Origin of the sequence: uncultured Dokdonia sp. (assembly GCF_947492815.1) — a bacterium.
Classification (GTDB): domain Bacteria; phylum Bacteroidota; class Bacteroidia; order Flavobacteriales; family Flavobacteriaceae; genus Dokdonia.
On sequence record NZ_CANLOB010000003.1, the window covers coordinates 1 to 57,671 of the forward strand.

A 57,671-nucleotide genomic window follows, 5' to 3' on the forward strand; every position below is an offset into this window, starting at 1 on the left:
CAAGCAATGCTATAGAAGAAGCCTTGGTTGCGATATGGCAAGATTTATTGAATCAAGAACAAGTAGGGGTTACAGATAATTTCTTCGAACTAGGAGGAGATTCTATTATTGTTATTCAAGTAGTAAGTAGAGCTAAGAAAAAAGGATATCAAGTACAAGTACAAGACTTATTTGATTATCAAACTATCGAAGAGCTTGCCGTTGCTATAGAAGAAAATAATAAAGAACTTAATACAGCAGAACAAGGAGTTTTAGAAGGAGAAGTTCCTATATCACCAATACAACAATGGTTTTTTGAAAAAGGAGAAGAAACACTATCCCATTTTAATCAAGCTATTCTTTTAGGAATCCAAAAAACGATATCCAAAGAAAAATTAGAAGAAGTTGTCAGCTTAATTTCACAACGTCATGATTCTTTACGATGTATCTATAAAAAAGAAGTCGTACAACAAGAAGAAGAATGGAAACAGTTTTATGGAACACCTACAGATTTATTTAGAACAGCATCTATAGCAAAAGATGTAAACCTTGAAGAAGCCATCACTTCTATTTGTACTACGTATCAAGAGTCATTGAATATTGAAACAGGTGATTTAGCTCGATTTGTCCTTATCGAAACACCAGATTCTGAAACACATAATAGATTTTTTATGGTGTCACATCACTTAGCAATAGATGGTGTTTCATGGAGATTTATTATAGATGATCTAGAAAGTTTATTAAAAGAGACAACCATTGATAAAGAAACGTATTTAGGATATAAAACTAATTCATTTAGAGATTGGATACACAAACTGAAAAACTTCACAGAGACCGAAGAAATTGAGGCACAATTAGAGTATTGGCAACAAATCAATACAAATTATACCCCAATTCCTACAGATCTTACTGCAGGAAAACCTACAAGAGAAACTATGCATACAGTAGAAGCTATTTTAAATGAAGAGTATACACAATGTTTATTGAAGGAAGTAAATACTGCCTATAATACAGAAATCAATGATTTGATGTTGAGTGCATTACAAATCACCTTTGAAGAAGTCTTTGGTACACAACGTTTGGCATTAGGTTTTGAAGGTCATGGAAGAGAAAATATTTTTCCAGATATAGATCTTGCAGGTACTACAGGATGGTTTACAAATAAATACCCTGTTGTACTATCAAAAGAAAATGCAGTAGCAGATGGCGAAATTATTAAATCTGTTAAAGAAGCATTACGTAAAATTCCAACCAAGGGAATGGGATATGGTTGTTTACGTTATTTACATCCTTCTGCAGAAATTCGTAATTCACTTAAAAACTGTGGTTGGGATGTTGTCTTTAACTATTTGGGTCAAATTGATAATGTGCTAAGCCAAAGTACCAATTTTACTGCAGCTTCAGAGTATGCAGGTGAGCATATAACACCAAAAGCTTTATTAGAAGAAAAGTTTGTTGTAAAAGCAATTATTGTGGGTAATGCGCTAAGGATTTCTTGGGATTATTCGAAAGAGCAATATCAAGAAGAAACCGTTCAGAAACTAGCTAATACATATACCCAAAATTTAATACGCCTGATAGAACATTGTATCAATAAGGAAGTAAGTGAGGTAACGCCTTCTGATTTTGGATTGAGTAACGAATTAGATTTTAAAGAGTTTGATGAATTATTTGAATCAGAAACTCAAGAAAGCTCTAAAGATACAAGTGTCCTAAGATTTTAGTCCTGAATATATAAAAAGATCAAACCTACGATGGCTTTTTACTAACAACTATTTTTTAACACTAATACTTTAATTATGAAAGATACACGTAAAATAAATAAGCTTATTGGATTAAAAAAGTCAACAGTTGCAAAACTGATTGTTCATGGAGATCCAATATTAGAAGGGGTTGTGCAACAAGTTGCATTACTAGAAGGAATAGTAGATAAAAAAGAATTTACAGCTGAATTATTGGATTATTAGCTTTTGAATATGGAGGCTTGATGCTATTCATCGAGTCTCTGTATTTAAGAAGATGGATTAGCTGTTCAAAACTCTTTAGAAGTGATAATTTTCATCTTTAATTCTAATGTTTCTGAGTACGCTTTCGCGAAAGCGTATAAAAACACACCACTATTACCTGTTTAAGGTATCATATCAAAAGATGTTGTATCGATCTTTCCATAACATCATTAATTTTTTAATACAAAACCTATGAAATTACCAGTATCCTACCATCAACAGAGGATGTGGTTTATAGACCATTTTGAGAGAGATTATCTCTATGAAGGAGGTCCTGTATATCACAATATACCGTTATGTTTTACGGTACATGAAAATGTAAGTATTCCGATACTACAAAATGCATTTAAGCAATTGGTAAATCGACATGCTATTTTAAGAACTAAAATAGTAAGAAAAGGGGATCAGATTTTTCAAGTTATTACAGAACCAGATGACGCTACAATTTTTAAATTATTTAAAGAAATAAGTGATGTAAAAGAGCACCAAGAAGAACTTAGAAAGGTCTCATTTGATTTTGAAAATGAGTTATTGTTAAAAGGATTTTATGAGCAAAAAGAAAATCAAACAACAGTATTGTTTGTAATGCATCATACTCTTGTAGATCGATATAGTCTTAGAATTCTAAAAGAAGATTTTCTAAGTTATGTAAATGCACCTGAAGATACTTTAGGATTTACAATGCAATACAAAGATTTTTCAGAATGGCAACAAGCTATAGACCCTTATGAGACAGAATTGCAGGTAGCATATTGGAGAAAGCAATTGTCAGATATTCAAGTATTATATCTTCCTGAAGATGTAAAGCGTGTTCCAGTACATATTTATGAGACCGCAACGAGAGTGTTTTCTTATGATAAAGATACATTACAATCTTTTGCAGCATTAGAAGGAACAACAGTTCATATGGCTAGTTTGGCGGCTTATAAAAAGGCTTTAGCTAAATTTTCAGAACTTTCAGATATCGTTATAGGTACATTAATGAACATGCGAAATAATCTTACAGAAACTACTGTAGGACCTATAGAAAATCTTGTTGTATTAAGATCGGTAATTGAAAATGAAATGACACTTTCTGAGGCCTGTACTGTTGTAAAAAATACATGGGAGACTGCAGAAAAAAATAAAGGGATTCCTTTTGATAAGCTAGTGGTGGAAATTAATCCTCAAAAAGACATGAGTAGAACCGCTTTGTTTGATGTATTGTACCTCTATGATGATTATAATGTCGTAGTTGAAGGTGAAAATCTACCAGGTCATCACAAAAACCAAGGACTGGGGAAATACGACCTCAACCTTTTGGTACAAGAAAAAGAAGACACCTATGAATTTATACTCACGTATAATGATTTATACTTTGAATCTGATACGATAGCTTCTTTTTTACAAATTCTAGAAGATATTCTCAATACGGCTACACAACATCAGGATGCAGGTGCCTTACGAGGCATTGCCGTATTCTAATTTCATTTTTTAACCACATCAACAATCAAAAAGATATCATTATGATGAAATAATGATGTCCATACAGGAAAAGATATTATTATAATCATGGAAAAGTTTATTAAACAATTAAAAAGCCTTGGATTACAACTTAAGGTGAATGGACAAGATTTACTCTTATTAGGAAAAGAAGGAAAGCTGACATCTGAAGATATTAAAATGATCACCAATAGACCAGATATCACTTCTTTTATCAAAGAGAATAAAGCAGCTATTATTGCTTATTTAAAGAAAGAAGATTTTAAATTAGATAGAAAAAATATTTCATCTATGTATGGCTTAAGTCCAGTACAAGAAGGAATTCTTTTCCATAGCACCTATTTATATAATAGTGAAGCAAAAGGGAATACTACGTATCATACACAGTTTGATGTGGGATTTTCTTCAAAGCTTGATGTCGAAATGTTTAAAAAGGCGTGGCAATATGTGATTAATAATCATACAATTCTTAGAACAGGATTTATCTATGATAAAGTAAATGTTCCTATTCAGTTTGTAAATAAAGAGGTAGAAGTCCCTTTACGATTTGTAGATCTAACGAAAGAATCAGATAGTGTAAAAGAGACTACTTATAAAGCACTTAAGGATGAAGATAGGTTTAAAGATTTTAGTTTTACAAACCCTCCATTAATGCGTATTACAATTGTCAAATTTGATGAAAGCACCTATAAAATGATCTGGACAAAACATCACGTTTTATGGGATGGTTGGTCCGGACAAGTGATTATACAAGAAGTGATAGGAGCTTATACAAGTCTTATGCATGAAGTAGCACTTCCAGTACAAGAAGAAGATAAGTATGAAGATTTTATCAATTATATAAAGTCAATAGATTCTTTTAAAGAAAAAGCTTTTTGGAAATCTTACATGCAGGATTTTAATGAACCTACATTACTTCCTTTCTGTAAAGCATCTCATGAGCGTAATAAAGGAAAAGGAGCCTATCAACGTATCACTATTGATTTTGATAAAGAACTCACACAAAAAATAAGTAATTATTCAAAATCACAACATGTTACGGCAAATACGCTAACACAAGCTGTATGGGCGATGCTTTTAGCTAAATATACAGGGCGTAAAGATGTGGTATATGGAGTTACTGTTTCTGGTCGTCCGGCAGAATTGAATTATGATAGTAAAGTTGGATTATATATTAATACGATTCCGTTAAGAGCAAAAATAGAAGATAGTCAGACCATTTCTGATTTCTTAGCAACTCTTCAAAAAACTTCGGTTGAAGCTAGAAATTTCCAACATACGTCACTGAATAAAATTCAACAATGGAATGAAATAAAAGGAGATTGCTTTGATTCATTATTATCGTTTACAAATTACCCTTCTAAAGGAGGTGACGGTAATCAAAAACCCGTATTAGAAATTGATAGTGTCAATGTAAAAGAGAATAATAATTACCTACTCTCTATACAACCTATGTTAAAGGAAAAGTTAGTTATTGATTTTACCTTTAATAGCTCTATAATGGAAGCAGCATACGTAGAAATGCTCACAGCACATTTTAGAACTGCTTTATGTGAAATAGTAGCAGGAAATGTAACGACTATTCAAGATCTTAATGTGCTTAGTAAGGAAGATGGGGTAGCACTTACAGAGACATATAATACTTCTGATATAGGATATTCAAAAGAAAAAAATATTGTTGATATTTTTGAAGAAAGAGCTATTGCTGCTCCAGATGCTATTGCAGTATCTATAAATGGAGAAACCTTGAGTTACCAAACATTAAATGAAAAAGCAAATCAACTTGCACGATATTTACAAGAACAAGGCGTCGGGCCTGAAAAGATGGTGGGTATGTGTATCCATCGTTCTTTAGAAATGATTGTAGGCATATTAGGAATCTTAAAAGCAGGAGGGGCATATGTGCCTATTGACCCTGAATATCCCGCCGAACGTATTAATTATATTCTAAATGATATAAATTCTAATATAGTTCTTGTAAGTACTAAGAGTGCTAATAGTGTCAAATTGGAAGATCAACGTACGATCATAAATCTAGATCAAATTGAATCAGATATTGCTACTTATGATGAGTCAAATCTAAATATAGCTTTTCCACTATCTAATCTTGCATATGTAATCTATACATCAGGAACAACAGGGCTACCTAAAGGAGTTTTGTTAGAACACGAAAATGTAGTGAGATTATTCTTTACAGAACAACCATTGTTTGATTTTAATCAACAAGATGTATGGTGTTTATTCCATTCTTATTGTTTTGACTTTTCTGTGTGGGAGATTTTTGGAGCGTTATTATATGGTGGAAAATTAGTCATTGTTCCAGAACTAGTAGCAAAAGATACCAAAGCTTTTGTAGCACTATTATCTGAAGAAAAGGTGACAGTTCTTAATCAAACACCATCGGCATTTAATGCATTACAAGAAGAAATAACAAATATGCGTCCATCTATGGATGTGCGTTATGTAATATTTGGAGGAGAGGCACTTACGCCTAGAGCCTTAAAGCCTTGGATAGCGCAGTATCCAGATTGTAAACTCATTAATATGTATGGTATTACAGAAACAACGGTACACGTAACTTTTAAAGAAATTGGAGCCCGAGAGATTGAGCTTAATATCAGTGATATTGGAAAGCCTATTCCTACGATGAGTTGTTATATTCTAGATGAAAACTTATCGTTGGTTCCTATGGGAGTTGCTGGCGAATTGTATGTTTCTGGGGCAGGAGTTGCAAGAGGATATTTAAATCGTCCAGAACTTTCTGAAGAACGATTTATGACAAATCCCTTTAATCCTAAAGAAAGAGTATATAAAACGGGAGATGTAGCAAAACGATTACCTAGTGGAGATATAGAATACTTAGGAAGGAATGACAAGCAAATAAAAATTAGAGGATTTAGAATAGAGCTTGGAGAAATTGAAACAGCTTTAAATGCATGTCCATATGCAAATCAAGCCACAGTAATTGTACATGAAGATACGTATTATTGTAAAGAGTTAGTCGCTTATGTAGTACTTAAAGATACCTTTACATTAGATGATTTTAAAGAGTTCTTGTCAGAAAATTTACCTAAATACATGGTACCTTCTATTTGTATGGTATTAGATGAAATGCCATTAACATCTAATGGGAAAATTAATAAAAAAGCATTGCCAAAAGTAACTACTCAGGGAAGAGATTCAGAAGGATATGTAGCACCAAGAAATACAAATGAAGAGCAACTCGTTACTATCTGGAAAGAAATTTTAGACAGACAACGTATAGGTGTTTTAGATAACTTCTTTGAATTTGGAGGACATAGTCTTAAACTCACGAGACTCATTACTCGTTATCATAAAGAGTATGGAATTAAATTAGAGTTAAGAGATCTCTTTATAAACAAAACAATTGAAGAGCATTGTAATCTGTTGTTTGAGACAGAAACTGAAAAAGAAACTATCATTCAGAAAATAAAACCTGTAGAAAATCAGACCAATTATACACTTTCAAGCGCACAATATCGTATGTGGATTTTAAGTCAGTCTGAAGAAAGCAATATTTCTTACAATATGCCTGCGCATCTTGTTCTGGAAGGAAGTTATGATATACCATCTCTTAAAAAAGCAATATATGCTGTGATAAATCGCCATGAAACCTTGCGAACAGTATTTAAAAGAGATGAGAATTCTGAAGTGAGACAATGGATATTAACGCCTGAAGAAATAGAATTTACGATACAAGAACATGATTTTAGAGGTGTTGATAATGTAGAAAATGTCATCGCTGAGTATATGAGTAATGATGCTTTACAAGCATTTGATTTGGAAAAAGGGCCTCTTTTAAGAATTGCTTTATTACAGTTATCAGATAGTGATTATGTTTTCTATTATAATATACATCACATTATCGGAGACGGTGTCTCAAAAAGTATTTTAAAGAGAGATGTATTAACGTATTATAATGCGTTTAAAAATAATACAGAAGTAACATTACCAACATTAGAAATTCAATATAAAGATTTTGCAGCTTGGCAAAAACAACAGTTAGAAAATGGTGCTTTTGATGATCATAAAAAGTATTGGTTACAAAAACTTTCTGGAGATAAAGCAACATTAGATCTTCCTAGTCAAAAAGTAAGGCCAAAAGTAAAAACAAATAACGGTCAGACATTACGTACGTTAATTTCAGATACATTAACAGATGCATTGTCAACATATTGTAAAACAAACGGAGGAACTTTATTTACAGGAATACTTACTGTTTGGAATATCTTATTGTATAGATATACAAACCAAAAAGATATTATAATTGGTTCTCCAATAGCTGGGAGAGACCATGTAGATTTAGAAAATCAAATTGGTCTTTATTTTAATAACATGGTTATTAGAAATCAAATGATTCCAGAAGAAAATTTTGATCAAACATTTTCCAAAGTAAATGAATGTATGTTTGAAAATACCAAACATCAAATGTATCCTTTTGATAATCTTATAGATGATTTAAATATAAAAGGAGATACGAGTCGTAACCCTTTGTATGATGTGATGCTTTCGTATCATAATACAGGAGAAAATGATAAAAATATAAAGCTTACTCAGCAAGAAATTGATCAAATCATAGTTCAAGATCAAAGAGGAGCAAAGCTAGATTTGCTTATCAATTTTAAAGAAATAGGAAACTATTTATACTTTGATATTAATTACAATACAGACTTATATAATCAAAGTTCAATTCAAGTGTTAATGAACGACTTTAAACACTTATTATCACAATTATTAAAAAATAGACAAGAAAAAATAAGTGATGTTGACTTCCAAAAAGAGACGAAACAACACCTTAGAAATCTTAACGTGAGTAAATTCAAACTTGTCAAAAAATAATGACATCTATTGCAACTTGTAGCAATCGAGACACATGCAATGATTTATTTATAGGCAAATAGACTATATGTACACTTTTACTACGCATATAGTGTGTATGATGGTTAGGTACGCTTTCGCGAAAGCGTACTCAGCCTGCCTTAAACTGATACCAATAAACATAGATATTTCTAACAGCAAATCGTGCAGTAACATTACTGTATGTAAAAACATAAGGTTATGATAAGTAGTATACAAAAGTTAAAGAGTATAAAAGCTCAAAAAGTAACAAAGAATCCAACAGTAAACTGTACTGTATGGTCTGAAGAAAAAGGATTTCCATTAGTTGTAAAACCTTCTACTGCTGGAATGCAATTGAACGATTGGGTGGCAGCTAATAGAATTGAGTTTGAAAATAAAGTAAAAAAATATGGAGCTATTCTTTTTAGAGGTTTTCATATCAATACCGTAGAGAAATTTGAAAAATTCAGTAAACTTTATGCCGAAACGCCATTAGAATATAACTTAAGATCATCTCCTAGATATTCTGTAGGAAAAAATGTATATCATACTACTACATATCCTAAAGAATATAGTATTGAGATGCATAGCGAAAGTTCTTATGCGCCTAATCATCCTAGTAATATTGTATTCTGTTGTATAGATCCAGCAGATCAAAGAGGAGAAACTCCAATAGCAGATAATAAAAAAGTATTACACTATTTAAGTGATACTACCCGAAAAAAGTTTCAAGAAAAAGGAGTAAAATATGTTAGAAATCTAAATGAGGCTTTTGGGTTATCCTGGCAAGAAGTTTTTCAAACAGAAGATAAGGAAGTAGTACAAGCAGAATGTGATGAGAAAGGAATTTCTTATGAGTGGAAAAGTGATGCAAACTTGGTATTAACATGGAATAAGAAAGCTATTTGGGAGCATCCAGTTACAGGAGAACAACTATGGTTTAATCATGCATATTTCTTTAATAAATATGCATTGGAAGCGTCTTTCTTTAATCTTGTAGAAACAGATGATCAACTTCCGAATAATACCTTTTATGGAGATGGAAGTGAAATTTCCAAAGCAGAAATAGAAGAGATACGAGAAGCATACTCAAAAGCAACAGTAATCTTTCCTTGGGAGAAGGGGGATGTATTGTTTTTAGATAATATGCTCATGTCTCATGGAAGAAACCCTTACGAAGGCAGTAGGCAAATTATTGCATCACTATTCTAGTACAATAAAATAACTCATCATTGTTCTGTAGCATTCAGAACATTTAAAAGTATAACTAATTCAGATACCAATATCATGGAAAAAGAAAACCTAAATACTGTAGAAGGGTACCAACTTTCTATAAATCAAATGAATTTATGGAGTGTAGCTAGCAAAAATCTAGAAAAGTATTATAATCAGGTTGTTATTGATCTAGAAGATAGGTTGCTTATAGATAAATTGCGTCGTGTTTTAACACTTGTGGTTCGTAAAAATGAAACATTGCTGTTTAAAATGAGTACTGTACCTGGTGCTACATTTCCTGTACAATCAGTATCTGAGGGACAACAAGTAAATGTATATGAAGAGACAGTTAGTTCTCTAGACACAACAACAATTAATGCGGCAACAGCGTCCTACTTAAGTAGTGATTACAACCCTATGACAAGTGCTGCTTTAAGGGTTTGCTTACTTACAGATACAAATGGCAATCAAGTTTTAGTAATTCGTTTGTTTTCACTTTGGGCAGATACATATAGTACTACGTATGTATGTAATGAATTATATAAAGCAATACAAGACGAGGGTGCTTATGAAAATGAAGAAAAAGAGGTCGTAGAATATCAAGACTTTGCAGCTTGGCAACAACAATTGTTTAATGATCCAGAAGAAGAGGGAGTAAATTTTTGGAAAAACTATACGGTCGATATTTCAAAAGAAATCTTACCGTTTAAAGAAGTTCAAGAAGGACAGTTTACTCCTCAGAGACAACCTATATGTGTTATAGAAGGGGATAAGTATCAGGAGTTAAAAAACATAGCTTCTCAAAACAATTATTCTTTAGAGTCCCATATCTTATCCAAATATGTTGCGTACTTATCACAATTTGAGAAAGATCAATGTACCCTTGGATACATTCCTTACAAGAGATATTATGCAGAGTTAGAACACACATTTGGACTAGTAGCAAAATCGCTTCCAGTACATCTTGAAGATCTTGAACAATTATTAGGAGAAGACGTAGAGAAGTCACTTCAGAAATCTATAGATGAAATTGGAATGTGGTCAGACTATTTTTATCTAAATAGAATGGATAATACTACAGCGCCGATTTTTAAATATTGTTTTGAATATATTGACGTAAATGAAAATACAAATTCTCAAAATAATTTTAAAATACAAGATATATATAGCGTTACAGACGCATTTGAGATAAAAGTAAATGCTGTTAATTATGGAGATAGACTTGTTTTAGAGTTGTATTATGATAGTAATGTCTTTACTCAAAAAGCAATTGATGTAATTATATCACAACTTCAGTCATGTTTTGCTTCTCAGGCTATTAGTACTGTTGGAAAAGAAATTATAACTGTTTCTAATAATACAGCAAAAGAAAATGATACCTACAACTCTATTGTAGAAGTTTTTGAGAATCAGGTACAATTAGATAAAGATAAGATAGCGTTATTCTCTAATGAAATGACACTAACTTATGAGGAGTTATCTGAAAAATCGGATCAATTTGCTCAATATTTGATAAAAGAATATCATCTTCAAAAAGGAGACCCTGTAGCTATTTTATTAGACCGTTCTGAGTATTTTATGATAAGTGTTTTAGGAGTTCTTAAAGCAGGAGGTTACTATATTCCAATTGATACTTCATATCCAAAAGAAAGAATACAATTTATTTTGGATGACTGTCAAAGTGCTATTCTTATAAGCAATGAAAAGAGTACAAATCCCTTAACGTTTTCAATAGCCCGTACTTTAGACCCAACAAAAGAATGTATATATACATCAAGTACAGTCATTCAAGAATTTCCTGAAGTAGTTTCTAATGATACAGCATATAGTATTTACACATCGGGATCTACAGGGAATCCTAAAGGATGCCTTATTAATCATGGTAATCTTTTAAATTATATTCTTTGGGCAAATGATTATTATTTTGAAACATCACACATAGGGAATTGGGGACTTGTTACCTCGGTGTCATTTGATTTAACAGTTACGGCCCTTTTTACAAGTATTACAAGAGGGAAAAAACTTTGGATTGGTTCTGAAGAAAAAGAAATTGATGAATTATTAATAGAAACTTTTAGCCACTCAGAAGTAGATACATTAAAGTTAACGCCATCTCACCTTTCTTTACTTAAAGAATTACCTATAGCAAAGACAAATATTAAAGTAATAATATGCGGAGGAGAACAGCTTACTCAAAATCAATTACAAGGAGTTTGGGCGATTGATCCAGCGATACGTGTTTTTAATGAATATGGACCTACAGAAGCGACAGTAGGGTGTATTGTGAAAGAAATGTCTAAAAAGCAACCGGAAGTATGTATCGGAAAACCTATAGCTAATACTGTTATTGATATTGTAGATTCAGAAGGGGTTATTTGCGATGTAGGTGTTTCTGGAGAGATTGTAATAACTGGTGCAGGAGTTTCTAAGGGGTATTTAAATAGAACGACACTTACACACGAACGATTTATAAAGAACAAAAATCAATATATATCTTATAAAACGGGTGATATTGGAAGATGGTCTATTCATGGTGAGGTCATATATGAAGGAAGAAAGGATGATCAAGTTAAGATACGAGGGTATAGAATTGAATTAGGAGAAGTAGAAAAACAACTTACTAATCTTAAAACGATTGATCAAGCTGTAGTTCTGATAGATGATAAAAATGAGGAAGAAAAAACAATGATTGCTTATGTGGTTTCATCTCAAAAAGAAAATGTAGAAGATCTAAAAACATACCTAAAAGATAAACTTCCAGAATATATGGTACCCGCTTCTATTGTAGAAGTAGATACCATTCCTCTAACAACAAATGGAAAAGTTGATAAAAACTTTTTACTTGAATTAAACACAGGAAATATACCATCAAGAGCAGTATACGTAGCTCCAAAGAATGATACTGAGAAGCAAATAATTGCGATATGGGAAGAAATATTACAAATAGACAAAATAGGAACTCAAGATGATTTCTTTGAATTAGGAGGTCATAGTTTAAAAGCAACTCAATTAATTAATCAATATCATAAAATATTTGATGTAAAATTAGGACTAAAAGAAATTTTCTCAAATACTACGGTAGCTACTCATGCTAGTTTAATAGATACGTCGGAAATCTCTAAACATGCTCCCATTGCAAGAGTAGAGGATAAAAAAGATTATCCCGTATCTGATGGACAAAGACGACTATGGGTATTAAGTCAATTTACGAATGGAACAGAAGTATATAATATGCCTTCAAGTGTATCTTTAAAAGGTACATATAATGCCGAGTGTTTTTCAAAAGCAATGAATGCTGCTATAGATAGACATGAAATATTACGTACGGTATTTAGAGTAAATGATGATGGAGAGGTAAGACAAGTTGTAAAAACAACTGAAGAACTAAATTTTTCTGTAGAGTATGTTGATTATAGATCTGTATTTCATAAAGAAGAACTTGCAAAATCATATATAAGAGAAAATGCATATGTACCATTTGATCTTGAAAATGGACCTCTGTTAAGAGTTAGTTTATTACAACTTTCTGATGAGGATTATATGTTCTATTACAATATGCATCACATTATTTGTGATGGATGGTCAATGAATGTATTAGCAAAAGACGTTCTTGCATTCTATGAATATTACCTAGAAGGAAAAAAGTTAGAAGTACCGACATTAAAAATTCAATATAGAGACTATGCAACTTGGCAGCAAAAAGAAGTACAACAAGAAAAAAATAATGGACATAAAGAATATTGGTTAAAGGCATTGTCAGGAGAATTACCTACGTTAGATTTACCTATTCAAAATACTAGACCTGCGGTTAAAACCTATGCTGGAAATAGTCTAAAAACATATATACCTTCAAATATTACGAGTAGTTTAAAAGCTTTTGGACAACGTGAAGGAGGAAGCTTATTTATAGGATTATTAGCAACTTGGAATATTCTGTTTCAAAAATATACTTCAGAAAACGATATTATTATTGGAACTCCAGTTGCTGGGAGAGATCATGCAGACTTAAATGACCAAATAGGTTTTTATGTGAACACATTGCCTTTAAGAAATCAAATTCTTCCAGAAGAGAGTTTTGCATCTTTTTATAATCGAGTTAAAGAAAATACATTATTGTCATATGAGCATCAAATGTATCCCTTTGATAGATTAGTAGATGATTTAGATATAAGAAATGACACAAGTAGGAGTGCTGTATTTGATGTGATGTTGATGTTGCAGAATATCAGAGAGATTAAAGAAAATACCAGTTTAAATGCAGATGCTTTTCAAAAAATAGAGGATAAAGGATTTAAGGTATCTAAGTTTGATATGGATATAGCCTTCAAAGAGGAGGGTGATTATATGGCTTTTAGTATTACCTATAATACGGATATATATTCTCAGGAGGCTGTGAGAACCATTATGCAGCATTATAAACAATTATTAGATGTTGTTTTACAAAATCCAGATCAAAAAATAAAAGAGATAGATTATATTTCAGAAGCAGAGAAACAAAAGCTTATTGTAGATTTTAATGCTAATACTACAATATATCCTAAAGATAAAACACTTATGGATCTTTTCAATTCTCAAGTAGTACAAACTCCTGATAATATGGCATTATTATTTAAGGAAACATCATACACTTATGAGGAGTTAGACAAACTTTCAAATCAATTTGCACATTGTTTGAGAGATGATTATCAAGTGTCAAAAGGAGATTTTATAGGGGTTCAACTAGATCGAAGTGATTCTGTTATTATAGCTATTTTAGGGATTATGAAAGCGGGTGCTGTATATATTCCTATTGATATAGAGCATCCGGCATCTCGTAAGTCATATATCTATGAAGATACTAAGATTTGCTTATTAATTGGTAATCCAAGTAGTGTGTCTGCACAAGCTAATTTTGAAGGAATTGTTTTAGATATCGAAAAAGATTTTGAACCTGCAACATATCAAGACACAGTTGTTAATATATGTCTTTCTCCTGATGATCTTGCCTATATTATATATACTTCAGGATCTACAGGAAATCCTAAAGGGGTTATTATAGAGCATAAAGGAATACTAAATACGATTCTAGCTCAAATAGAGCTTTTTGGAATTACGCATTATGATAGAGGATTGCAATTTGCTTCTTTTTCTTTTGACGCTTCTATATCAGAGATCTTCACTGCACTTTTATCTGGCGCTTGTTTATGTGTTATAGATAAAGAACATAGAGAAGATCCTAAACTGTTAGAAACTTATATCATTAATGAAAAAATAGATGTAGCTACAATCCCACCATCGTACTTAAGCCTTATGAATGTTAAATCATTGAGCAGACTTAAAACATTAATTACAGCTGGAGAATCACCAGTATATACTAAAGTAGAGGAGTATCTGAAATTAGGTAATTATTATAATGCTTATGGACCTACAGAAACTAGTATTTGCTCTTCTATGTATGGATTACGTAAAGGAGAGAACCTACCAAAAGGAAATATACCTATTGGGGTTCCTATTGCAAATACACAAACATTTATTTTAGATCAAAATGATAAAATAGTTCCCGTTGGTGTTGTAGGTGAAATATGTATTGGCGGAGCTGGATTAGCTAAAGGATATTTAAATAGACCAGATCTTACAAAAGAAAAGTTTATGAATCATCCTTATAAAAAAGGAGAGCGTCTCTATAAAACAGGTGATATAGGTAGATGGTTACCGGATGGTAATATTGAATTTATAGGTAGAAAAGATGATCAAGTAAAAATTAATGGATATCGTATAGAGTTAGGAGAAGTTGAACAGTCTTTAGTCAGTCACGAATTGATTAATGAAGCTGTTGTAATGACAGATGTTAATCAATATAATATTAAGAGTTTAATAGCTTATATAGTTACTAAAGAAGAAGTGTCGCTAGAACAATTAAGAACATTTCTCAAAGGTATAATACCGCATTATAGTATTCCTTCAGAATTTATTTCGCTTAAGCAATTACCTATTACTATTAATGGTAAAATAGATAAGAAAGCATTGACTTATACTTCAGGTTCTAAGGTGGCTAGTGAGAAAGTATATATAGCTCCACAAACGGAGAAAGAAAAAATAATTATTCAAATTATAGCAACGCAATTAGGAAAAGATCCTAATAGCATAAGTATACTAGATAACTTCTTTGACTTAGGGGCAAATTCTATCAAAATAGTCAAAATCCTTAATGAAATTAATAAGCAATTAGAGACAGAGGTAAAGGTGGTCTCCTTATTTGAGAACCCTAATGTAAATGAGTTTATTCAATATTTAGAAATGTTAGAATCTCAAGAACAAAATGAAATTGAAGAACCAGAAGATATTTCAGAAGCTTTAGATGAATTTATAAATTTAATGTAGGATAATATAATTTTAGATACAATGGAAAATAAAATTAGAAAAAAAGATATTGCAATTATAGGAGTTTCTGGCAAATATCCAAAGTCAGAAAATCTTAATGAATTCTGGAACCATTTAGTAAATGGAGAAGAACTCACGCATTTCTATACAGATGACGAATTAAGAGCAGTAGGAGTTAGTGAAGAAAACTTAGCAAATCCACATTTAGTAAAGGCACAATCTTTTATAGAGGACCCTAATAGTTTTGATTATTCATTTTTTGGCTATACAAAACAGGAGGCGATGGCTATGGATCCGCAAATTAGAATGATGCATGAGCAAGTTTGGTTAGCATTAGAAGATGCTAGCTATAATCCTAAAGTTTATAAAGATAAAATAGGATTGTTCTTGTCTGCAGCAGATAATATTAATTGGAGAGCGTACACACTTATTGCTAATAACGATAATGTAAATTCTTTCTTTTTAAACCAAATATCTAATAAGAATTTTATCAGTACACTTATCTCTTATAACTTGAATTTAAGAGGCCCTAGCTATTACATAGATACAGCATGTTCAAGTTCGTTGGTAGGAGTACATCAAGCATGTCGTTCTTTATTAATGCGTGAATGCTCAATGGCATTAGCTGGAGGGGTAAGAATATATTCAAAACCTTATCAAGGACATTTTTATCAAGAAGGAATGACAAATTCTAAAGATGGTCACTGTAAGGCATTTGATAAAGATTCTTCAGGGATTGTATCTGGAGAAGGGGTAGGGGTTGCTGTTTTAAAAAGATTAGAAGATGCTATTAGGGATAATGATCAGATTTATGCTGTGATCCGTTCTTCTGTTGTAAATAATGATGGGAATAGGAAAGTAGGATATACTGCCCCTAGTATTAATGGACAGTATGAATGTATCAAACAAGCCCATTTAATTGCAGATGTGACCCCAGAATCGATATCATATGTAGAAGCACATGGTACAGGAACAAAACTTGGCGATCCTATAGAAGTAGAAGCACTCAATAAATCTTTTGGATATAACAGCGCACACGAATGTGCACTAGGATCTGTAAAGACAAATATGGGGCATCTGGATGCTGCTGCAGGAATTACGGGGCTGATTAAAACCACCTTAGCGTTAAAACATAAAATACTACCTCCTTCATTGCATTTTGAAACACCTAATCCAGAAATTAACTTTCAATCAGGACCTTTTAAAGTACAAACAGAAACAGCAAAATGGACGTCTAAAGATAATGCTCCATTAAGAGCTGGAGTGAGTAGTTTTGGAATAGGAGGAAATAATGCACATGTTATACTACAGGAAGCACCTGTAAAGGATAAAACAGTTCAAGATAACTCGTATCAACTTTTACGTTTTTCTGCACAATCTTCAGGATCATTAAATGCATATCAAGAAAAACTCACTTCGTATTTAGAAAATACTAAAGGAAATAATCTTAGAGATATTGCATATTCATTACAGGTAGGTAGGAATCAATTTAAATATAATAGATTTTTGGTATCTAATTCGCGTGAAAATGCGCTGGAAATATTAAAAGACCCTCAAAGTGAATCTATCTATTCAGGTAAGTTAACTTCAAAACGGAATATCGTATTTATGTGTACAGGTTCTGGAGCTCAATACCTTCATATGGGAAAAGATCTTTATGAAAACGAGCCTTACTTTAAAGAACTGATGGATGAAGGTTTTGGGATTATTAAAGAAGTAACAGGCGCAGATATAGCTTCAGTAATGTATGCTACTCATCCTAACCCAGCTATTGATATCAATAAAAATGAATACACACAACCTATCGTATTTGTTTTTGAATATGCTCTAGCAAAATTGATGATGAAGTGGGGCGTGACTCCAGATAAATTAATTGGACATAGTACAGGAGAGTATGTAGCAGCATGTTTAAGTGGTGTCTTTTCATTTGAGACAGGATTACAACTCGTCATTAAGCGTGCTTCATTAATGAATGAAACGCCAAAAGGCAGTATGCTAAGTGTATCTCTTTCTGAAGAGCAAATCAAACCTTACTTAAATAAAAACCTATCTGTAGCCGTTGTAAACTCTCCAGAGTCTTGCGTGTTATCAGGCACTGAAAGTGCTATAGATATATTAATTGAAGTGTTTGAAAAAGAAGAAATTTCCTGTTCTAAATTAAGAATTTCACTTGGAGGACATTCATTCCTAATGGATTCAGTACTAGATAAGTTTACAAAGGAATTAGATAAAGTTACATTTTCGGAACCTAAAATCCCTTTTGTTTCAAACTTGACAGGGCAACTCATTACTTCAGAAGAAGCAATGTCTTCAAAATATTGGACAGATCATTTAAGAAATACAGTTCGCTTTTCAGATGGAATAACGACCTTGTTACAGGACACAAATACCTTATTTATAGAAGTAGGACCTGGAAATACACTTACCACATTATTCCAACAGCAAGAACATGCACCAAATGCAAATAATGTTGCGGTAAATCTAGTGAGACATCCTAAACAAGAAATTAATGATCAGGAATATATCTTGAAAAAAATAGGAGAGTTATGGTTAAATGGAGTCGATATAAATTGGGAAGAATATTATACAAGCCAAAAACCATATAGAGTTTCTTTACCAGGATATGTGTTTAATAAAACAAAATTACCTGTAAAAGTAAATCCTTTTGAACTCCTTGATTTTTCAATGTCTGAAACTACATCAAGTACTGGAGGATTTATAGATAGTTTTGATGATAGTGAAGCTTTTGAAGAAGATCTGGATGACGAAAATGCAGTATTGGTAAAATATGTAACACCATCTACTCCTACAGAAGAGAAGTTGGTAGAAATGTGGCAAACTTTTTTCAGCAAAGATCGAATAGGAATTTTAGATAGCTTTTTTGCTTTAGGAGGGAATTCATTAAAAGGAGTTACTATGCTAAAACTTATTCAGAAAACATTTGAAATCGATATTAAGATTAAAGATTTTTATCAAAAATCAACAATTAAAGAACTTGCTGCCGAGATTGATTTAGCAGTAAAACTTGTAACTATTCAAGAAGAGAGTGAGTGTGCGACAGTAATCACTATCTAGAAAGGGAAATTTTCTTTTTCTCTTTTCGCTTTAAGCGAAAAAAATACATCCATATTATTTTAACTAATTATTTATTTGAAGGCAACTTGCTTGTACTTCTAAAAACTTAATGCAATGGTCGATTTATTAAACGAAATATATCAGAGCAATATTACGCTCTCTTTAGATGGAGAAGATCTTAAACTTGGCTTTAAAAACGATGTCATTGATAAGGTACTTATAGAAAAAATAAAAGAAAATAAACAAGAAATTGTTTCTTATCTAAATAAGTATACATCATCAGATACTACCAATGAGATACCAACAATTGAGAAGCAAGAAAGTTATGAAGTCTCATCTAGCCAACTTAGAATGTTGTCATCCATACTTGTAGATACAACTGCAAATAGTTTCAATTATGCAGTGCCTAACTCTATACGTTTACAACAGCCAATTGTTATTGAAAATTTCAAAAGAGCTGTTCGTAGTACAATAGCACGTCATGAATCCCTACGCACCGTATTTAAAATAAATGATGAAGGACAGATAAGACAGTATGTACTAGAAGGAAATGATATTGATTTCACAATCGATTTTTTTGACTTTAGAAATTTAGAGAAAAAAGAAGAACAAGTTAAACTCATTACTAGAACGGATATAGAAAAACCATTTGATATAGGACAAGGACCATTGCTGCGGGTGTTTTTATTTCAGTTAGCTGAAGAAGATTTTATTTTTTACTGTAATATTCACCATGTTATTAGTGATTCATGGTCGTTAGATATTTTATTTAAAGACATTTTTGCATTTTATTCGTCATTTGAACTAGGAGTACCTAACGAACTTCCTGAATTGAAAATTCAATATAAAGAGTATGCTGCTTGGCAAAATGAACAACTTTCAAAAGGATTGTTCAAAAAACAGGAAGCGTATCTAAAGGAGATGTATTCAGGAGAAATTCCAGTCATTAATTTCACAAATAATAAAACCAGACCAGCTGTTAGGACTGTAAATGGATATGCTCTTAAATCGTATCTTTCTAAAGAGACAACAGCCCAGTTTAAAGCATTTTGTACTACGAATAACGGGAGTCTTTTTATGGGATTACTAGCGGTATGGAATGTGCTATTTTACAAATACACAAATGCTAAAGATATTATTATTGGTACCTCTGTTGCCGGACGTGATCATGCAGATTTGAAAGGGCAAATAGGGTGTTATATAAATTCAGTTCCTCTTAGAAATCAATTAAGTCCTGAACAAAGTTTTTCTGAATTTTTTCAAGTAGTAAAAGAAAATACGCTTAATACTTTAGACTGTCAGTTTTATCCATTTAATAATCTTTTAGAATTAATTGATTATAAGAAAGATAAATCAAGGTCTCCTTTATTTGATGTAATGCTTTTATTACAAAATGCTATAGATAATAGTAGTCAGTATATCGTTGATGAAAATAACCTAGAGGAAATTAGAGAATTAGGAGAGACCTCAGCATTAACAGATTTAGATATTAACTTTATTGAAGAAGGAGATTATTTATGTTGTCAATTGGTATATAATACAGATGTATTTGAATCTGAATATGTCATAGGTTTAGTAAAGCACTTAAAACAATTACTTGAAGCACTTATTTCAAATCCAGAAATTGCTCTTAATGAGATTGATTATTTATCTAAGGAAGAGCAGAAAGAGCTTCTTTTAGATTTCAATGACCGTACGTTAACGTATTCTCCAGAAGAAACATTGATTTCATTATTTGGTAAACAAGTAAAACAAAACCCTAATGCAATAGCATTGGTGGTAGGTAACAACGAACTTACATATAAACAATTAGATGCACTTTCTAACGATCTCGCAAATTATATAAATAAGCATTATCAAGTAGCAAAAGGAAATCTTATAGGGATCCAGTTAGATCGAGATGAATGGAATATTGTATCTATGCTAGGTATTATGAAATTAGGTTGTGCTTATGTGCCAATTGCACCAGATATGCCAACACAAAGGAAAGAGCATATTATATCAGATACGAATCTACAGTTACTTATAACTACGACATCATATATGTTTGATCTACCATTTTACAATGGAGCATTAATGGCCGTAGATATAGGTTTTGATGCAAGTGACTGTGATCCTATAACTACAGATGTAACGACTACAGATCTTGCGTATGTGATTTACACTTCAGGCTCAACAGGACTTCCTAAAGGAGTAATGATTGAGCACGGACAAATTGTAAATACGATCCTTTCTCAGATTGATTATTTTGATTTAAATCAACATAATAAAGGATTGCAATTTGCTCCTTATTCTTTTGATGCATCGGTATGGGAAACCTATATGATTCTTTTATCAGGAGGAAGTTTATATGTAGTTAATGAAGAGCAAAGAAAAGACGCTACTACATTAACATCTTACATAAAAGAACAGCAAATTAATATTGCCACATTACCACCTTCATACATTGCATTAATGGATGTTGAAGAATTAAAAAGCTTAGATATTTTAATTACAGCAGGAGAAGCTCCTGATTATGAAATCATCAAACCATACCTAACGTATGGAACGTATTATAATGCATATGGACCTACAGAAACTAGTATTTGTGGTACTATATTTAAAATGCCTAAAACAAATTCGGAACGATATGCTAACATCCCTATTGGAAAACCAATTTCTAATGCTAAAATTCATATCCTAGATACAAATCATAATTTAGTTCCTGTAGGTGTTGTAGGAGAAATTTGTATAGGAGGTACTGGGGTCGCTAGAGGATATTTAAATAGAGAAGAGCTAACACAAGATAGATTTATCAAAGATCCATTTAATGAGGGAGGTAGATTATACAAAACTGGTGATTTAGGAAAATGGACTAAAGAAGGGGATGTTGTTTATGAAGGACGTAATGATGAACAAGTAAAAATAAGAGGACATCGTATAGAACTTGGAGCTATAGAGCAACAACTATTATCTAATGATCAAATTGATGAAGCAGTAGCGTTAGTACAAAAAGAGGATGATGGGGCAAAAGAATTAGTAGCATTTGTCGTGTCTCCAAATCCAGTTAATACAGAAGAATTAAGAAACTTTTTGTCAAAAATTTTACCTGAGTATATGTTGCCACATAGATTTGTTCAAATAGAGCAAATGCCTTTGACAATTAATGGTAAAGTAGACAAAAAAGCATTGGCTACTACTTTTAGTAACACAATTGTAGAAGAGAATTATACATATGTAGCAGCAACGAGTCTTGAAGAGAAGTTATTAGTACAAGTATGGGAAGAGGTTCTAAAAAAAGAAAATATTGGCATTAAAGATAATTTCTTTAGTATAGGAGGAGATTCTATTAAATCTATACAGATAGTTTCTAAGCTTAAACAACATGGATTTGCGTTAAAAGCAGGAGACATTATCTCCAATCCTACATTAGAAGACTTAGTACCCTTATTAAAAATGAATGATCAAATTATTGATCAGTCAGAAGTAGAAGGAGAGGTGGTGTTAACACCTATTCAAGAGTTTTTCTTTAGTAAGGTAGAAAGCAATATTTTTAATGCACCTCATTATTACAATCATACCGTTTTATTAAAAACAGAAGATCGTATAGAATCTGAGGTATTGAACAAATGTATTGATCAGTTAGTGCAACATCACGATGTGCTGAGAATGGTATTTCCTGTAGAAGATACTAAGAGAAAACAGTTCAATAAAAATAATGATGAGGAGAATTACACAATACATTTTTATGACCTAAGAGATGATGATGATTATTTAATGACAGTTAGAAATATCGGTATTGAATTACAATCATCTTTTGATTTAGAGAAAGGACCTCTCGTAAGAATAGGACATTTTAGACTAAAAGATGGAGATCGTATTGCATTTATCATTCATCACTTAGTAGTTGATGGGGTTTCTTGGAGGATATTACTTCAAGATTTTGCCGATTTATATGCAAATATCAAAGACGATAAAGAATACAAACTCCCGTATAAAACAAGTTCATATCAGTCTTGGGCAAAAGAATTAAAAACATATGGGCAAGAATTGAAAAATACAAAAGAGCTTTCCTATTGGGAACAGGTGTGTGCCCAAAGAGGAACTCCTATGCGTCAAGTGTCTGATGAAGAGTTGTACAAACTTAATTGTGATACAACAACGGCAATAGTGTTAGATAAAGAAACAACATCTTTGTTACAAACATCTGCGCATGTATTGCATAATACACAAATAGACGATGTTATTCTAACGTGTTTAGGCCTTGCGATTAAAAACGCATTAGGCAAGGACCGAGTAACAATACAAATGGAAGGACACGGAAGAGAAGAAATCATAGATACTATAGATATTAGCCGAACCGTTGGTTATTTTACATCTTTCTATCCTTTTGTGTTAGATGTTTCTCAAGAAGAGGTTTTAGATAATGTAGTAAAAGTAAAAGAAGACTTATTAAGCATTCCAAACAAAGGAATAGGATATAGTGCATTACGTTTCTTAAATGAAGACGTAGACTTACTAACAACATTTGATTTAGAATACAATTACTTAGGTGATTTTGGACATGATGTATCTTCAGAAAATGATTCCATTTTCACCTATGGAGGTGAGAGTATAGGAGGAAATTCAAGCACTGAAAATTATAATAATTTAGGATTGAGTGTCGTAGGAATGATTTCTTTAGGAGAATTAAAAATGACGATAGGATATTCTTCACTATTATATGATAAAGAAGCCATGGATGAGCTGTCAAAGTCATTTAAAAATTATTTGGTTACCGTAGTAAATCGCTTAACTGAGGAAGGGAAAAGTAAATCAGTTACCACTAGAAACCAAGAAGACTTTGCAGTTACTCCAAACCAAAATTTTATAGTAGATAAGAGCATGTCTCAAGGTATTATTGGACCAGTGATCATACCTGAATTCAAATCAAAAGACGAATTCTTAAAACAATTTGGAGCATTCTTAGATGCCTATCCAATTTTAAGAACTCAATTTTATAAAGAAGATAATCAAGTAAAGCAACGTATCTTAAATACTTCTGAGGTTGTTATAGATCTACATGAAAAAACACAGGCTCAACAAGAAGAGATTACTACATTACTATCAGAACCTTTTGATGTAATAGAAGGCGCATTGGTAAAAGTATTGCGTATTCAAACCGAAGATCAGAGTTCGTATATGTATCTAAGTATACACCATGCATTAACAGACGCATTTACAAATACTATCCTATTAAAGAACTTGAGATCCTATTTTAGTGCGCAGCCTATAGATACTAATTATGTGTCTTATTTTGATTTTGCAAATTGGCAAGAATCCTATCTAGTATCTGCAATAGCAAAAACACAAAGAAAGTATTGGGTAGAAACTTTGAAAAATACAGTTGTCAAAGATGCAACAAAAATCAAGCCTATAGTTTTAGAAGATTGTATGCAGCATACAACATGGATTACTGGAGACGATTTTGTAAATCTTTCAAATACAATTAGTAAAACAGGATTAACACCTTCTGCATTCTTTACAGCAATACACCAATCATTGATTGCTACATATACAGATAAGACACTACAATTAATATTAGTGCAAGCACGAGAATTAGGGACAAAAGCTATAGAAAGTCATAAAGTATTAGGAGTCGTTAACAATTTCCTCCCTATACCTATAGTAAACCCTGTGACTACAGCTCATGATATTTATGTGAAAGAAGTGTATGAGTATTATATGGAAGCGCTTATGAATCAACAGATTCCATATGAAGTGATCTGTGAAGACATCTTACAGGAATGTAAAGTATCTGTAAAAGACAATATAGGAGGACTTTTGAATTTTATCACAAATGAGGGTGAAAAACAATTTGGAACCCAGCCAGTTGTAGACAAGGTAAGTCGTTCTAAAAATGATTTTACACAAGGAGTAGATGTCGTTTGTAATGTATATGCTAATGCTGTAGAAGTCAATCTTTCGTATGCCTTAGAAACGTATGGAACATCCTTTGCTAACGACTTTAATTTTAAAGAATATATACTTAAACGAGCACAACAATTTATCTAAATAGTTTGCTTTATACGCTTTCGCGAAAGCGTATACAACCACTTCATAAATACAAAGAGAAAAGGTTACATAACCTATAGAGTTTTACGGAATGACACAGTTGTTCTGAAGAGATTTTATAGGCGTTTATGTAGCATTTTCTTGTCAAGAAAATAAAAAACTTTATTAAAATAAAACCTAAAAATTAGAACTCATGGAAATACAAAATGATGATTTAGTATACATTAAAAAAAATCTAGCAATTGAACCTTTAGTAGATAATTGGTATGCATGGCCACATTTGGTTTCGCCAGCTACAGCCGCAATGAATATTAAAGATAGGCATTTGAAAATCATGGGGTCATATGTTCAAAATCCAATGATTCATGCAGCAGCAGTAAAAACTCCTAAAATGATGGGAGGTCCTTTTATTGATTATGATGGAAAACGTGTAGGTGAAATTCAAGGTCTTATTGATAATACAAATGAAAAATGTGCAAAACTCTTAGCATTAAGAGAAGACATATTTGAACTTAACGAAACACTTAGAAGAGAAGCAAAAGGATATTCTCTTACAGATTTGTATGATAAGGTGCCAGAAAGTTTACAAGGACTTGTAGAATTAGTATACGATATAAATAACAATCCTTCTTTTCGCATTTTTGAATCCTTACTATATGAAACAGAATATTATGATGAGTCACTTCAAAGTTTTAACTTGTTTCTAGTACATGACGATGACTCAAGATCTTTTGTGTTAAGTACTCCTAAATTACCAGGAGATGATATTTTAAGAGTAAACTTACCTTTTAAGAGTGAGAAGATTGATCAGTTATTTGAAATGGAAGATCATCCTAAAACATTTGGAGAGATTGCTTCTATATTTGATATAGCTTATGAAGATATTCCTTTGTTTAAATCCTTTTTTACAACAGAGAAATCTGAAAAATATCAACGTTATACAGGAGATGGGGTTCTTACTAGATATTTTGGACATGCATGTATCCTCACAGAAACTAAAGAAACTACAATTCTTGCAGATCCTTTAGTAAGCTATGGATATGAGTCAGATATTTCACGTTATTCTTATGATGATTTACCAGAATCTATAGATTATGTTTTGGTGACTCATAATCACCAAGATCACATTCTTTTCGAAACCTTATTAAGACTAAGACGTAAGATTAAAAATATTATTGTTCCAAAAAGTAATGGCGGCTTCCTTCAAGATCCAAACCTTAAATTAATGTTTGAGAGAATAGGATTTACCAATATTATTGAGCTTGGAGAAATGGAAACAATTCATTTTGATGATTGTTCAATTACAGGACTTCCATTTGTTGGAGAACATTGTGATTTAGATGTACGTAGTAAACTATGTCATCATGTAGCCTATAAGGATGGTCTAAAAGTATTATTTGCTGCAGATTCTTGTAATGTATCTCCAAAATTATACGAGCGTATTCATAAGGTAATGGGAGATATCAATATTATCTTCTTAGGAATGGAATGTGAAGGAGCTCCATTATCATGGTTATATGGTCCTTTAATGCCAGAACCACTATCTAGAGATAAAGATGAATCTAGACGACTAGCTGGGTGTAATTTTGAACAAGCCAAAGCACTTGTAGATGTATTTAAACCTAGTGAAGTATTTGTATATGCAATGGGAATGGAACCATGGCTTAAATATATAAGCTCTATTAAATATACAGATGAATCACTTCCAATAGTAGAATCTAATAAGTTATTAGACTACTGTACTGCAAACGGTATAGAGCCAGAGAGATTATTTGGAGAAAAAATTGTTGAGTATAATAATGACCTTGTACTTGCATAAACTTCATAAGGAATAGCATTACTAGGCAGCGCGTAGCTATTGTTATTTATATATCAGAAATAAAACAATTGTTAATACTTAATAAAGAAATCATGTTAAAATCAATATACATATATGCATTTATATTTTTGTGTATATCTTCCATGTCCTCCCAGTCCCTAACTCAAATATCAGGAACGGTATCTGGTGATGACCCTAATGACAAATTAGCATATGCTTCTGTAATTGTAAAACAAGATACTTTGGTAGTAGAAGCTGTGATTACTAACGATAGAGGAGACTTTAAAATTGGAGATCTCAAAGTAGGAAAATACAATGTAGAAGTTCAGTTTTTGGGTTTTGAAACGTATTCTTCTCCTTTAAGCATAGATGGATCTAAATCAAGAATTAATTTGGGTACTATCCGATTAAAATCTGATGTTACCTCATTAGAAGAAGTCGTAGTTACTGGAGAGACGTCTCAGCTGTCATTACAACTGGATAAAAAAGTCTTTAATGTAGGAAAGGATCTAATCTCTCAAGGTGGTGCAGCTACTCAGGTGCTAGATAATGTTCCTTCTGTTGCGGTAGATCCTTCCGGAGCGGTAAGTTTAAGAGGTAATAGTAATGTTCTTATCCTTATAAATGGAAGGAAATCTGGACTAGCATCTACGCAAGGATTAGAACAAATTCCTGCAGAAACTATAAAATCTGTAGAAGTGATTACAAACCCTTCCGCACGATATGATGCATCTGGATCTGCTGGAATTATCAATATCATCCTGAAAAAGAATACAAAGCAGGACCTAAGTGGAAGTGTAACTGTATCAACAGGGACTCCAGCAGATCATAGAATTACGGGAAGTCTTAATTATAAAAAAGGAAAAATTAACTTATTTTCTAATATTGGAGTTCGTTATTCTGATTATGTAGGGCTTTACACTAGAGATCAACAAAGTACTATAGATGGAAATGATTTGTTTTTAAGTCAGCGAGAAGATCAAGATAGACATGATGATGGAGGGTTATTTTATTTTGGATTAGACTATTTTATAAACGAAACAAATACAATTACGACTGCATTTTATAGAAATGAGACAAAAGACTCTGATGAGACGGTTTTAAATTTTGATTTTTCTGGAGAGAATATTGAGGATACACGTATACAAACATTGGGAGATTCTGAAGAAAAAAGAAGTTATAATCAATTTGAGTTTAACTATACAAAAACATTCAAGAAACCTGGCAGAAAATTTACAGTAGATGTTCAATATGATTTTTGGGATAGTACCAAAGATTTCAATATAGATCGAAGAACAATCACACCAGACATAGGAGATAGATCAATTATTAATACACGATCTAATAGAGAGAATGATGATATTGTAATTCAATCTGATTTTGTAACTCCTTTAAGTGAAACTTCAAATTTTGAAACAGGAATAAAAATAGAAGATAGAAATGTAGCTACAGATTTTGCTGCTTCTGAAGAGATAAACGGAACCGTTTCTGACATTGAAGGTTTTAATAATGGTCTTGATTATAAAGAACAAATAATAGGCGCTTATGCACAGTACGGAAACAAGGTTAAGAAGTTTAGTTATTTAGTAGGATTAAGAACAGAGTATACAGATATTCAGATTAATGATCAAAATACAGGGGCTAGATTAACAGATAGTACGTATACAAGATTATTTCCATCTGTAAATTTAAGCTATGTGTTGTCGCAAAAAACAACAGCACAATTAAATTATAGCAAACGTATTAATAGACCTAATTTATTTCAATTAAATCCATTTGCTGAACTTATAGATTTTAACTCTCGTATTTTCGGAAATATTAATCTTGTCCCTTCTTTTACAGATGCTGTAGAATTAACATTTATTCGTAAATCTAAGGGATTAGTTATTAATCCTTCTATCTATTACTCTAATACCCAAAATAACTTTCAATATTTCACTACTCAAAATGAGGAAGGAGTTTTTGAAACTTTTTTGATAAACTTAGAAGAAGAGAGTCGTTTTGGTATTGAAGTGTCTGCACAATATATGCCTATAAAATGGTTGGCTTTAATGGCAGAAGTTAATGCCTATACGTTTGATCAAAAAGGTAGCGTAGGGACTACAAATTTAGATTTTTCTAATGAGACATTAACGACCACATTATTAAGTCAAATAAAACTACCTAAGAAGTTTACATTCCAAAGTAAATTTGAATATAGAGCACCTATTAGTGATGCTCAAACTAGAACAAGAGGCCTGTATTATTTAAATATGGCTTTAGGGAAATCATTATTTAATAACAAAGGTAGAATCACACTAGGAGTAAGTAATATTTTTAATACGCAGAAAACAAGAGATAGAACAGTAGGAGATGGTTTTATTGTAAATCAATTAACCAATTTTAATGCCGCTAGATGGAATCTTAATTTCAATTATAGATTTAATAAAGGAAGGGACCGCAAAGCCAAGAAAAGTAATAGGCAATAGTAGTAAACATATTGTTTCATTTTAAAAGACACAGCTATGTATTCACAACAAAAAACACAGTTATTTTTACTGCACTTTGCAGGAGGGAGTTGTTATTCTTTTGATTTTCTTAAAAACGAACTTCAAGATAATTTTGAATGTTATCCCTTAGAACTACCAGGGAGAGGTAAAAGAAATCAGGAAACGTATTTACATAACAAATTTGATGCAATTCTTGATTATGTGGCACAAATTAGAGCCCTTAGAAACGATCAGCCCTATATAATATATGGGCATAGCATGGGGGCGACACTAGGACTTTCTGTTACAAAAAAAATGGAAGAATATCTAGATGCTCCCCATAGGCTAATTGTTTCAGGAAACCCTGGCCCAGGTGCTTCACAAAAAGAGATACAAAGGCATGCATTAAGTGATGCTGAGTTTAAAGAAGAGTTGAGAGCCTTGGGAGGTGTTCCTGAAGAAGTATTGCAGGATGAAGATCTATATGACTATTTCAGCCCTATTATGAGAGCCGATTTTGAGATACTAGAAAAAAATAAAAACTCAGAAATAGGACTTGTCATTAACACCTCTATTTATGCAATAATGGGAGATCAAGAAGAAACCGTAAATGAGATTGAAAATTGGAACACTTTTAGTGCAAAAAAATGTGATTATCGCGTGTTGCCAGGGAATCATTTCTTCATACACAATCATACAGAAACACTTACTCAGATTATAAATGAGTGTGCTATGCATGCATTACTGAATGTATAAACCTCAAAAGTATATCCCCAATTGAGGTAAGCCTTTTTACGCTTTCGCGAAAGCGTATACTAAATCAAAAAAATAGATCAAATAAGTAGTACTTCTAGGAGTAGAAGCTATGATCTGTACATAATTTTTTAATAAATAGACATGAAAAATAACACTATAAATTCTAGTAACTCTAGATTGATACCTATTAAAACATTAGTAGGATATTCCTTGTTAGCAATTGTTTCAGGCTTGTCAGGTTTTGCATTTATCACGATCATTAATAAAGTGATTAGTAATTCTATCACAGCCACAGAAACCATGACGATGCAAGAGTATTTGTATATATTCTTAGCAGCAATTGTTATCTTCTTTATCTCACGTAGATGGTTAGCAGGAGGTATTATTAGATTATCTCAAAAGATATATTGGGATATTAGGAAGGATGTTATAAAACTTATCCTAAAAGCTCCTTATAGAAAATTGCAAGAATATAAAGATGAAGTATATGCTACATTAACAACAGATGTAAATCATATTACTAGTGCTTCATTAATGATCATTACGTTCTTTTCTTCTGTCATACTTATAGTAGCTTGTTTAGTATATATGGCATTTTTATCTCTGAAATTATTAGGTGTTAGTGCCGCTGTCATAGCAATAGGAGTATTTATTTATCTAGTAAGATCAAGAACGAGTAACACCCAAATAAAAGAAGTAAGAGAGTTAGAGAAAACATTTATCAATATCTTCAATAGTTTTTTAGATGGTGCTAAAGAAATTAATATAAACCCAGATAAAGGAACACAACTTTATAATGAGAAATTATTGAAAGTAACAAATGTTGGAGAAACAAAGTATGTAAAAGCCTTTTTAAAATACTTGAATAGTGAGATTATAAGTCAGTTGTTATTTTATAGTTTAATTGCATTTATTCTTGTGTTTGCTGGAGCCGTATTTAATACACCTATAGAAGTTAAAGTTAGTTTTGTTTTTGTGTTGTTGTATTTAATGGGACCTATTGTAAGTGTAATGACTATTGTTCCTATAATGAATAGGGCAGTTGTATCACTTAGAAAAATGGAAAAACTTAAAGCTGATCTTACAAAAATTGAAAAGGCACCTTTAGAAATAAATGATACTAATAGTTATAGAAATTTTTCAGAATTGAAAATACGTAATTACTCATTTTCATATGGTGAGCATAAATTTTCTATAGGCCCTATTAACTTGGATGTTTCTAGAAACGAGGTGGTATTTGTATATGGAGGAAACGGAGAAGGAAAAACTACGTTTATTAATACTGTTTTAAACCTTTATAATTTAGATAATGGCGAGGCCTATGTAGATGGTAAACGAATTCCTTTAGAAGAACAAGACACTATAAAAGCACTTTTTGCTCCTGTTTTTAGCGATTTTTATTTGTTTGATGAATTTTACGGAATCTCAAATATACATCAGGACAAAGTAAATAACTATCTTCATTTATTTGAATTAGATAAAAAAGTACACTTAGAAGATAACCGTTTTTCTACCACCGATTTATCAACCGGACAGCGTAAACGATTAGCTTTAATTAGTGTTTTATTAGAAGATAGACCTATCATTGTACTTGATGAATGGGCAGCAGACCAAGACCCTCATTTTAGACACAAATTTTACACAGAGATTATTCCAATCCTAGTTCAAGAAGAAGATAAAACTATTATAGCTATTACTCATGATGATCGATATTATGATGTTGCAGATACTCTTCTTAAAATGGAATATGGAAAACTAGAAGAAACCACTGTTTCTGAACTCGCCACTATTTTTTAGATTTTTTGCAAACCGCAACATCATGTAAACATACTTCTCATCAGTGAGAAGGATTCACATGTATGATTTAGATATACGGTTACTCACAAGTATATCTATCACTATTATATCAATCAGATTTTTACTTTATAAAACTTAAGAAAATGAAAACACTTAAATTAATACTAGTGGTTGTCGTATCTCTTGCTTGGATATTTGTGACAACTTTTAATTTGGGACCGTTAGGTTCCTTAGGAGAATTAACGACCTATAAAACGGGGCTGTTGTCGGTTCCTTTACAAGAAAATGGAATAACGGAAGTCACAAGTGAGCGTGATTTAAATATATACGTAGACGATGTAGGAATTCCTCATATCTATACGAATGAAAAAGAGGATGCAGCATACGGGCTAGGATATATGCATGCAAAAGATAGGTATTTCCAAATGGAAATGATTTCAAGAATTGTGCAAGGAAGACTATCAGAGTTATTATCTGCACAAACCATAGAATCAGATGTGTTTTGGAAACCTTATGAGTTTGAACAAAAATCGATAGCGCTTTTAGAAGAGTACAAACAAACAGAACCCGCTTTTTATGCATATTTACAGTCTTATTCAGATGGAGTAAATGATTATTTAGAGAATAATGAAATGACAGATCCTCTTTATAAAGCGCTTGGAGAGGAACCTAGAGAATGGAAAGCAGAATACTCATTATTGTTTACTTGGTATATGAGTTGGACACTAACTTATTTTGACCATCATATAGAGCAACAAGAACTTTTAGTAGAATTACCTGAAAATGTAAGAGAATATTTTTACCCTTTACAACCTGATGGCATGACCCCTATAATTTCATCAGAAAAGGCACCATCAAATGTAAATGTACCTGATTTAGGATTAGATTATGCAACCTCAGATAATGTAGAGACTTCAGAGAGCAAAATGCCACTATTTGATATTGGAACGCAATTGAGAAATAAACACAAGTTTTATCAAGGTATAGGAAGTAATAATTGGGTGGTTAATAATTCAAAGACTACTAACAAAGGAAATATATTAGCAAATGATCCTCATTTATATCTAACGCTTCCAGAAGCATTTTATGAAGCCCACCTTGTGACAGACAATGTTAAAGTGTATGGTTTTACAATCCCAGGAGTTCCAGTAATTGTAAGCGGTCATAATGATAAAATATCGTGGGGGATCACCAATGGAGAATGGGACTTAGTTGATAGATATAAACTTCAAGTTAAAGAAGATAGCTTATACCTTTATGAAGAAAAATGGGTGCCTTTTGATACTAAAGAATACACCATTAAAGTGAAAAATAGATCTGATCATACTATAGAACAAAGAACAACAGTACACGGAAAAGTTCTTAAAGAAGATAATGATCAGTATTATGCGCAACACTGGTATGCTGCAAATAGTAGCAATTCTGTAAAAGCAATGTATGATGTCATGCAAAGCCAAAACTGGAATAACTTTACAACAGCATTACGTGATTATAGTTATCCGCCACAGAACTTTGTGTATAGTGATGTAAATGATAATATAGGGATTGTATGTGCAGGAGAATTACCAGATAGAAATGAAGATTATGTAGGGCAAGTACTTGATGGAACAGTAAAGTATATTCCCGCAAAATCGTTAGACTCTCTTTGGTATGATTTTAATCCAGAAAAGAAATTCTTGTTTTCTGCAAACCAGCAACCTATTCAAAACAGTGTATACTTTGGAGCTCACGGCTTAAAAGATAATTATAGAGCAAAGCGTATTCATTCTTTATTAGAAGAAAAAGATAATTGGCAAGTCAATGAAATTCAAAAAATGCAAGTCGATGAGGTTGATATTTCTTTTAATGATTTTAAAGAATTGATGCGCAATTACACAGTAAAAGAAGCGTATAGAAATATTGCACAGACGTTAACAGATTGGGATGGTAATATGCATAATGAAGCAAATCAAGCCTTGATTTTTGAAGTACTTCGCAATGTGTCTATAGAAGAAGCAAAACAATTTGCAAATACTGAATTACAAGTTAATAAAGGACCGTCATTACAATACTTCTTAAAGTATTTAAATGATACAGAGTATACAATTCCAGAAAGTAAAGATAAACAAGAGATTGTAGATGCCATTTTTGAAAAAACAAACGCTGCCTTAACAGAACAATTTGGTGACGAATGGAGCAATATATCTTATAAAAAGATGTCTGAATTTACGATTAGTAATATCATGTTTATTCCAGGGTTAGGCGAAAAAATTGATGATGTAGGGGGGAATACAAATACGATCAACATTAATACAGATAGTTTCCATCCAGTATTCAGAGCTGTATATGAAATTAACGAAGGAGAAATTCAAGCGCAAACTATTCTAGCAGGAGGGCAAAGCGGTATGATTAACTCCAAACATTATAAAGATCAAATTAGGCCTTGGAGAAATGGGGAGTATAAAAAAGTGCAATTTGTTGGAAATCCTAATCAATTAGAAAATATAGAAAACATTATAAAATTTAAACGATGAAAAAGAGTCTTAATTATTTACCGTACGTAGTTGTAATACTCATACAATTTTTAATGAGTAATTACACAGCAATTCTACTAGCTATTATTCTAATAGGAGTTGTTAGTTCTTTTGTAATAAAACATAAAAGAGTATTTTTAAAAAGCTTTCTACTTGCATTAGCTGTCTTTGGCGTGACATTCTTTATCTATCAATCACGAATAGATTATATCAAAGATCTTTTAGTGAATTTAGGACTGCCAGGCGTTTTTGTATTTGTATTCTTTCCTTTAATTAATGCCTTAAATACAGCAATTCTTTTCTTTTTTGGATATAAAATAGGAAAACTATTTACTAGAAGAAAAAAGGAAACTGAAGACCAAATCATGGAAGTTGTAAGTTAGTATGACTTTAATTTTCTTGAATTCCCCAAGACTCATTAAAGTAGGGATACACCTAGTTTTTTGATGCAAAATGAGGGTGAGTTATATAACCAAGTATGTAATGCTATAGTAAGAATCAGTATCAACCTGATAACATCATTCTTTTATTAGGGTGGTGAGAGTTTGCGTATACATTACTTACATAAAAATAAAATAGTTATGAAAGAATTATTTAATATTAATGAAAGTCCAGAGTTAGGAAATGTTCCTCCAAAAATGTATGCATATGTCATAAAATCAGACAATCATGGAGGGCCAATGCAATCTTTAAGAGAAGAGGTAATTGAAACACCTCAGGTAGGTTTTGATGAAGTACTTATTAAAGTGAAAGCTGTAGGTATTAACTATAATGGATTATGGGCAGCGATGGCTGATCCTGTATCACCAACAAAATTTCATGGAAAAGATTTTCATATAGCAGGAAGTGACGCATCAGGCATTATTTGGAAAATAGGAGAAGGACTTGTCAATAATCCTAATTTTAAATATAAACTAGGAGATGAAGTTATTATCCATTGTGGTCAATCCTGTGGATTATGCGATGAATGTAATGGAGGAAATACAATGTTATGTTTATCTCAAAAAATATATGGATATGAAACACCATATGGTTCTTTTGCTCAATATACAGCTGTCAAAGCAGCACAATTATTAAGAAAACCGAAACACTTAAAATGGGATGAAGCAGGAAGCTATATGTTAACCTATGCGACCGCTTGGAAAATGTTATTTGGACATGCTCCAAATACCCTAAAGCCAGGAATGAATGTATTGGTCTGGGGAGCTAGTGGAGGCCTTGGAAGTGCAGCAATACAATTAATTAAAATTGCTGGTGCAAATGCCATTGCTGTTACTTCTAGTAAAGAAAAAGGGGAGCAATGCATGAAACTAGGCGCTGTAGGTTATATCAATAGGAAAAACTTTAATTGCTGGGGAGACCTCCCTAATGTAAATGACAAAGAAGCCTATGGAGAGCATTTAAAAGAAATGAGAAAGTTTGGAAAAGCAATCTGGGAAATTACAGGTAAAAATGTAAATCCAGATATTGTTTTTGAACATGTAGGCAAGGCCACCTTTCCTACAAGTTGTTATGTAGTTAAAACAGGCGGAATGGTTGTTTTTTGCGGAGCAACAACAGGCTTTAATTTATCTATAGATGCCTCTTATGTATGGATGCGTCAAAAAAGAATTCAAGGATCACATTTTAGTTCCTTAAAAGAGTTAAGTGATGCAAATAAACTAGTAGAAAATGCAATGTTCAAACCTATTATATCAAAAACATATCCTTGGAAAGACTTGCCTTTAGCGCATTTAGACATGCTAAATAATAATAATACTCAGTTTGGAAATGCAGCTGTGATGCTATAGCACTTTAATTACAGTTTAAAAGCCTGAGGTTTTGACAGGCTCAAAATGTTCAAAATTATAATTACTAAAAATTACGAAAATGAAAGAAAAAGGATTAAAAAAACTAGGGCTCAATTTTGAGAAAATGACAATATCTAAGTTAAAACAAAAAACAATTGAAGGGGGGGGATGGTCTCTTTCTATACTCACTGAAAATACATGCCATTGTACTTTTTGCGAATTTGATGATTGTTGAAAATAGTTAATATGTGTGATATACACGCACTACTTAAAAATAGGGTGTGTATATCTATATTATTTATTATGAAATGAATAGCAGTCATTTTGGAGTCTTGCTTCAATGATGTTATTTAATGACCTGAAGTTTTAACAAGGTTAAAATGTTTAATACGATTAAAATTGTAAAATCATGAAAAAAAAATTGAAACAACTCACGCTCAATAAAGAGCAAATTAGCAAACTTTATTTAGATAAAATAACAGGAGGGAATGCTGGCTTAGAAGATTCAAGACTAAGTGAAACTTGCCTCTGTGGTTCCGAACCAGATAACTGTTAATTGAAAATTGAAATACAAGGAATAAACTCCTTGTATTTCAATTACTAAAATAAATTTTAAGTGTCTTTTATGATTTCTTGATTCACACTAAAACCAATTTAAAATGACAACCAATAAATCACAATGCATATGCGCTCAGAAGGGTATCATGTGTAAACGCAAATTAAATTTAATAAAACAAGGGAGATCTATAGAAGAAGTAACATCTAAAGATTTTGTTTGCCCTCTAAAAGCAGCATTAGCTCACGCCTCGTAAATATCTTTGTAAACACTATATGTTACCATATTTGTAGGTGATAAATAGCGTTCATATCGATATAATTTTATGATATAAATACAATGATTATTAGAGAAACTTCTCAATGAGTATTTATATAATCTTTCGTTCTAGAATAATAATCTAATAAAATGTTAGTGCTATGAATATTGAATTAGAATATGCGCCAAATGACATTATAAACAGTATAATTCCTGAAATGTTAGAAATCAAAAAAGATGCTATACATATATTAGGAACAAAATTTTTAACCGTTATCAATGATGACGGTAACTTTGTGAAAATTAAAAATGTAAATCTAGATGAATCTAGTTCTTTCCAATTAACACAACTACTTTGGAATTTAGCATTCATTAATCTTACAATACAAAGATCAAGAGGACAATTTGGTCATGCAGAAGCAAAAACAAAAACCATTAAACTTCTCAATAAAACGCTTACCAAGCTTAAAAAGTGCAATTGTATCTATGATATACGAGTCCTGATTCGCTATATAGAAAGAGAAGGCAGTTGCATACATAAATTATTATAATTTATATCCTAGACATGGTTTATAACATTAATGACTATAAACTAAATGTCTACAATTCGACATTATATTCAATAATACTTTGTGTTGTTGAAATTAAAAAATACCAATAAAACCTTAGAGAATTTTCATACAAAACTACAGGGCGATTTACTTCGTGTAGTAGTTTGTTATACTCATTATTATGGTTACACAAAATTCAACATATAACATAGCGTTCAGCAATTTTAAATCGATTCCTAAGATAGATTTAAAAGAAGACGAATATTGTTTATTTCAATATTCTACAGATCGCGACATAGATCACGGTTTCTTACAATATTACTTAGAGTTCTTACCTAAGGAGTTTAAAGCAGAAGTACTGAAGTATAGGCGATGGGATGACCGTTACAATTGCCTTTTTGGAAAACTAATGGTGTACATAGGAGCATATCTGTTTGGCTATACTTCTTTTGAATTTGAAAAAATTCTTAAAGATAGTTACGGAAAACCCTATATACCTGATAGCGATTTTAACTTTAATATTTCACATAGTGGTAATACAGTTGTTTGTGTCTTCAGTAAACAAGAAATAGGCGTAGATATCGAAGAAATTAATGATATCGAAGTCGATTTATTTAAAGATGTCTTTACTGCTGTAGAATTACAGGAAATCAAATCTAAGGGATTAGATAAGTTTTATGAATACTGGACCAAAAAAGAATCTGTTATCAAAGCAGTTGGAAAAGGAATGTCTATCCCTCTCAAAGAAATAGCTATTCAAGAAAATGCTAGTATTTATGATAACTATGCTTGGTATACAAAGAGCTTTAAAATGAATAATAAATTTTGCTCTATTACCTCCAAAAGTAAACTGAAGAAATCACAAGAAATGCATATTCTTTTCTAAGGGATTTGTGAAAGGTACGCTTTCGCGAAAGCGTACTTGTGAGATTCATGACCATAGGGAGAGTAAAACGATAAAACGTATAAAAAATACGTGCACTCATATGGTGTCAAAGATCCTTTTCAAGAATACCATCATCTATAAACTTCTAAAATAGATAGGAATCTATATCAAAACACACCAGATATAGCAGTTGAATTTATACTTAAAAATGAATAAGTACTACCTCTTGTAACAATGAGCGTGGTACTTCTCTTAATGCTTTTTTGTCGAGAAGCAAATACATCAAGGCGTATTCCGAAAAGCCTAAATAGAGTAGGAAATAATTAACCAATAAATATCATGAAAAAAATTACTATCCTCATTGGGTTTCTAATTGCTTCATTTCAATTATATGCTCAAGACCAAAAAATTTATGGCGGAACTTCTGTAGATATAGAAGATGCCCCGTACCAGATCTCTCTTGAATTTAATGGAAACCATGGCTGCGGAGGTACGATTATAGATTGTGAATGGATCGTAACCGCAGGACACTGTGTAGATGGAAACACAAATCCTGCAAACCTTACGGTACATGCAGGAGCAACAAATCAAAATAATAATGGCGACGGACAAAGAATAGGAGTTGCTGAAATTATTATTCATCCTTCCTATGGGCAAGCCAATGGAGTACTCGTAAATGATATCGCATTACTACGTTTAGAAACTCCATTGGAGCTAAATGAAGATGTACGCGCGATAGAATATGCCACTCCAGCAAATACTTCTGCAGCAGATATTGCTTCGGGAGTTGAAGCCTTTATCTCTGGATGGGGTGATTCTGGAGGCGGTTGTTGTAATAACAATTTGCTAGGTGCTGCACTTCCAATTGTAGATAATGCAACTGCAGGAATATTAATGGCAGATTCAAGCAATGCGTGTCCTCCAAATAATAATACAGCTGTAGGAAACTCTATGATCTCTTTTTGGCAAGAAGGAATTGCTGCTGGACCTGGAGATAGTGGAGGACCTGCGGTATTAGGTCGCGGTGGAGATGCCGTACTTATTGGAGTCTCTAGTTGGGGTGGATGTGTACGAGATGATTTCCCCACGATATACGCAAACGTACGGAACCTCTCAGGTTTTATAGATAGTAATATTAATGTAAATGATTGCTGTTCTGATACTGTAAATTACCATTATGAAGATAGTAGTGGTAATGATCAAACAGAATTCTGCTTGGGTGAAGATGTATTTGTAAATGGAAGTGATACCTTCAATACAGGTAATTACTTTATGGATCTCTGGGTGGTAGATAGTAATGGTGATTACGATTGGATATCAGGAGCAGGATGGATTTCTGGCTCTCCAGATTTTGTGAATATTACAGATCTATTTGAAAATGATCCAGAACATCCAGTAACTTTTGAAGTTGGAAAAACCTATTCTGTAAAACTGGCCATTAGCCATCCTGGTTGTGGATGGGTATCTGTACAGCATGATTTTACGATCATAGAACCAGATTCGGTAGATTATCATTATGAAGACAGTAGTGGAAACGATCAAACAGAATTCTGCTTAGGAGAAGATGTATATGTAAATGGTAGTGCCACACTAAATACCAGTAATTACTTTATGGATCTTTGGATCGTAGATAGTAATGGAGAGTATGATTGGATATCAGGAGCAGGATGGATTTCAGGTTCTCCAGATTTTGTAAATATCACAGATCTATTTGAAAATGACCCACAACACCCAATTACGTTTCAAGTAGGGGAGACCTATTCTGTAAAACTAGCGATCAATGACCCTAATTGTGGGTGGGTGTCCTTACAACATGATTTTACTATTATAGAACCAGATTCTGTAGATTATCACTATGAAGATCAAAACGGTAATGATAAAACACAATTCTGTATAGGCGAAGATGTATTTGTAAATGGTAGTGCTACCTTAAATACCAGTAATTATTTTATGGATCTTTGGATTGTAGATAGTAATGGTGATTATGATTGGATTTCGGGCGCAGGATGGATTTCGGGTTCTCCAGATTTTGTAAATATCACAGAATTATTTGAAAATGACCCAGAGCACCCAGTTACGTTCCAAGTAGGAGAGACCTATTCTGTAAAACTAGCGATTAATGATCCTAATTGTGGCTGGGTATCCCTACAACATGATTTTGAAATCATAGATTGTTGTGAAGATTTCAATGAAGCAGATTTTTCATTGGGAGTAGATTTTGACTATAATTTCTGGATAGGCGGTTATGAAGGATATGAGTTCTTAGATGCTACACATGAATGGTATGTGTTCTCTAGCCCTAACGAAGAAGGAGGACCATATACGTTAGAAAATCAAGTTACGACTACAGGAGATAATGCCTTTGTATTGTTTACAGATGGAGTATTTGATTTGTATTATACCGTAATACATAAAGTCATTACAGACTGTGGAGAGATTTGCTATGCGCAGGTACAATATCAGAAAGAAGGAAAGAATCCTGAAGAGTATACAAATGTAAAAGCTGCCGAGATTGATTGTAGTTTCTTAGATGAAATTTTACCACCAAAATGTGAAGAATTAACGACACCAACAAACCTTCAGGTAGAAGGATCTACACTCACTTGGGACCCTGTGCCTGGTGCCGCGTATTATATCGTAAGTTCTCCAACAGGAGATGTACCGCAAATAGATTGTCGTTGTAAACTAGAAATTTCTATTGTGCCAATTACAACAGAAACCAATAGTGTTGTGGTTCCTGAGGGATTACAAAGCAGATGCTTCTCTTGGAGAGTTACTGCAGTATGTGAAGACGGAACAGAATCGCAGCCTTCATCACCGCAATGCTTTTCTCCTATTAGAAGTGCTATAGAGAACAACTTTGTAAAAGCAACTGTGTACCCTAATCCAAGTAGAGGTGATATGAATTTTGAAGTAGAAACCACTACAGATACAGATGTTACAATAGAAATTTTTAATCTATATGGAACAAAAGTACATGCATTGGAGATGAGTGCTAAAAAGGATCTTGTAGGTTCAGCACAATGGAACGGAACGAGTACTCTTAAAACGGGTATTTATTTTGTCATCTTTAAAACAGATTCAGAAGTAATTTCAAAGAAAGTGATTGTCAAAAAATAATTTTTTTGAGTAATTAATGGTAAGGCCTGGAGCATATGTTCCAGGTCTTTTTTGTTGTAAATAGTTTTTATTTTTTAAACGCTTTCGCGAAATGTAACCAAGCAAAAGTTTATGCTGAGTTTATTGAAGTACGAAAGCTTATAAACCAAATTTTAAACCCATATGATGCATTAGAGAATCTATTAATGAGGCAATTTGTCTTTAAGCAGTCCATACAGAAAAGTACCCAAAACAGCCGAAGCAATAACAATCAAAATAGGTAAAAATCCAGCACCTACCAACGTAAACATAGGTCCAGGACAAGCTCCTGCTAGTGCCCAGCCTAAACCAAAAATAATCCCTCCCAATAAATAACGTTTCCATCCTTTTTCTTTAGGTGGAATATGTATGTTTTCTCCATAAAAAGTAGTGATGTTAAAGCGTTTTATAAGTTGTATTCCTATCACTCCAATCACTAATGCCGCTCCTATAATACCATACATATGAAACGAATCAAAAGAAAACATCTCATAGATGCGAAACCAAGAAGCAGCTTCAGATTTATACATGGTAATACCAAATAAGATACCTATTCCTAAATATATAAGTGTTCTCATAATTAAAATAATAAAAGGAAAATAAGATGAATCATTAGTAGTCCGCCTATAAAGAAACCTATAACGGCGATAAGAGATGGACGTTGTAAATTACTTAACCCAGAAATGGCATGCCCAGATGTGCATCCACCAGCATAACGAGCACCGAAACCAACCAGTAATCCTCCTAAACCCAACAGGAGAATTGTTGTAAAGTCTATAAAAACAGTGTTGCCAAATAGTTCTCTAGGAAGGTAACTACTTCCAGCACTCTCAAAACCCATATGCTGTAATTTAGTAATTGTATCAGTGTGAATGGCAACTACTTCATTATTTGATAGTAAATGAGATCCAATATAACCACCTATAATAGCCCCTATCACAACCACAAGATTCCAACGTTGTGCTTTCCAATCAAATCTAAAAAAGCCAGATGCATTGCCTGCACCACATAACGTACAAAGTGTTCTTAGGTTAGAAGACATTCCGAAAGTTTTTCCTGCCATAAGTAGTAAAAATAAAATCAAAGCAATCATAGGACCTCCTATATACCAAGGCATGGGTCATATATCCAATTCATTTAAAAAGTAATTTCTACAAAAAAACACTTTTTAAATCTCGATGTTGGTAACCTAAGTTACATAGAGAAAGAATTATAAAAATGAGCAGTAGTATACGTTTAGTGGCGTTCTAAAATCTTAATCATTTTAAAAGACTTTAATAAATGAAAGAGCCCAGGTAGAATAACAAAACCACCTATAAGTAATGAGATGCCTAGTACCTTAATGACACTATCTGGAGCTACATTATCTAAAATACTAATACCTCCATCTGTCGTAAATAAAATGGATGGGTAGTGCGGTGTAAGAGCAGCTATTAAAATAAGAAGCACTTGACTGCCCGCAAATAATCTACTAAGAACTCTACGCCCTTTTCGTATACTAGACCATAGTGGGATAAGCAAGATAGCAGATATTAGAATAGTTGTCATTGCATAGAGATTAGATACAAAATCAATCACAAATTGTATTTTAGAAATATACCCATACAGTATAGTAATAAACCCAAAGAGAACTACAACAATAGTCGCAATAGTTGCTTTTTTTACATATATTTTTTTATCTCCATAAGAAGCTTCTCCGATAAGTAATACAGCTGATAAAAAAGCACATAATGCAGCAAAAAAGAATCCTGTTAGTATTGAAAATGTATGCAGCCAAGAGTCTATGTATAAGATTTTAAAGCTATAATCTATAGGCGTAGTCGTATGAATGATTTTGCCACTAATCAACGCTCCAAATGTGATTCCTAAAAATACAGGAGTAAGTAAGCTTGAAATTTTAAACATCCAATCATACAAAATTTGAGATTTGTCTTTATACGCATCATAATGTCTAAAAACAAAAGCAACGCCTCGTAATGTAATGCCTAGTAACATAAGCGTAAGTGGAATGTGTAAATAGATCACTATAATGTTATAATATGCAGGAAATGCTACCCATAATATGACAATCATAATAATGATCCAGATATGATTTGCTTCCCACACAGGCCCCATCACTCTGTATATGGTTTTCTTAGTAATTGCCTGATTCTTTTTAGAAGAAAACAATTCGACAATACCAGCCCCAAAATCGGCGCCGGCTAAAAGGACATATAACAATAATGAAAAAGCTAGAAAAAAGAGAACTACATACATCATGTTTCTACAAGTGTTTTGTTATTCAATGACTTAATTTGTCTGCTCATAAGCCAAGTCACAGCAATCGTAAGGATACTATATAAAATCACATACATATAAAAACTATAGACAATGCCAGGGACGGGAGTAACGACATCTTTGGTTTTCATGATATTGTGAATAATCCAAGGTTGTCTACCTACTTCTGTGACAATCCATCCAGCTTCTAGTGCGATAAATCCCATAGGTGCGAGTACAGTAAATAAGAGCCAAAACTTTTTGGAATGAAACCAGGTACGCTTTCGCGAAAGCGTAATAAAAAAGAATACCCCTGCAAATAAAAGTAGTGTTCCTAACCCTACCATTACTTGAAAAGCATAATGCACAATTGCTACATTAGGATGTTCATCTTTGGGGAAATCATTAAGCCCTTTTACCTCAGCATCTAGATTTCCAAAAGCTAAAAAAGATAACGCTTTAGGAATGGCTATTTTATGAGTAACTTCTTGTGTTTCTTGATTTACAATACCCCCTATGTATAGCGGTGCTCCTTTAGATGTTTCAAAATGTGCTTCCATGGCAGCGAGCTTTACAGGTTGTCTTTCGGCAATATCTTTTGCAGACAGGTCACCACTTATGGGTTGTAAGATAGCAGCAATTGCTCCAAAGGTAATCGCAATTTTAAATGCTTTTTTATGAAGTGCTACGTTACGCTTTTTTACGATTTGATAGGCATGTATACCTGCAACAGCAAACCCTGTTGCTGTAAATGCCGCAAGTGTCATATGGAGTGCTTGGGTGAACCAAGCAGGATTAAAGAGTGCTTTTATCGGATCGATATTTAAAAATTCTCCATTAATGTAATCAAAACCAGACGGTGCATTCATCCATCCATTTGCTGATACCACCAAAATTCCTGAAGCAACTCCAGAAATACCCACAATCACTCCCGTCCACCAATGAAATTTTTCAGGTATTTTATTCCATCCATAGAGGTAAAAACCAAGGGCAATTGCTTCTACAAAAAAAGCAGCGCCTTCTAAAGAAAAAGGCATGCCTATAATGGGGCCGGCATGCTTCATAAATTCAGGCCATAAAAGTCCAAGTTCAAAAGAAAGTGCTGTACCTGAAACAGCACCTGTAACAAAGAAAATAGCAACGCCTTTTTGCCAAGATTTTGTGAGGGTGAGATATATGTCATTTCTAGTATTTAGCCACTTTTTATGAGCAACTACCATAAAAAAAGGCATGACCATACCTACACAGGCAAATACAATATGAAATATCAGAGTAAACGCCATTTGAAGTCTTGCAGCATCTAAATTTTCCATACGATATCATCTTATAAATGTAACACTATAAAGATACTATGTAATGATCTCTTTTTAGAACCCTACACGTTCTAAAAAGAACGATCAACGGTTTATTTTGGGTAAAAAACGACCTGTACTTTTTTTGTAGTTGGAATACTCCTTAAAAGTTTGTGTTAGTCGCTTTTCTTCATAACGAGATTTGAAGATAAATAAGACTAAAAGCCCTATCGTAATCAATAATTTATATCCAGATGATATATAGAAACTATAACCTGTAAAAAGAAGTAGGATGCCTGTGTATATAGGGTGTCGTATGTAGTTGTAAAGCCCGCTTTGAATAAGTTGAGACCCTGATTTTGGAGAAGGGAAAGGAGATAGGTTTTTATTGAGTTGGAGTAGTGCGATACCTATCGTTATGAGACCTGTTATAGCCATCATAATTCCTGCTTTTATGACAATGCTAGGAAGTAATAATTGTAATAGTGAATTATCAAGAATGAATAGAAAAAACAACACAAATTGAATCAAGACAAAAGTAATATCTGCTGTTTGTAATTTCATACTGACAAGATACTATAAAAGCTCGCGTATTATCACGAGCTTTTATACCTAATTATTTATCCTTAGGAGCTTCTTTAGTGGTTTTTAAGCCTACTAAAGCATAAAGGGGGCAAAAGCTAATAAAACTTGTAAGTAAAAATACCGCAGAAGCAGCAAGAAGTACATAGGCCAATGTCCCGCTAATTATATGTTGCCAAAATAGTATGCCCACTACGGCTGCAATAAGAATTCTTACAACACGATCTACAGATCCCATATTCTTTTTCATAATAATATATTTTAAGTATGTTCTATCAAGAAATAAATAGCCGTAAATATGCCAGAACATATCAAGCATACTAATAGTAATTTGATTCCTTTTTTCATTCCATAAATTATAACAATGCAAATGTAAAATGTAGTACAGACAATTCCTGTGACATATGTTACATCATAGAAATGATGTATGTACTTTTTCGACTAGTAGAGAGTGATAATACTATGATTGGTGACTTTTGTTACACAATAGCTACTGACTTATTAGTATTTTTGGAATAAACTATATGCTAGGAGGAATGAAAATTGTTGTATTCATAATTGCGATGCTATATATGGGAGCGTGTCATCAGGATGATCGTACAAGCACATCTGAAGATATAATCCAAGAAAATACAGTAGAGGCAGCTGTTGTAAGTGTAGTTGCTACAGCAGTAGGAGATACCTATACCTTTAATGTAGGGATTTCTAGCCCAGATACAGGATGTGATCAATATGCCAATTGGTGGGAGGTTGTTGCTGAAGATGGAACACTTATTTACCGAAGAATTTTAGCGCATAGTCATGTAAATGAACAACCTTTTGTACGCTCAGGAAGTACAATGAACATAATTGCTAATCAAGAAGTTATCGTGAGAGTTCATATGAATACTACAGGCTATAGTGTAAATGGGTATAAAGGTTCTGTTGCTAATGGGTTTACAACCTTTATGATTTCTGAAGATTTTGCAAATGAACTAGCAAACCAATCACCACAACCTAATGGCTGTGCTTTTTAAAGCAAAAGAAGAATAATGAAGTATATAGATGCATTTGTAGACGCTTTTTTAGGAACTATAGATTGGACGTGGAAATCCATACTATTTGAAGTGCCTTGGTATACCAATTATTTTTACGGACTTATTTTCATTTCCCTTATCATATGGGGGTTGGAAATTATATTCCCTTGGCGAAAAGAACAATCTATATTTAGAAAAGACTTTTGGTTAGATGGATTTTATATGTTTTTTAATTTTTTCATTTTCTCTATTGCAATTAGTGGATTTTATAAAGTGTTGGAGGTACTGTTTAGTGATATTTCGATCACATCTAAAAGTTTAGCTTTGATAGACCCATCAAGTTGGCCAATGTGGTTACAGTTACTCGTATTTTTTATAGTGTTAGATTTTGTGCAATGGTTTACCCATACATTACTTCATAAGTTTCCATTGCTATGGAGATTTCATAAAGTACACCATAGCGTTAAAGAGATGGGATTTGCAGCACATTTACGATATCACTGGATGGAGAATGTACTTTACAAACCTTTAAAGACTTTTGGGATTATGATTTTAGGCGGATTTGAACCAGAGCAAGCCTATATCGTTCATTTTATAGCCATTTTGATAGGACATTTTAATCATTCCAATATTAAGATTACGTGGGGTCCTTTAAAGTATATCATCAATAATCCTGTAATGCATTTGTATCATCATGCATATGTATTACCAGAAGGTAAATATGGCGTTAATTTTGGTATTAGTCTAAGTGTGTGGGATTATCTATTCAAAACAAATTATATCCCTGAAGATAGTGGTAAAATTACATTAGGGTTTGAAGGTGATGAGAATTTCCCAAAAGATTTTATAGGACAGAATACGTATGGGTTTGGAACTAAAAAAACAAAAGAATAGTCACTTAGAGCACTTTGATAGTTCCCTGTTTTAAGATGACTTTGCCTTCGTTTTCTAACTTTTTGAGTAATCTAGAGATCACTTCACGAGAAGATCCTAAGTCATAAGCGATATGTTGATGCGTGGTATGAAGTAGCTTATTCCCTTTAAGGGAAGCTTCTTTTTTTAAATACTCTAGTAATCGAATATCTTTATTAGAAAAAGTAAGGATTTTAATTACATTAAGTAGTTCTTCAAACTTTACATTAAAAAGATCATAAATAAATTCATTCCATTTGGGATACTTCTTAGCAATCATCATGGCTTTATCTGATGGAATAACAACTATTTGAGCATCTTCTTCAATAATAGCTTTTACTTGACTCGTCTCGTTACGAACCATTGTGGTAACAGACATCACACAACTTTCTCCTGGTTTAATATAATAGAGAAGTACCTCATGACCATTTTCATCTTCTTTAAATACTTTAGCTAAACCAGAGAGCAGTAAAGGAATAAGCTTTACATATCCACCTTGTTTTAAGATGACGGTTCCAGCTTCAAGTGTAATAACATTACTTATGGCAACAAGATCTTGTTTAAGTGCTGGCATGTTTGCCAGTTTTGGGAAATACTGATCTAAAGCTTTTGCAATCAAGAGTGTTGTTTTTTATACATTTTTATAAATAACTCTCGTCCAGCTCTACTTTCAACAGAGTTTGTAGCAGGTTCCATGATATCAATATCAAAGTAGGGGTTGAATAATGTCTGATATTCTTTTTTATTTCCACCAAAAGGAGGGTGATCTTCATACAAAGGAGCATCAAATAATAACCCTACTATTTTACCCGTAGGCACCAATACATCATGCATCTTTTTTACATAAGCAGGTCTTAAATTAGGAGATAATGCGCAGAAAAATGTTTGTTCAATAACAAGATCAAAGTTCATGTCTAAGGTGAAAAAATCAGCTTGAATAAGATGCTCTTTAGGAAATGAAGGGATTCGTTGTTGTATATTTTGCAAAGGAGATATCGCAATATCGATTACATATACATTTTTAAACCCATTTCTAAAAAGGTACTCAGCTTCATGAGCGTTACCGCTACCTGGAATTGCGATGGTAAGTTCTTTGTCCTTTAATTGGTCGATATATTCTTTTATAGGTGTTGAGATACTGCCCAAATCCCATCGTGCAGTATTTTCCTGATATCTATTTTCCCAATAATCTCCGTTAAATTGCGCCATATGTATCTTACAATGTTTTATCTATTGACCTTTCCATTCGCTCCAACCTCCTTTAAAGTCGTAAATACTGGTAAAACCTAAATCAGCCATGAGTTTACTAGCACGATGACTTCGTACACCAGCATGGCAGTAGATATAAATAGGCTTTGTTTTATCAAGTTTTTGAATTTCTTTTTTGAATGTTTCTTTATCTGCAATATTAATATTGATAGCATCATCTATATGTCCTAAGTTATACTCTCTTGCAGATCGTACATCTACGAGTTGCACATCTTTACCTATAACAGATGTTTTTAGAGTTTGGATATCTATGATGTGAATGTCTTTGTTTTCTTGTGCATTACAAGCAATACAAAGCATAAAAAGTGTGATAAACCATATGTTTTTCATGAGTCTTTTTCTTTTATACTGGTAGGTCATAGCATACGAAGTTACAAGAATTTTAGCATTTTTAATAGCTTTGAAATTTTGTATTATTATTAATATTCTTTCTTTCAATAGTAGTTTGTAAAAACTAAGATTTCTATGTTTATATATTTAGTTTTCAGGATTTAATGTGTGTGGGTACGCTTTCGCGAAAGCAAAATAAACAAGCTTCCCTTTAATAAAAAGTAACTTTAGTTACCTTGTTATTTTGTAAACTCCTTAACGATAATATAGATTGCCATAATGAGTACAAACCATCCAAATCCTTTTTTAAGTTTCTTGCCATTTATAAAATTAGTCAACCACATTCCAATAAAGATACCTACAACAGAAATACTTGTAAAGCTTAAAAGAAATGACCAATCTATCATTAGGTTTTCAATATCACCTATAAAACCAATTAATGATTTTATGGCTATAATAAGAAGTGAAGTAGCGACTGCTTTTTTCATCGGAAGCTTTGTTAATAATACCAATGCAGGAATGATCAAGAAACCTCCTCCTGCTCCGACAATACCTGTTAAAAAACCAACAACAATCCCTTCTATAAAAATTAAAGGGTAATTATAACTCACTTTAGTTTCTTGCTGATCATTTTTACGTTTAGAACGTATCATAGAAACAGATGTTAGTAACATGATAAAAGCAAAAAAGATCATAATCCCTATGCTTTTGGTAATTACAAAACCCTCAATAGTAATTACTTCTTCAGGAATATTAGGGACTACAAATTTTCTAGTAGTATATACAGCAAGAAAAGCAGGAATAGCAAAAACGATAGCAGTTCTAAAGTTTACCAATCCTTTTCTGATATTATGAATAGCACCTACAAGAGCAGAGATACCTACTACAAAAAGAGAATATGCTGTTGCCGTAACAGGATTCAAATACAAAAGGTATACGAGTATAGGTACCGTTAATATAGAACCTCCACCTCCTATAAGGCCTAGGATGATACCTATGCACAAGGCACTAATGTAACCGAGAATTTGGGTAATATCCATTAGTAGGTAGTGAGTATTTGATAATTATAGATGTTCTATTTATGGCAAATGTATTTTTCATGCCATTTTACCTTGTCTCTTCTAGGGTTTCTAATAAAAGAATCAATATAGTAATTTATTAGTGAAACACTATTTTGTAAAGTCTGTAAGACGCATACACAATAGATAGTTGAACTAATCCCGCTTTTTCAGCGGGATCTTGGTTTAATACCTCGACCCTTGGGTCGATTCCTTTTACTGGGTCCTGGGCTTGCCCTGGGGTTTAATACCTTTTATTTTGTAAAGTCTGTAAGACGGATACAAAATAGATAGTTAAACCCGCCTCTACGGACAGTGAGGCTAATCTCTCTTTTTCAGCAAAATTTGGATTTAATAGCTCGACCCTTGTGGCAATTCCTTTTATCGGCTCTGGAGCTTGCCTTGAAGTTGAATACCTTTTATTGGGTATAGTTTGTAGTTAGTGTTTTGACTTAGATGATGAATAGGTGATCAAAATATTAATAATGTCATTATAAAAAAGAGGCATACATACCTCTTTTTTTATCTAAGTTATGCATTGATATTACTACTATATAGCAATTTCTTCTGTAAGTTTTTGTATTCCAGAAAGTACATCATTAATACGATGTAGTTCTTCATTTGGTAATATGACAGGAGCAGGAAGTGTAATTGTTCTAGGGACAGTTACTGTTGCTTTAGGCGTGTATGTTTTTACTAAAGACTCTTTATAATCTTCCCAATTAAAAATACTCCGTTCACTTAGTAATGGCCAGTAATGATTTTTCTCTACAGGAATGCCTTGTTCTTTTAAATATACTTCAATAGTTTCTGTAGATATATTTTTATAGACTTGCTCATCTATTTTTAAAATAACGCGCCAGTACACCCTAGTAGAACCTGAAAAAACCTGTTGAGGGATAAACCCATGGTTTTTAAATATTTCTTCAATAGATTGACATGTTGCTATTAGAAATTCTTTTTTCTCCTCATATCTTTTTATTTGAGGCATAGCCAGTGCCATAGCAAATGGATGTGGGCGTAATTTTAACCCTACCGCATTTCCTTTCCAGTCACTTTCTTTAAGATCCATAGGAGCACGATTAATATGGCCATAGGTAATCATAGCATCTCGTAATTGTATATCATCTGTAACTGCACATCCTAGTTCACCTCCTGTAATTAATTTATTGAGACCTAATGAATAACAAGCAATAGTAACTGCTTTTGCTAGAGGTTCTTCATTATACATTGCTCCATGTGCATGTGCAGCATCAGCAACAATAGGTAGAGACGTGACTTCTTTTATAGCATTATAATCTGCTGGAACTCCCCAAGGATTATGAACAAAGATTGCTTTTGTTTTAGAAGTAATATTTTCCTTAATACTTTGTGGGTCAATTGTAAATGTATCTGTTTGAATATCACAAGGAACAATACTAGCTCCTAAAGTGAGTATAGGAGCAATGGTACCTTCAAACCCATAATTACTTACAATAACCTCATCTCCTTTACGAACACCTACCGCCCATAAAGCAGCAAGAATAGATGAAGTGCCACTATTAAAAGCAACACTGTATTGAGTTCCTGAAAATTTAGCAAACCGCTTTTCAAAACGAGCCATTAATCCACCCGAAACAATAGATAATTGATTTTCATCAATAGTCTTTATGACAGATAATTTATCTTCCTCTCTTATCTCAGTATAATGTCCTTTCCAAGTATTATGTAGTAGCATAGCTATTGGTGTTAATTAATATTTCTTGTACATCAACATAAGTTTGTTGTCTTGATGATGTGTATAGAGCGTCAATAGTATTTACAATATTTAATGCGTGTTGTTGATCATCTTTAATATCTATAGAACCTTGTATAGCTTCTATAAATGCTTTGATTTGTGGTCTATGTGAGATGCCATAATAATCTGTTCCCGCAGAAGAAGATTGAGGCGCATCTAATATTTCAGAGAATTGCTTTCTCCATAATTTCATTTCCTTTTTAGATTTTAACTCAAAGCGAAATAATTGGTTAGGATGTGAAATGTCAAAAGAAATAACGCCTTTATCACTTATAATTTCAATCATATTCCTCCAAGAAGATCCTCCAGCTCCACATACACTTAGAGATGCTAGAGCTCTATTTTTAAATCGTAAAGAAGCTGTGAAAACATCTTCTGTTTCCATTACTTCTGTATTGGTGGTATGTTGATGAGCCATAACATTATCTACAGAACCACAAAGCCATATCATAAGATCTAACACATGATATGCCTGATTAATGAGTACAGACCCTCCTTCACGACGTAAACTACCACGCCATTCACTTTCTGAATAATATGATGGTGGACGATTACATTCTAGATGACCTCTCAACATACTTATTGTCCCCATAGCACCAGAATCAATCATCTCTTTTATTTTAATGAGTAGTACATCGTAATGATGTTGCACAATAGGCATAACAATAAGACCACGTTCTCTTGCAGTTTCTACAAGTTGTTCTCCTTCTTCAAGTTTAATAACAAAGGGTTTTTCGAGCAATACATGTTTATTTGCCTCTACAGCTTGTTGTGCCATAGATCCATGGAGATCATGAGGGACATTTAAAGAAACGCTATGTAATGTGTCATCTTCCAATGCCTTGGCATAATCATCTGTATAGTTGGGAATATCAAAACGTTCGGCAAATGCTTTTGCAACTTCAATATCTTTATCTATAGCATAGCTGATTTTTACATTTTCGATGCGAGTGAGGCCATCTACATGGTTTGGCGCAATTCTTCCACATCCTACGATAGCGTGATTAATTGTTTTCATGAGTATCTATTCTTTGGCGTTAATATTTTAAAAAAGAGATGTTGGTAAGTACGCTTTCGCGAAAGCGTATACCACCTCCTTTTATGTATTTGTATATTCTAATTGTTGCGTAATCTCGTGAGTAGACAAGAGGGTAATTCCTCTTTCTGCTAATAGATTAGGCAATTCCTTGTCTGTTAATATATTTATCTCTGTTTCTCGATGCCTGTTGTGGGTAGATAGATGTTCTAATTCTGTATCAGAAAACCCTGGATGACAAGCAATTTCTAAAACCCCTTCATTATTGATTTGTTGAAAACCTTCATCTATTAGGTTCAATAAATATTCCTTGCTTAATTGATTTCCATACCATTTTCTTACTGTGTATTCTGAAGATGTAATGCCTTGGCTTTTAAAATAATGATGTATTAATTTAGAATCGCCTGACCTCACATATAGTTGATGTTTTTTAGCAAAATTTGCAATTACAGGAAGTAATTTTGGAAGTAAATGAACATTGTGATGGCTATCAACATACGCAGGTTGAATTCCCCAACTTTGTAACCTCTTTAATTGTGCTTCCCATTCTTTTTCAACTTGTGATATATCTAAACTCTTTGATAATTTAAAACGTTTATGAGGAAAATTACCATTAGAAGTTACTAGTGTAGGAACCTCATTAGGGTCTAAACAAGGAGTTCCTCCAGTAAGTTGTAAATGGAGTCCGATTCTATTTTTTAGAGTGTCTTTTACTTTGGTAATATGTGCTTCTGCATTAGGAATACAAACCATAGCTGCAGTATCTGTTACGATCCCATCTGTAATAGACGTAGTAATACCTTGAGTTACGCCTTTTGTAAGTCCAAGATCATCTGCATGTATTGTAAGTATTTTTTTTGCTTTTACTTTATGAGAAGAGGCCTGATTTTTATGAGCTAAGTCTATCATATATTTAGCAGCTTGGGTAGCTCCGTCTATTCTAAATGGTAATTCATGTGATCGTAATGGAGCCTTAAGCCCTTTATGAATTAAGGCTTCAAGTTTTGTTGCTAATTGGCTATTATGTTCTCTAAGAATCCAGATGTTTTCTACTGTTTCTGATAATCTTAAAGCACGAACTTCTTGCTCGTCATCTTGACCAACATATGGAATGAAAATGATAGGTAATCTACTTCTTACTAACGAAAACGCAGAGTTGTATCCAGCTCTAGCAATTATGACATCAGCATCATGTGTAAGTTCTTGCAAACTTGCTTGCGTAAGTAGTGTAATGTTTTTCTCACCAATACATAATTTTTCATAAGCAATCTTATCTCCCAATGGCCCCATTACCCATTTTAAAGTCACATTATGTTCACGATGCACTCTGGTGGCTTGCAACACTTTCTCAAATAATTCCAATCCTACAATCCCACTTCCCACAGATACGGCGATGCATTTATTGGAAGATAGATTACGTTGTTCTTCATTTTTTAGAGCAAACGCCACAGGTCTGGTTATAATTCCTGTATGATACTGTATCATGTTTCCTTCTGAATACTTGAATTCAAAATCATACCAAGATTGATCACTATAAATAAAAGCATGTGAGTATAGTCTTAGTAATTTTTTTAAGTGAGGAGTTCTAGGTGCAAAACGCTTATGAAATGGATATGGAACTCCTAAAATAAACTGAGTATGCCATTTGTTTTTAATGGTCTTTTTGAAAAGATCAATAAACTCATCATACATGCCATATGGCATATGATCTGTTAGAAACACGTCTATAGAATGATTTTCAAAATAGGAAACAATAATCTGAGTGCGTTCCATAATTTTTGTCCTAATAAGTGTAAAATCATGTAGATCTACAGGAACTTTAGGCAACTCAACAATTTGGATATTAGGATGAATAAAAAAATCAACCTTGTTTAAAGGGTCTGCAAATAAGGTACAGGTTATATCTGGGTCTTGCTCAACAACAGCATTAATAATAGCTGTTGTTCGTGATACATGACCCAGTCCAAAGTGAAAATGACTATAAAATGCGAGGTGCTTCATGAGAGGGGGATATTTATATTATTGATTTTGGTATATATAATCTACAAGTTGATCAACTTCAAGTTCGTTTTTGAATGCTCCATCTTTCATGATCAATTGCTCAAAAGGGAATTTTTTTTGAAATTCCATATCGATGTTTGCCATAAAATGAATCATGTTTACAGATGTAAAACACAGATCTTCATTTAATTTTGTCTCTTGATTGATTTCTTCATCTAAATCCCAATCTTCTACAAAGTTTTCAAGAATTGTAATGATTTTTCCTTCCGTTTCTTCTTTTGTTAGTTTCATAATCTTGAGTTTTAATTGTTTAATAATTGTTCTTCTACGGTATGTGTACAGATCGCTATGATTTCTGTATCGGTTTTATATATTGCTACTTCTAGGAATTCATTCTCGTGTTGTATTGTTACTGCTTCTTCAGAAAAAGAGGTAATTTTCCAAGTAGTATAGCTTCCTAAAAATGGGATGCCTATACTTTTTGCAGCAGCTTCTTTTGCACAGAAATAGGGAAGTAATGAATGTCCTTGTAGAAGTGTTTTTTCTTGCGCATCAAATACAAGGTTTACATTGTAATCTTCTTCTTTCTTATGAATGAGTTCAATATCAATTCCTATAAGCATTTCTTGAGGTGTAATAGCAGCAATAGCTGTACTTAATGAATGTGAAATAGAAATATTAGGAATAGTCCCTACGTTTTCTAATGCAGGGCAATGTACCAGAGGTTTCCCTAGTTCAGAAGTTGTGATTTCTATATCTCTTGGAGATAATGCTAGAAAATAATGTTGATCTGCATAAGTTCTTACGACTTCTTTGGCTACAACTCTTCCTAATAACCATTCTTTTCTGCGATTTCCTTTTTCTGGAAATGCATACCAAGTATCTTTCTCTTTTTGAGATAACATCATATGAGCTAGGGCTCTTAACCAAACTTCTCCTCCTTGATCGAGAAAGCCATTGGGTAAATCAGTGATGCGTCTGGCTTGGATAGGCGTGTCAGATTGTAAAGAAATAGGAGTAGAGAGATAAGAATTTGCGCCCTCCCAATACAAACAGTTTAAAAACTTGGTTGGAAAATCATAGTATTTAGAATGCAATCCTTGAATACTAAATAATACTTGATCATTCGAGTAGAATTGATAATCTCCTGTAATGATATCGTTGTTCTTTTCAAATTGAGCACTACAACTTATTTTCTGATTCTCATTTAATTGAGGTGGAGCATATAATTCAAAAGAAGCAACATAGAATGGGAATGTACCAAAATGTGTTTCTCCTTGCTCAACAAGCCAGTAGGCAACCATTTGTCCAGAAGCGTCTAAAATAGCTCCTGGGGTTTTAAAATTTGGATCCTCATTATTTGCTACGAAACGTTTCTGAGTAGGGTTTTTAAGATCTAATATGATTCCTGTATCTCCTACAGATTGTAAACGATCCATACTTGTGAAAGATGGTCCGTGAAATAAACAGGTTTCATTAAAATTTTTTGCATCCCAAGTTGGATAATTTATAATTTCCATTTCAGGTAGTTGTACCTTAGGAGCTGCTTTATATTCTCTAGAAAGTATAGCTGTTCCTTCTGCGACCTTATTTGTAGGAATTACTTTATCTATATACAAACAGACTTTTATTTTCTGAGAATTTGTGGTAGTCTTTTCTTTTTTTGCAGTGATCATAAGATGTAATGTTTCTTGATCTAGAGCAATCCATTTATGACCGCGGATGTCTTCAAGTTTTGTGACAAAAAGAGTATCTGTTGCCCAATGTGATGCTGCTTCTGCTATAATTTCCATAGTAGTCACAAAAGGCATTACGGGTAATGGAGAAAGAATCTCGTCTGGATCAGAAAAACGACCGAGCGTATGATCTTTTAAGAACAAATCTGTAGCGAGCGTAAGTGTCTTTTCAAAAACAACCTCATCTGGTGTAGATGTAGTTATACGATCCAAAAGGGGAGGAAGTATTGGTTGAGGTTGCTCTTCCTGAGGAGAAAGAATAGAAATATGATGACTTCCAAAAACCTGCTTAGAAATTTGCTCTTGCTGTTGTAAGAATTGATTCATCAATTCAAAATGCTGTTTTAAAATATGTTGTTGAGCAGATGGAGGTGTGTTTGATATTTGAGGTGCTGCAATGGCTTTTTTAGGGAGAGGAAGCGATGTGACAGACGATTCCTTTTTAAGAAATGGAGCTACTGTAATATCAACACCATCTACAAATAACTTAGCTAATATGAATTGTAACTGTTTAAGTGCTCCTTTTTGTTTGATGTCGCAAGCAAACGCTTTAAAATCCTTTCCATTTAAAGTGTCATTTGTAAATCCAGTAAGTGTACTTCCTGGGCCTACTTCTATAAATCTATTGATACCATCTTGATGAAGAACTTCTATAGCTTCTCTAAAACGAACACAATTTGTCCACTGTCTTCCTAACTTCGATTTTATGACGATAGGATCTTCAGGGAAATATTCAAGATCTATACAACTGAATACTTTTGCAGTAGGTGTATATAAATCAATACTGTCATAAATAGGCTGAATAAAGCGCATTTCTCTTTCAAAGAAAGGGGTATGATAAGCTCTGTCAAATGGTAAGGAAAT

Annotated in this window: 37 protein-coding genes (1 of these 37 running past the window's edge); 22 read left to right on the forward strand and 15 right to left on the reverse strand. The window is 32.7% G+C overall.

What is annotated here, in order from left to right; translation table 11 throughout:
• From Q1A01_RS04490 to Q1A01_RS04585, 20 genes are all read left to right on the forward strand, one after another.
• Window positions 1–1,703: condensation domain-containing protein (locus Q1A01_RS04490; protein ID WP_299676634.1), on the forward strand; the 1,703-nt coding region annotated here is incomplete at its 5' end.
• A gap of 75 nt (window positions 1,704–1,778) precedes the next feature.
• The gene (locus Q1A01_RS04495; protein WP_299676636.1) at window positions 1,779–1,946 is read left to right on the forward strand and encodes a hypothetical protein; all 168 of its coding nucleotides are present in this window, start codon (window positions 1,779–1,781) and stop codon (window positions 1,944–1,946) included.
• Window positions 1,947–2,177: 231 nt separating this feature from the next.
• Window positions 2,178–3,449 carry a condensation domain-containing protein gene (locus Q1A01_RS04500; protein WP_299676638.1) on the forward strand — a complete coding sequence of 424 codons (1,272 nt, stop codon included), beginning with the start codon at window positions 2,178–2,180 and terminating at the stop codon, window positions 3,447–3,449.
• A gap of 87 nt (window positions 3,450–3,536) precedes the next feature.
• Entirely contained in the window at window positions 3,537–8,327 is a 4,791-nt protein-coding gene (locus tag Q1A01_RS04505; RefSeq protein ID WP_299676640.1) for a non-ribosomal peptide synthetase, read from the forward strand.
• A gap of 219 nt (window positions 8,328–8,546) precedes the next feature.
• Complete coding sequence (locus tag Q1A01_RS04510; RefSeq protein ID WP_299676642.1) at window positions 8,547–9,539, forward strand: TauD/TfdA family dioxygenase; 993 nt, start codon at window positions 8,547–8,549, stop codon at window positions 9,537–9,539.
• Window positions 9,540–9,614: 75 nt separating this feature from the next.
• A complete protein-coding gene (locus tag Q1A01_RS04515; RefSeq protein WP_299676644.1) occupies window positions 9,615–15,902 on the forward strand; it encodes a non-ribosomal peptide synthetase in 6,288 nt (2,095 codons plus the stop codon).
• A gap of 21 nt (window positions 15,903–15,923) precedes the next feature.
• A complete protein-coding gene (locus Q1A01_RS04520; RefSeq protein WP_299676646.1) occupies window positions 15,924–18,977 on the forward strand; it encodes a type I polyketide synthase in 3,054 nt (1,017 codons plus the stop codon).
• Between the two features lie 114 nt (window positions 18,978–19,091).
• Window positions 19,092–25,010: a non-ribosomal peptide synthetase gene (locus Q1A01_RS04525; protein ID WP_299676648.1), complete on the forward strand. Its 5,919-nt coding sequence runs from the start codon at window positions 19,092–19,094 to the stop codon at window positions 25,008–25,010.
• A 193-nt stretch (window positions 25,011–25,203) separates the two neighbouring features.
• Complete coding sequence (locus Q1A01_RS04530) at window positions 25,204–26,829, forward strand: MBL fold metallo-hydrolase (protein ID WP_299676650.1); 1,626 nt, start codon at window positions 25,204–25,206, stop codon at window positions 26,827–26,829.
• A gap of 143 nt (window positions 26,830–26,972) precedes the next feature.
• The gene (locus Q1A01_RS04535) at window positions 26,973–29,297 is read left to right on the forward strand and encodes an outer membrane beta-barrel family protein (protein ID WP_299676652.1); all 2,325 of its coding nucleotides are present in this window, start codon (window positions 26,973–26,975) and stop codon (window positions 29,295–29,297) included.
• 36 nt (window positions 29,298–29,333) lie between these two features.
• Window positions 29,334–30,053 carry an alpha/beta fold hydrolase gene (locus tag Q1A01_RS04540; RefSeq protein ID WP_299676655.1) on the forward strand — a complete coding sequence of 240 codons (720 nt, stop codon included), beginning with the start codon at window positions 29,334–29,336 and terminating at the stop codon, window positions 30,051–30,053.
• A gap of 141 nt (window positions 30,054–30,194) precedes the next feature.
• Window positions 30,195–31,850: a cyclic peptide export ABC transporter gene (locus tag Q1A01_RS04545; protein ID WP_299676658.1), complete on the forward strand. Its 1,656-nt coding sequence runs from the start codon at window positions 30,195–30,197 to the stop codon at window positions 31,848–31,850.
• A 143-nt stretch (window positions 31,851–31,993) separates the two neighbouring features.
• A complete protein-coding gene (locus tag Q1A01_RS04550; protein WP_299676661.1) occupies window positions 31,994–34,363 on the forward strand; it encodes a penicillin acylase family protein in 2,370 nt (789 codons plus the stop codon).
• Window positions 34,360–34,746, forward strand: a complete 387-nt coding sequence (locus Q1A01_RS04555; RefSeq protein ID WP_299676664.1) for a hypothetical protein — start codon at window positions 34,360–34,362, stop codon at window positions 34,744–34,746. The genes Q1A01_RS04550 and Q1A01_RS04555 overlap by 4 nt, the downstream gene beginning before the upstream one ends.
• 198 nt (window positions 34,747–34,944) lie before the next feature.
• Window positions 34,945–36,153 (forward strand): crotonyl-CoA carboxylase/reductase, encoded by a 1,209-nt coding sequence (ccrA, locus tag Q1A01_RS04560; RefSeq protein ID WP_299676667.1) that lies wholly within the window; start codon window positions 34,945–34,947, stop codon window positions 36,151–36,153.
• 79 nt (window positions 36,154–36,232) lie between these two features.
• Window positions 36,233–36,388, forward strand: coding sequence for a hypothetical protein (locus tag Q1A01_RS04565; protein ID WP_299676670.1), 156 nt, complete (start codon window positions 36,233–36,235; stop codon window positions 36,386–36,388).
• A 174-nt stretch (window positions 36,389–36,562) separates the two neighbouring features.
• Window positions 36,563–36,709, forward strand: a complete 147-nt coding sequence (locus tag Q1A01_RS04570; protein WP_299676673.1) for a hypothetical protein — start codon at window positions 36,563–36,565, stop codon at window positions 36,707–36,709.
• Window positions 36,710–37,128: 419 nt separating this feature from the next.
• Window positions 37,129–37,518 (forward strand): hypothetical protein, encoded by a 390-nt coding sequence (locus tag Q1A01_RS04575; RefSeq protein WP_299676676.1) that lies wholly within the window; start codon window positions 37,129–37,131, stop codon window positions 37,516–37,518.
• A 181-nt stretch (window positions 37,519–37,699) separates the two neighbouring features.
• Window positions 37,700–38,404, forward strand: coding sequence for a 4'-phosphopantetheinyl transferase superfamily protein (locus Q1A01_RS04580; protein WP_299676679.1), 705 nt, complete (start codon window positions 37,700–37,702; stop codon window positions 38,402–38,404).
• Between the two features lie 339 nt (window positions 38,405–38,743).
• Complete coding sequence (locus tag Q1A01_RS04585; RefSeq protein ID WP_299676682.1) at window positions 38,744–41,524, forward strand: trypsin-like serine protease; 2,781 nt, start codon at window positions 38,744–38,746, stop codon at window positions 41,522–41,524.
• A 182-nt stretch (window positions 41,525–41,706) separates the two neighbouring features.
• Here the strand turns inward: Q1A01_RS04585 and Q1A01_RS04590 are convergent, their stop codons facing one another.
• From Q1A01_RS04590 to Q1A01_RS04615, 6 genes are all read right to left on the reverse strand, one after another.
• Complete coding sequence (locus tag Q1A01_RS04590) at window positions 41,707–42,120, reverse strand: DUF6691 family protein (protein WP_299676684.1); 414 nt, start codon at window positions 42,118–42,120, stop codon at window positions 41,707–41,709.
• Window positions 42,121–42,122: 2 nt separating this feature from the next.
• Window positions 42,123–42,659 carry a YeeE/YedE thiosulfate transporter family protein gene (locus tag Q1A01_RS04595; protein ID WP_299676687.1) on the reverse strand — a complete coding sequence of 179 codons (537 nt, stop codon included), beginning with the start codon at window positions 42,657–42,659 and terminating at the stop codon, window positions 42,123–42,125.
• A gap of 119 nt (window positions 42,660–42,778) precedes the next feature.
• A complete protein-coding gene (locus Q1A01_RS04600; protein ID WP_299676690.1) occupies window positions 42,779–43,801 on the reverse strand; it encodes a cytochrome d ubiquinol oxidase subunit II in 1,023 nt (340 codons plus the stop codon).
• Window positions 43,798–45,111, reverse strand: coding sequence for a cytochrome ubiquinol oxidase subunit I (locus tag Q1A01_RS04605; protein WP_299676692.1), 1,314 nt, complete (start codon window positions 45,109–45,111; stop codon window positions 43,798–43,800). Before Q1A01_RS04605 ends, Q1A01_RS04600 begins: the two co-directional genes overlap by 4 nt.
• An 84-nt stretch (window positions 45,112–45,195) precedes the next feature.
• A complete protein-coding gene (locus tag Q1A01_RS04610) occupies window positions 45,196–45,654 on the reverse strand; it encodes an isoprenylcysteine carboxylmethyltransferase family protein (protein ID WP_299676695.1) in 459 nt (152 codons plus the stop codon).
• Window positions 45,655–45,706: 52 nt separating this feature from the next.
• Entirely contained in the window at window positions 45,707–45,922 is a 216-nt protein-coding gene (locus tag Q1A01_RS04615; protein ID WP_299676698.1) for a DUF2892 domain-containing protein, read from the reverse strand.
• A gap of 286 nt (window positions 45,923–46,208) precedes the next feature.
• On the opposite strand from Q1A01_RS04615, the gene Q1A01_RS04620 reads away from it, so the two are divergent.
• Window positions 46,209–46,688 (forward strand): hypothetical protein, encoded by a 480-nt coding sequence (locus Q1A01_RS04620; RefSeq protein WP_299676700.1) that lies wholly within the window; start codon window positions 46,209–46,211, stop codon window positions 46,686–46,688.
• A gap of 12 nt (window positions 46,689–46,700) precedes the next feature.
• Window positions 46,701–47,582 (forward strand): sterol desaturase family protein, encoded by an 882-nt coding sequence (locus tag Q1A01_RS04625; protein ID WP_299677369.1) that lies wholly within the window; start codon window positions 46,701–46,703, stop codon window positions 47,580–47,582.
• A 4-nt stretch (window positions 47,583–47,586) separates the two neighbouring features.
• On the opposite strand, the gene Q1A01_RS04630 is transcribed toward Q1A01_RS04625, so the two are convergent.
• From Q1A01_RS04630 to Q1A01_RS04670, 9 genes are all read right to left on the reverse strand, one after another.
• Window positions 47,587–48,219, reverse strand: coding sequence for a Crp/Fnr family transcriptional regulator (locus Q1A01_RS04630; RefSeq protein ID WP_299676703.1), 633 nt, complete (start codon window positions 48,217–48,219; stop codon window positions 47,587–47,589).
• Entirely contained in the window at window positions 48,216–48,809 is a 594-nt protein-coding gene (locus tag Q1A01_RS04635; RefSeq protein ID WP_299676706.1) for a methyltransferase domain-containing protein, read from the reverse strand. Before Q1A01_RS04635 ends, Q1A01_RS04630 begins: the two co-directional genes overlap by 4 nt.
• 21 nt (window positions 48,810–48,830) lie before the next feature.
• On the reverse strand, window positions 48,831–49,199 hold the full coding sequence (locus tag Q1A01_RS04640; RefSeq protein ID WP_299676709.1) for a rhodanese-like domain-containing protein: 369 nt from the start codon (window positions 49,197–49,199) through the stop codon (window positions 48,831–48,833).
• A gap of 239 nt (window positions 49,200–49,438) precedes the next feature.
• Window positions 49,439–50,239 (reverse strand): sulfite exporter TauE/SafE family protein, encoded by an 801-nt coding sequence (locus Q1A01_RS04645; RefSeq protein WP_299676712.1) that lies wholly within the window; start codon window positions 50,237–50,239, stop codon window positions 49,439–49,441.
• 568 nt (window positions 50,240–50,807) lie between these two features.
• Entirely contained in the window at window positions 50,808–51,974 is a 1,167-nt protein-coding gene (locus Q1A01_RS04650) for a DegT/DnrJ/EryC1/StrS family aminotransferase (protein ID WP_299676715.1), read from the reverse strand.
• Window positions 51,961–53,052, reverse strand: coding sequence for a Gfo/Idh/MocA family oxidoreductase (locus Q1A01_RS04655; protein ID WP_299676718.1), 1,092 nt, complete (start codon window positions 53,050–53,052; stop codon window positions 51,961–51,963). The genes Q1A01_RS04650 and Q1A01_RS04655 overlap by 14 nt, the downstream gene beginning before the upstream one ends.
• Before the next feature lie 81 nt (window positions 53,053–53,133).
• Entirely contained in the window at window positions 53,134–55,071 is a 1,938-nt protein-coding gene (locus tag Q1A01_RS04660) for a ChbG/HpnK family deacetylase (protein ID WP_299676721.1), read from the reverse strand.
• Between the two features lie 18 nt (window positions 55,072–55,089).
• Complete coding sequence (locus tag Q1A01_RS04665) at window positions 55,090–55,362, reverse strand: hypothetical protein (protein ID WP_299676724.1); 273 nt, start codon at window positions 55,360–55,362, stop codon at window positions 55,090–55,092.
• A gap of 11 nt (window positions 55,363–55,373) precedes the next feature.
• Window positions 55,374–57,671, reverse strand: the 3' portion of a protein-coding gene (locus Q1A01_RS04670) for an acyltransferase domain-containing protein (RefSeq protein ID WP_299676727.1). 1,782 nt of this gene lie beyond the right edge of the window; 2,298 of the gene's 4,080 nt are visible here — the last part of the coding sequence; its start codon lies beyond the right edge, outside the window; it ends in the stop codon at window positions 55,374–55,376.

Excerpts from the sequence above, each read along its gene's own strand:
- Q1A01_RS04495 (WP_299676636.1), top strand. The coding sequence starts at position 1,779 with ATGAAAGATACACGTAAAATAAATAAGCTTATTGGATTAAAAAAGTCA.
- Q1A01_RS04500 (WP_299676638.1), top strand. The coding sequence starts at position 2,178 with ATGAAATTACCAGTATCCTACCATCAACAGAGGATGTGGTTTATAGAC.
- Q1A01_RS04505 (WP_299676640.1), top strand. The coding sequence starts at position 3,537 with ATGGAAAAGTTTATTAAACAATTAAAAAGCCTTGGATTACAACTTAAG.
- Q1A01_RS04510 (WP_299676642.1), top strand. The coding sequence starts at position 8,547 with ATGATAAGTAGTATACAAAAGTTAAAGAGTATAAAAGCTCAAAAAGTA.
- Q1A01_RS04515 (WP_299676644.1), top strand. The coding sequence starts at position 9,615 with ATGGAAAAAGAAAACCTAAATACTGTAGAAGGGTACCAACTTTCTATA.
- Q1A01_RS04520 (WP_299676646.1), top strand. The coding sequence starts at position 15,924 with ATGGAAAATAAAATTAGAAAAAAAGATATTGCAATTATAGGAGTTTCT.
- Q1A01_RS04525 (WP_299676648.1), top strand. The coding sequence starts at position 19,092 with ATGGTCGATTTATTAAACGAAATATATCAGAGCAATATTACGCTCTCT.
- Q1A01_RS04530 (WP_299676650.1), top strand. The coding sequence starts at position 25,204 with ATGGAAATACAAAATGATGATTTAGTATACATTAAAAAAAATCTAGCA.
- Q1A01_RS04535 (WP_299676652.1), top strand. The coding sequence starts at position 26,973 with ATGTCCTCCCAGTCCCTAACTCAAATATCAGGAACGGTATCTGGTGAT.
- Q1A01_RS04540 (WP_299676655.1), top strand. The coding sequence starts at position 29,334 with ATGTATTCACAACAAAAAACACAGTTATTTTTACTGCACTTTGCAGGA.
- Q1A01_RS04545 (WP_299676658.1), top strand. The coding sequence starts at position 30,195 with ATGAAAAATAACACTATAAATTCTAGTAACTCTAGATTGATACCTATT.
- Q1A01_RS04550 (WP_299676661.1), top strand. The coding sequence starts at position 31,994 with ATGAAAACACTTAAATTAATACTAGTGGTTGTCGTATCTCTTGCTTGG.
- Q1A01_RS04555 (WP_299676664.1), top strand. The coding sequence starts at position 34,360 with ATGAAAAAGAGTCTTAATTATTTACCGTACGTAGTTGTAATACTCATA.
- ccrA (WP_299676667.1), top strand. The coding sequence starts at position 34,945 with ATGAAAGAATTATTTAATATTAATGAAAGTCCAGAGTTAGGAAATGTT.
- Q1A01_RS04565 (WP_299676670.1), top strand. The coding sequence starts at position 36,233 with ATGAAAGAAAAAGGATTAAAAAAACTAGGGCTCAATTTTGAGAAAATG.
- Q1A01_RS04570 (WP_299676673.1), top strand. The coding sequence starts at position 36,563 with ATGAAAAAAAAATTGAAACAACTCACGCTCAATAAAGAGCAAATTAGC.
- Q1A01_RS04575 (WP_299676676.1), top strand. The coding sequence starts at position 37,129 with ATGAATATTGAATTAGAATATGCGCCAAATGACATTATAAACAGTATA.
- Q1A01_RS04580 (WP_299676679.1), top strand. The coding sequence starts at position 37,700 with ATGGTTACACAAAATTCAACATATAACATAGCGTTCAGCAATTTTAAA.
- Q1A01_RS04585 (WP_299676682.1), top strand. The coding sequence starts at position 38,744 with ATGAAAAAAATTACTATCCTCATTGGGTTTCTAATTGCTTCATTTCAA.
- Q1A01_RS04590 (WP_299676684.1), bottom strand. The coding sequence starts at position 42,120 with ATGAGAACACTTATATATTTAGGAATAGGTATCTTATTTGGTATTACC.
- Q1A01_RS04595 (WP_299676687.1), bottom strand. The coding sequence starts at position 42,659 with ATGCCTTGGTATATAGGAGGTCCTATGATTGCTTTGATTTTATTTTTA.
- Q1A01_RS04600 (WP_299676690.1), bottom strand. The coding sequence starts at position 43,801 with ATGATGTATGTAGTTCTCTTTTTTCTAGCTTTTTCATTATTGTTATAT.
- Q1A01_RS04605 (WP_299676692.1), bottom strand. The coding sequence starts at position 45,111 with ATGGAAAATTTAGATGCTGCAAGACTTCAAATGGCGTTTACTCTGATA.
- Q1A01_RS04610 (WP_299676695.1), bottom strand. The coding sequence starts at position 45,654 with ATGAAATTACAAACAGCAGATATTACTTTTGTCTTGATTCAATTTGTG.
- Q1A01_RS04615 (WP_299676698.1), bottom strand. The coding sequence starts at position 45,922 with ATGAAAAAGAATATGGGATCTGTAGATCGTGTTGTAAGAATTCTTATT.
- Q1A01_RS04620 (WP_299676700.1), top strand. The coding sequence starts at position 46,209 with ATGAAAATTGTTGTATTCATAATTGCGATGCTATATATGGGAGCGTGT.
- Q1A01_RS04635 (WP_299676706.1), bottom strand. The coding sequence starts at position 48,809 with ATGGCGCAATTTAACGGAGATTATTGGGAAAATAGATATCAGGAAAAT.
- Q1A01_RS04640 (WP_299676709.1), bottom strand. The coding sequence starts at position 49,199 with ATGAAAAACATATGGTTTATCACACTTTTTATGCTTTGTATTGCTTGT.
- Q1A01_RS04645 (WP_299676712.1), bottom strand. The coding sequence starts at position 50,239 with ATGGATATTACCCAAATTCTCGGTTACATTAGTGCCTTGTGCATAGGT.
- Q1A01_RS04650 (WP_299676715.1), bottom strand. The coding sequence starts at position 51,974 with ATGCTACTACATAATACTTGGAAAGGACATTATACTGAGATAAGAGAG.
- Q1A01_RS04655 (WP_299676718.1), bottom strand. The coding sequence starts at position 53,052 with ATGAAAACAATTAATCACGCTATCGTAGGATGTGGAAGAATTGCGCCA.
- Q1A01_RS04660 (WP_299676721.1), bottom strand. The coding sequence starts at position 55,071 with ATGAAGCACCTCGCATTTTATAGTCATTTTCACTTTGGACTGGGTCAT.
- Q1A01_RS04665 (WP_299676724.1), bottom strand. The coding sequence starts at position 55,362 with ATGAAACTAACAAAAGAAGAAACGGAAGGAAAAATCATTACAATTCTT.